Source organism: Pelodictyon clathratiforme (assembly GCF_982375515.1).
The window spans coordinates 1,810,787-1,864,850 of sequence record NZ_OZ455102.1; the positions used below are offsets into that span (position 1 = coordinate 1,810,787).

General features: G+C 48.1%; 68 protein-coding genes and 1 pseudogene (1 of these 69 only partly in view). 38 read left to right on the forward strand and 31 right to left on the reverse strand.

What is annotated here, in order from left to right:
• The first annotated feature begins 115 nt into the window (after positions 1 to 115).
• The 7 genes from AC56AD_RS08605 to AC56AD_RS08635 all read left to right on the forward strand — a co-directional run bounded on the left by AC56AD_RS08605 (position 116) and on the right by AC56AD_RS08635 (position 5,241).
• Complete coding sequence (locus tag AC56AD_RS08605; protein WP_012508430.1) at positions 116 to 622, forward strand: hypothetical protein; 507 nt, start codon at positions 116 to 118, stop codon at positions 620 to 622.
• A gap of 132 nt (positions 623 to 754) precedes the next feature.
• A complete protein-coding gene (locus AC56AD_RS08610) occupies positions 755 to 979 on the forward strand; it encodes a DUF433 domain-containing protein (protein WP_012508431.1) in 225 nt (74 codons plus the stop codon).
• Positions 976 to 1,320 carry a DUF5615 family PIN-like protein gene (locus AC56AD_RS08615; protein WP_012508432.1) on the forward strand — a complete coding sequence of 115 codons (345 nt, stop codon included), beginning with the start codon at positions 976 to 978 and terminating at the stop codon, positions 1,318 to 1,320. Before AC56AD_RS08610 ends, AC56AD_RS08615 begins: the two co-directional genes overlap by 4 nt.
• 94 nt (positions 1,321 to 1,414) lie before the next feature.
• Positions 1,415 to 1,582, forward strand: coding sequence for a hypothetical protein (locus AC56AD_RS08620; RefSeq protein WP_012508433.1), 168 nt, complete (start codon positions 1,415 to 1,417; stop codon positions 1,580 to 1,582).
• 209 nt (positions 1,583 to 1,791) lie between these two features.
• Positions 1,792 to 2,358 carry a hypothetical protein gene (locus tag AC56AD_RS08625; protein ID WP_041526793.1) on the forward strand — a complete coding sequence of 189 codons (567 nt, stop codon included), beginning with the start codon at positions 1,792 to 1,794 and terminating at the stop codon, positions 2,356 to 2,358.
• Positions 2,359 to 2,366: 8 nt separating this feature from the next.
• The gene (locus tag AC56AD_RS08630; protein ID WP_012508435.1) at positions 2,367 to 4,820 is read left to right on the forward strand and encodes a tetratricopeptide repeat protein; all 2,454 of its coding nucleotides are present in this window, start codon (positions 2,367 to 2,369) and stop codon (positions 4,818 to 4,820) included.
• 58 nt (positions 4,821 to 4,878) lie between these two features.
• A complete protein-coding gene (locus AC56AD_RS08635; RefSeq protein WP_498984524.1) occupies positions 4,879 to 5,241 on the forward strand; it encodes a hypothetical protein in 363 nt (120 codons plus the stop codon).
• Positions 5,242 to 5,407: 166 nt separating this feature from the next.
• On the opposite strand, the gene AC56AD_RS08640 is transcribed toward AC56AD_RS08635, so the two are convergent.
• The 9 genes and pseudogenes from AC56AD_RS08640 to AC56AD_RS08680 form a co-directional block, all read right to left on the reverse strand.
• The gene (locus AC56AD_RS08640; RefSeq protein ID WP_041526492.1) at positions 5,408 to 5,620 is read right to left on the reverse strand and encodes a hypothetical protein; all 213 of its coding nucleotides are present in this window, start codon (positions 5,618 to 5,620) and stop codon (positions 5,408 to 5,410) included.
• On the reverse strand, positions 5,601 to 5,882 hold the full coding sequence (locus tag AC56AD_RS08645; RefSeq protein WP_012508438.1) for a BrnT family toxin: 282 nt from the start codon (positions 5,880 to 5,882) through the stop codon (positions 5,601 to 5,603). The genes AC56AD_RS08640 and AC56AD_RS08645 overlap by 20 nt, the downstream gene beginning before the upstream one ends.
• Before the next feature lie 141 nt (positions 5,883 to 6,023).
• Positions 6,024 to 6,251: a type II toxin-antitoxin system BrnA family antitoxin gene (gene brnA / locus AC56AD_RS08650; protein ID WP_012508439.1), complete on the reverse strand. Its 228-nt coding sequence runs from the start codon at positions 6,249 to 6,251 to the stop codon at positions 6,024 to 6,026.
• A gap of 49 nt (positions 6,252 to 6,300) precedes the next feature.
• Positions 6,301 to 6,804 carry a GNAT family N-acetyltransferase gene (locus AC56AD_RS08655; RefSeq protein ID WP_012508440.1) on the reverse strand — a complete coding sequence of 168 codons (504 nt, stop codon included), beginning with the start codon at positions 6,802 to 6,804 and terminating at the stop codon, positions 6,301 to 6,303.
• A gap of 6 nt (positions 6,805 to 6,810) precedes the next feature.
• A complete protein-coding gene (locus AC56AD_RS08660) occupies positions 6,811 to 7,089 on the reverse strand; it encodes a type II toxin-antitoxin system TacA family antitoxin (protein WP_012508441.1) in 279 nt (92 codons plus the stop codon).
• Positions 7,090 to 7,178: 89 nt separating this feature from the next.
• A pseudogene (locus AC56AD_RS08665) lies at positions 7,179 to 8,187 on the reverse strand (ABC transporter permease).
• Between the two features lie 257 nt (positions 8,188 to 8,444).
• Positions 8,445 to 8,834 (reverse strand): type II toxin-antitoxin system VapC family toxin, encoded by a 390-nt coding sequence (locus AC56AD_RS08670; RefSeq protein WP_012508442.1) that lies wholly within the window; start codon positions 8,832 to 8,834, stop codon positions 8,445 to 8,447.
• Positions 8,831 to 9,061 (reverse strand): hypothetical protein, encoded by a 231-nt coding sequence (locus AC56AD_RS08675; RefSeq protein ID WP_012508443.1) that lies wholly within the window; start codon positions 9,059 to 9,061, stop codon positions 8,831 to 8,833. Before AC56AD_RS08675 ends, AC56AD_RS08670 begins: the two co-directional genes overlap by 4 nt.
• Before the next feature lie 251 nt (positions 9,062 to 9,312).
• A complete protein-coding gene (locus AC56AD_RS08680) occupies positions 9,313 to 9,606 on the reverse strand; it encodes a UPF0175 family protein (protein ID WP_223293889.1) in 294 nt (97 codons plus the stop codon).
• A gap of 376 nt (positions 9,607 to 9,982) precedes the next feature.
• On the opposite strand from AC56AD_RS08680, the gene AC56AD_RS08685 reads away from it, so the two are divergent.
• The gene (locus AC56AD_RS08685) at positions 9,983 to 10,309 is read left to right on the forward strand and encodes a type II toxin-antitoxin system RelE/ParE family toxin (protein WP_012508445.1); all 327 of its coding nucleotides are present in this window, start codon (positions 9,983 to 9,985) and stop codon (positions 10,307 to 10,309) included.
• Positions 10,302 to 10,628 (forward strand): helix-turn-helix domain-containing protein, encoded by a 327-nt coding sequence (locus tag AC56AD_RS08690; RefSeq protein WP_012508446.1) that lies wholly within the window; start codon positions 10,302 to 10,304, stop codon positions 10,626 to 10,628. Before AC56AD_RS08685 ends, AC56AD_RS08690 begins: the two co-directional genes overlap by 8 nt.
• A gap of 20 nt (positions 10,629 to 10,648) precedes the next feature.
• On the opposite strand, the gene AC56AD_RS08695 is transcribed toward AC56AD_RS08690, so the two are convergent.
• Positions 10,649 to 10,852: an ATP-binding cassette domain-containing protein gene (locus AC56AD_RS08695; protein WP_041526493.1), complete on the reverse strand. Its 204-nt coding sequence runs from the start codon at positions 10,850 to 10,852 to the stop codon at positions 10,649 to 10,651.
• A gap of 103 nt (positions 10,853 to 10,955) precedes the next feature.
• Positions 10,956 to 12,029, reverse strand: coding sequence for a metallophosphoesterase (locus tag AC56AD_RS08700; protein ID WP_012508448.1), 1,074 nt, complete (start codon positions 12,027 to 12,029; stop codon positions 10,956 to 10,958).
• Positions 12,030 to 12,286: 257 nt separating this feature from the next.
• Here AC56AD_RS08700 and trmH point away from each other — a divergent pair, with 257 nt between their 5' ends.
• Positions 12,287 to 12,961, forward strand: coding sequence for a tRNA (guanosine(18)-2'-O)-methyltransferase TrmH (gene trmH / locus AC56AD_RS08705; protein WP_041526494.1), 675 nt, complete (start codon positions 12,287 to 12,289; stop codon positions 12,959 to 12,961).
• A gap of 28 nt (positions 12,962 to 12,989) precedes the next feature.
• Here the strand turns inward: trmH and AC56AD_RS08710 are convergent, their stop codons facing one another.
• The 4 genes from AC56AD_RS08710 to hflX form a co-directional block, all read right to left on the reverse strand.
• On the reverse strand, positions 12,990 to 14,039 hold the full coding sequence (locus AC56AD_RS08710; RefSeq protein WP_012508450.1) for a DUF4332 domain-containing protein: 1,050 nt from the start codon (positions 14,037 to 14,039) through the stop codon (positions 12,990 to 12,992).
• Positions 14,040 to 14,152: 113 nt separating this feature from the next.
• The gene (locus AC56AD_RS08715; RefSeq protein ID WP_012508451.1) at positions 14,153 to 14,695 is read right to left on the reverse strand and encodes a hypothetical protein; all 543 of its coding nucleotides are present in this window, start codon (positions 14,693 to 14,695) and stop codon (positions 14,153 to 14,155) included.
• Positions 14,696 to 14,706: 11 nt separating this feature from the next.
• Positions 14,707 to 15,129, reverse strand: coding sequence for an rRNA maturation RNase YbeY (gene ybeY / locus AC56AD_RS08720; protein ID WP_041526495.1), 423 nt, complete (start codon positions 15,127 to 15,129; stop codon positions 14,707 to 14,709).
• The gene (gene hflX / locus AC56AD_RS08725; RefSeq protein WP_012508453.1) at positions 15,110 to 16,414 is read right to left on the reverse strand and encodes a GTPase HflX; all 1,305 of its coding nucleotides are present in this window, start codon (positions 16,412 to 16,414) and stop codon (positions 15,110 to 15,112) included. Before hflX ends, ybeY begins: the two co-directional genes overlap by 20 nt.
• Positions 16,415 to 16,625: 211 nt before the next feature.
• Here hflX and AC56AD_RS08730 point away from each other — a divergent pair, with 211 nt between their 5' ends.
• The 6 genes from AC56AD_RS08730 to AC56AD_RS08755 all read left to right on the forward strand — a co-directional run bounded on the left by AC56AD_RS08730 (position 16,626) and on the right by AC56AD_RS08755 (position 20,640).
• Positions 16,626 to 17,558: a phytoene/squalene synthase family protein gene (locus AC56AD_RS08730; RefSeq protein WP_012508454.1), complete on the forward strand. Its 933-nt coding sequence runs from the start codon at positions 16,626 to 16,628 to the stop codon at positions 17,556 to 17,558.
• Between the two features lie 127 nt (positions 17,559 to 17,685).
• Positions 17,686 to 19,221, forward strand: a complete 1,536-nt coding sequence (lysS, locus tag AC56AD_RS08735) for a lysine--tRNA ligase (RefSeq protein ID WP_012508455.1) — start codon at positions 17,686 to 17,688, stop codon at positions 19,219 to 19,221.
• 4 nt (positions 19,222 to 19,225) lie between these two features.
• Entirely contained in the window at positions 19,226 to 19,648 is a 423-nt protein-coding gene (locus AC56AD_RS08740) for a nucleotidyltransferase substrate binding protein (protein WP_012508456.1), read from the forward strand.
• On the forward strand, positions 19,641 to 19,961 hold the full coding sequence (locus tag AC56AD_RS08745) for a nucleotidyltransferase family protein (RefSeq protein WP_012508457.1): 321 nt from the start codon (positions 19,641 to 19,643) through the stop codon (positions 19,959 to 19,961). Before AC56AD_RS08740 ends, AC56AD_RS08745 begins: the two co-directional genes overlap by 8 nt.
• Positions 19,962 to 20,065: 104 nt before the next feature.
• Positions 20,066 to 20,296 (forward strand): hypothetical protein, encoded by a 231-nt coding sequence (locus tag AC56AD_RS08750; RefSeq protein WP_012508458.1) that lies wholly within the window; start codon positions 20,066 to 20,068, stop codon positions 20,294 to 20,296.
• Entirely contained in the window at positions 20,293 to 20,640 is a 348-nt protein-coding gene (locus tag AC56AD_RS08755) for a type II toxin-antitoxin system PemK/MazF family toxin (protein ID WP_012508459.1), read from the forward strand. The genes AC56AD_RS08750 and AC56AD_RS08755 overlap by 4 nt, the downstream gene beginning before the upstream one ends.
• Positions 20,641 to 20,760: 120 nt before the next feature.
• Here AC56AD_RS08755 and AC56AD_RS08760 read toward each other — a convergent pair whose 3' ends face one another.
• Entirely contained in the window at positions 20,761 to 20,997 is a 237-nt protein-coding gene (locus AC56AD_RS08760; protein ID WP_397232405.1) for a formylglycine-generating enzyme family protein, read from the reverse strand.
• Positions 20,998 to 21,348: 351 nt separating this feature from the next.
• Between AC56AD_RS08760 and AC56AD_RS08765 the strand changes: the two genes are divergently transcribed.
• Entirely contained in the window at positions 21,349 to 21,549 is a 201-nt protein-coding gene (locus AC56AD_RS08765) for a hypothetical protein (protein ID WP_012508460.1), read from the forward strand.
• The gene (locus AC56AD_RS08770; RefSeq protein WP_012508461.1) at positions 21,546 to 21,809 is read left to right on the forward strand and encodes a type II toxin-antitoxin system RelE family toxin; all 264 of its coding nucleotides are present in this window, start codon (positions 21,546 to 21,548) and stop codon (positions 21,807 to 21,809) included. Before AC56AD_RS08765 ends, AC56AD_RS08770 begins: the two co-directional genes overlap by 4 nt.
• 98 nt (positions 21,810 to 21,907) lie before the next feature.
• Here AC56AD_RS08770 and AC56AD_RS08775 read toward each other — a convergent pair whose 3' ends face one another.
• Entirely contained in the window at positions 21,908 to 22,060 is a 153-nt protein-coding gene (locus AC56AD_RS08775) for a hypothetical protein (protein WP_223294033.1), read from the reverse strand.
• Positions 22,061 to 22,080: 20 nt separating this feature from the next.
• Between AC56AD_RS08775 and AC56AD_RS08780 the strand changes: the two genes are divergently transcribed.
• Both AC56AD_RS08780 and AC56AD_RS08785 read left to right on the forward strand, forming a co-directional pair.
• Complete coding sequence (locus AC56AD_RS08780; protein WP_012508462.1) at positions 22,081 to 22,536, forward strand: DUF488 domain-containing protein; 456 nt, start codon at positions 22,081 to 22,083, stop codon at positions 22,534 to 22,536.
• Positions 22,533 to 22,967 carry a DUF488 domain-containing protein gene (locus AC56AD_RS08785; RefSeq protein ID WP_012508463.1) on the forward strand — a complete coding sequence of 145 codons (435 nt, stop codon included), beginning with the start codon at positions 22,533 to 22,535 and terminating at the stop codon, positions 22,965 to 22,967. Before AC56AD_RS08780 ends, AC56AD_RS08785 begins: the two co-directional genes overlap by 4 nt.
• 94 nt (positions 22,968 to 23,061) lie before the next feature.
• On the opposite strand, the gene AC56AD_RS08790 is transcribed toward AC56AD_RS08785, so the two are convergent.
• Entirely contained in the window at positions 23,062 to 23,250 is a 189-nt protein-coding gene (locus tag AC56AD_RS08790) for a hypothetical protein (protein WP_012508464.1), read from the reverse strand.
• Positions 23,251 to 23,585: 335 nt separating this feature from the next.
• On the opposite strand from AC56AD_RS08790, the gene AC56AD_RS08795 reads away from it, so the two are divergent.
• Positions 23,586 to 23,813, forward strand: a complete 228-nt coding sequence (locus AC56AD_RS08795) for an AbrB/MazE/SpoVT family DNA-binding domain-containing protein (RefSeq protein WP_041526796.1) — start codon at positions 23,586 to 23,588, stop codon at positions 23,811 to 23,813.
• Positions 23,810 to 24,232 carry a putative toxin-antitoxin system toxin component, PIN family gene (locus AC56AD_RS08800; protein WP_049759918.1) on the forward strand — a complete coding sequence of 141 codons (423 nt, stop codon included), beginning with the start codon at positions 23,810 to 23,812 and terminating at the stop codon, positions 24,230 to 24,232. Before AC56AD_RS08795 ends, AC56AD_RS08800 begins: the two co-directional genes overlap by 4 nt.
• Positions 24,233 to 24,383: 151 nt before the next feature.
• On the opposite strand, the gene AC56AD_RS08805 is transcribed toward AC56AD_RS08800, so the two are convergent.
• Both AC56AD_RS08805 and AC56AD_RS08810 read right to left on the reverse strand, forming a co-directional pair.
• Complete coding sequence (locus tag AC56AD_RS08805) at positions 24,384 to 24,947, reverse strand: shikimate kinase (protein ID WP_012508467.1); 564 nt, start codon at positions 24,945 to 24,947, stop codon at positions 24,384 to 24,386.
• Positions 24,948 to 24,978: 31 nt separating this feature from the next.
• The gene (locus tag AC56AD_RS08810) at positions 24,979 to 25,992 is read right to left on the reverse strand and encodes an NAD-dependent epimerase (protein ID WP_012508468.1); all 1,014 of its coding nucleotides are present in this window, start codon (positions 25,990 to 25,992) and stop codon (positions 24,979 to 24,981) included.
• Between the two features lie 301 nt (positions 25,993 to 26,293).
• Here AC56AD_RS08810 and AC56AD_RS08815 point away from each other — a divergent pair, with 301 nt between their 5' ends.
• The 4 genes from AC56AD_RS08815 to AC56AD_RS08830 all read left to right on the forward strand — a co-directional run bounded on the left by AC56AD_RS08815 (position 26,294) and on the right by AC56AD_RS08830 (position 30,939).
• Positions 26,294 to 27,742, forward strand: coding sequence for a circularly permuted type 2 ATP-grasp protein (locus tag AC56AD_RS08815; RefSeq protein ID WP_012508469.1), 1,449 nt, complete (start codon positions 26,294 to 26,296; stop codon positions 27,740 to 27,742).
• 19 nt (positions 27,743 to 27,761) lie between these two features.
• Complete coding sequence (locus AC56AD_RS08820; RefSeq protein ID WP_012508470.1) at positions 27,762 to 28,835, forward strand: alpha-E domain-containing protein; 1,074 nt, start codon at positions 27,762 to 27,764, stop codon at positions 28,833 to 28,835.
• Between the two features lie 21 nt (positions 28,836 to 28,856).
• Positions 28,857 to 29,675 (forward strand): transglutaminase family protein, encoded by an 819-nt coding sequence (locus AC56AD_RS08825; protein ID WP_012508471.1) that lies wholly within the window; start codon positions 28,857 to 28,859, stop codon positions 29,673 to 29,675.
• Positions 29,676 to 29,928: 253 nt separating this feature from the next.
• The gene (locus AC56AD_RS08830; protein ID WP_041526797.1) at positions 29,929 to 30,939 is read left to right on the forward strand and encodes an alpha/beta hydrolase; all 1,011 of its coding nucleotides are present in this window, start codon (positions 29,929 to 29,931) and stop codon (positions 30,937 to 30,939) included.
• 173 nt (positions 30,940 to 31,112) lie between these two features.
• Here AC56AD_RS08830 and AC56AD_RS08835 read toward each other — a convergent pair whose 3' ends face one another.
• A complete protein-coding gene (locus AC56AD_RS08835; protein WP_012508473.1) occupies positions 31,113 to 32,180 on the reverse strand; it encodes a cytochrome-c peroxidase in 1,068 nt (355 codons plus the stop codon).
• Between the two features lie 183 nt (positions 32,181 to 32,363).
• A complete protein-coding gene (locus AC56AD_RS08840; protein WP_012508474.1) occupies positions 32,364 to 33,524 on the reverse strand; it encodes a cytochrome-c peroxidase in 1,161 nt (386 codons plus the stop codon).
• Positions 33,525 to 33,824: 300 nt separating this feature from the next.
• On the opposite strand from AC56AD_RS08840, the gene tgt reads away from it, so the two are divergent.
• Both tgt and rimO read left to right on the forward strand, forming a co-directional pair.
• A complete protein-coding gene (tgt, locus tag AC56AD_RS08845) occupies positions 33,825 to 34,958 on the forward strand; it encodes a tRNA guanosine(34) transglycosylase Tgt (RefSeq protein ID WP_012508475.1) in 1,134 nt (377 codons plus the stop codon).
• Positions 34,945 to 36,240, forward strand: coding sequence for a 30S ribosomal protein S12 methylthiotransferase RimO (gene rimO / locus AC56AD_RS08850; RefSeq protein WP_012508476.1), 1,296 nt, complete (start codon positions 34,945 to 34,947; stop codon positions 36,238 to 36,240). The genes tgt and rimO overlap by 14 nt, the downstream gene beginning before the upstream one ends.
• Before the next feature lie 345 nt (positions 36,241 to 36,585).
• Here the strand turns inward: rimO and AC56AD_RS08855 are convergent, their stop codons facing one another.
• Positions 36,586 to 36,882 carry a hypothetical protein gene (locus AC56AD_RS08855; RefSeq protein ID WP_012508477.1) on the reverse strand — a complete coding sequence of 99 codons (297 nt, stop codon included), beginning with the start codon at positions 36,880 to 36,882 and terminating at the stop codon, positions 36,586 to 36,588.
• The gene (locus AC56AD_RS08860) at positions 36,882 to 37,112 is read right to left on the reverse strand and encodes an addiction module protein (RefSeq protein ID WP_012508478.1); all 231 of its coding nucleotides are present in this window, start codon (positions 37,110 to 37,112) and stop codon (positions 36,882 to 36,884) included. The genes AC56AD_RS08855 and AC56AD_RS08860 overlap by 1 nt, the downstream gene beginning before the upstream one ends.
• Before the next feature lie 251 nt (positions 37,113 to 37,363).
• Here AC56AD_RS08860 and AC56AD_RS08865 point away from each other — a divergent pair, with 251 nt between their 5' ends.
• Positions 37,364 to 38,371, forward strand: coding sequence for a carboxymuconolactone decarboxylase family protein (locus AC56AD_RS08865; protein ID WP_012508479.1), 1,008 nt, complete (start codon positions 37,364 to 37,366; stop codon positions 38,369 to 38,371).
• On the opposite strand, the gene AC56AD_RS08870 is transcribed toward AC56AD_RS08865, so the two are convergent.
• The gene (locus tag AC56AD_RS08870; protein WP_012508480.1) at positions 38,360 to 39,727 is read right to left on the reverse strand and encodes a cobyrinic acid a,c-diamide synthase CobB; all 1,368 of its coding nucleotides are present in this window, start codon (positions 39,725 to 39,727) and stop codon (positions 38,360 to 38,362) included. The genes AC56AD_RS08865 and AC56AD_RS08870 overlap by 12 nt on opposite strands.
• Positions 39,728 to 39,730: 3 nt before the next feature.
• On the reverse strand, positions 39,731 to 40,483 hold the full coding sequence (locus AC56AD_RS08875; RefSeq protein ID WP_012508481.1) for a glutamine amidotransferase: 753 nt from the start codon (positions 40,481 to 40,483) through the stop codon (positions 39,731 to 39,733).
• A 252-nt stretch (positions 40,484 to 40,735) separates the two neighbouring features.
• Between AC56AD_RS08875 and AC56AD_RS08880 the strand changes: the two genes are divergently transcribed.
• On the forward strand, positions 40,736 to 41,311 hold the full coding sequence (locus tag AC56AD_RS08880; RefSeq protein WP_041526799.1) for a shikimate kinase: 576 nt from the start codon (positions 40,736 to 40,738) through the stop codon (positions 41,309 to 41,311).
• A gap of 15 nt (positions 41,312 to 41,326) precedes the next feature.
• Positions 41,327 to 42,424: a 3-dehydroquinate synthase gene (gene aroB / locus AC56AD_RS08885; protein WP_012508483.1), complete on the forward strand. Its 1,098-nt coding sequence runs from the start codon at positions 41,327 to 41,329 to the stop codon at positions 42,422 to 42,424.
• Here aroB and AC56AD_RS08890 read toward each other — a convergent pair.
• The 4 genes from AC56AD_RS08890 to AC56AD_RS08905 all read right to left on the reverse strand — a co-directional run bounded on the left by AC56AD_RS08890 (position 42,402) and on the right by AC56AD_RS08905 (position 46,638).
• A complete protein-coding gene (locus AC56AD_RS08890) occupies positions 42,402 to 43,220 on the reverse strand; it encodes a type III pantothenate kinase (protein ID WP_012508484.1) in 819 nt (272 codons plus the stop codon). The two genes, aroB and AC56AD_RS08890, sit on opposite strands and share 23 nt — an antisense overlap.
• A gap of 25 nt (positions 43,221 to 43,245) precedes the next feature.
• A complete protein-coding gene (locus AC56AD_RS08895) occupies positions 43,246 to 43,752 on the reverse strand; it encodes a hypothetical protein (RefSeq protein ID WP_012508485.1) in 507 nt (168 codons plus the stop codon).
• Between the two features lie 148 nt (positions 43,753 to 43,900).
• The gene (locus tag AC56AD_RS08900; RefSeq protein ID WP_012508486.1) at positions 43,901 to 46,069 is read right to left on the reverse strand and encodes a glutamine synthetase III family protein; all 2,169 of its coding nucleotides are present in this window, start codon (positions 46,067 to 46,069) and stop codon (positions 43,901 to 43,903) included.
• 44 nt (positions 46,070 to 46,113) lie between these two features.
• Positions 46,114 to 46,638, reverse strand: a complete 525-nt coding sequence (locus tag AC56AD_RS08905) for an Lrp/AsnC family transcriptional regulator (RefSeq protein ID WP_012508487.1) — start codon at positions 46,636 to 46,638, stop codon at positions 46,114 to 46,116.
• Positions 46,639 to 47,142: 504 nt separating this feature from the next.
• Between AC56AD_RS08905 and AC56AD_RS08910 the strand changes: the two genes are divergently transcribed.
• The 4 genes from AC56AD_RS08910 to csmH all read left to right on the forward strand — a co-directional run bounded on the left by AC56AD_RS08910 (position 47,143) and on the right by csmH (position 50,579).
• Positions 47,143 to 48,504 carry an FAD-dependent oxidoreductase gene (locus AC56AD_RS08910; RefSeq protein ID WP_012508488.1) on the forward strand — a complete coding sequence of 454 codons (1,362 nt, stop codon included), beginning with the start codon at positions 47,143 to 47,145 and terminating at the stop codon, positions 48,502 to 48,504.
• An 8-nt stretch (positions 48,505 to 48,512) separates the two neighbouring features.
• A complete protein-coding gene (locus AC56AD_RS08915; RefSeq protein ID WP_012508489.1) occupies positions 48,513 to 49,121 on the forward strand; it encodes a TIGR04282 family arsenosugar biosynthesis glycosyltransferase in 609 nt (202 codons plus the stop codon).
• Positions 49,103 to 49,795 (forward strand): TIGR04283 family arsenosugar biosynthesis glycosyltransferase, encoded by a 693-nt coding sequence (locus AC56AD_RS08920; RefSeq protein WP_012508490.1) that lies wholly within the window; start codon positions 49,103 to 49,105, stop codon positions 49,793 to 49,795. Before AC56AD_RS08915 ends, AC56AD_RS08920 begins: the two co-directional genes overlap by 19 nt.
• A 124-nt stretch (positions 49,796 to 49,919) precedes the next feature.
• Positions 49,920 to 50,579 carry a chlorosome envelope protein H gene (gene csmH, locus AC56AD_RS08925; protein ID WP_012508491.1) on the forward strand — a complete coding sequence of 220 codons (660 nt, stop codon included), beginning with the start codon at positions 49,920 to 49,922 and terminating at the stop codon, positions 50,577 to 50,579.
• 104 nt (positions 50,580 to 50,683) lie between these two features.
• On the opposite strand, the gene dut is transcribed toward csmH, so the two are convergent.
• Complete coding sequence (gene dut / locus AC56AD_RS08930) at positions 50,684 to 51,130, reverse strand: dUTP diphosphatase (protein ID WP_012508492.1); 447 nt, start codon at positions 51,128 to 51,130, stop codon at positions 50,684 to 50,686.
• Between the two features lie 68 nt (positions 51,131 to 51,198).
• Between dut and bshB1 the strand changes: the two genes are divergently transcribed.
• The 3 genes from bshB1 to AC56AD_RS08945 form a co-directional block, all read left to right on the forward strand.
• Complete coding sequence (gene bshB1 / locus AC56AD_RS08935) at positions 51,199 to 51,948, forward strand: bacillithiol biosynthesis deacetylase BshB1 (protein ID WP_012508493.1); 750 nt, start codon at positions 51,199 to 51,201, stop codon at positions 51,946 to 51,948.
• A gap of 183 nt (positions 51,949 to 52,131) precedes the next feature.
• On the forward strand, positions 52,132 to 53,325 hold the full coding sequence (locus AC56AD_RS08940) for a putative porin (protein ID WP_041526801.1): 1,194 nt from the start codon (positions 52,132 to 52,134) through the stop codon (positions 53,323 to 53,325).
• A gap of 149 nt (positions 53,326 to 53,474) precedes the next feature.
• A protein-coding gene (locus AC56AD_RS08945; RefSeq protein ID WP_041526498.1) for a PstS family phosphate ABC transporter substrate-binding protein crosses the window boundary here: on the forward strand, positions 53,475 to 54,064 show its 5' portion. Its footprint extends 229 nt past the window's final position; 590 of the gene's 819 nt are visible here — the first part of the coding sequence; it begins with the start codon at positions 53,475 to 53,477; its stop codon lies beyond the right edge, outside the window.

Genomic DNA, 54,064 nt, shown 5'->3' on the forward strand with positions numbered 1-54,064 from the left:
GGACAACCGGTTGCTTCAAAAGCAAAAAGATGTCTCCTTCGGGAATACTTGATATTTTTTTACATCCCGAAAGATAGCGGGAAACAACAGGCGCTTCAATGACAACGACAGACACATGAAAAAGTTATCCGCAAAAGGAGTGAAATGGCTGAAAGGGTTTCACCTCATTGCCGTTGCATCCTGGATTGGCGGCGCTGTTTCCCTGCTGGCGCTTTACTTCCTGAAAATCGGCGTAGAGGATGGCGGCGTCCTGTACGGAATAAACAAGAGTATTCATCATGTTGACATGAACATTGTGGTCATTCCGGGAGCTGTCGGAAGTCTGCTGACCGGATTGCTCTACTCCCTGTTCAGCAACTGGGGATTCTTCAAGCACAACTGGCTCACCTTCAAATGGATTGTAACGGTCACCGCCATTGTGTTCGGAACCTTTTTTCTCGGCCCTTGGGAAACAGCCATGATGGAGATCTCCGGCAAAATCGGCATTGCATCGTTGACTGATTCCGCCTACCTCTACAATCAGCAGATGAATCTGATGTTCGGCACTTTGCAGGTTCTGGTGCTGATCATCACCGTTTTTGTCTCCATCCTCAAGCCATGGAAATCAAAAAAGCAGGCATAAACAAGCGGGCAACTCCAGATTCGGCTCCCTTGCAATATTCATAGGCTTTTTTAGAACGCATATTTTACGCTTCTTTATCCCATTCAAGTCGTTTTTCATTACATTGCGAGTAGAACACAAAATTTCAGAACTATGACTGACTGGCAAAAACGGATCACGATTAACCCCGAACAATGTGGTGGAAGACCATGTATTCGGGGATTGCGTATAAGGGTAATTGATATCCTTGACCTGCTGGCGGCTGGTCTCAGCTCTGAAGAAATTCTGGATGAACTACCCGATCTCGAAAAAGATGATATTCAGGCTGCGCTGAAATATGCAAGCCGCAAACTCGATCATCCTGTCATTGCGGCATGATCATCTGGATTGATGCACAACTATCCCCCTCTATTGCTGCATGGATCAACCGCAGCTATCCGAATATTCAGGCACAATCACTGAGGTCTCTCGATCTTCAGCGAGCGGATGATCTTGCCATATTTGATGCCGCAAAACATACCGAAGCAGTGATCAAGAGTAAAGATTCGGATTTCCTGAAACTTGTCGATCAGTTCGGCACGCCGCCTCAAATCATCTGGATCACTTGTGGTAACACCTCGAACAACAGAATGAGAGCTGTTCTTGAAAAATCTCTTGAAAAGGCTGTGGAATTGATACGTTCAGGCGAGCCGATCGTGGAAATCGGTGACAAAGCCTGAATTATTGATTAATAAATGTTCGTATTTCAAATAGAATGTAACGGTAACAGCAATTCTTTTTGGCCCTTTTTTCTCGGGCCTTGGGGAAACAGCAATGATGAAAATCTCCGGCAAGATCGGTATAGCATCGTTAACTGATCAGGCTTACCTGTACAATCAGCAGATGAACCTGATGTTCGGTACCTCGCAGGTAATGGTGCTGATGATCATGGTATTTGTGTCCACCCTCAAACTCTGGAAATCAAAAAAACAGGCACATTGAACGATTGGCAAAACAGGATCACGATTAATCCAGAGCAATGTGGCGGAAAAGCGTATGGTCAGCACAAATCCATCCTTTAACCGACGCCAACCGATTTTCATAAAACCCATCGCTCACAATAAATCCCTGAAATACTGATATAAATGCCGATAAATCCCGGCATAGCAGGTTTTCAAGAGCTATATTCAATCAAAGATGAATGGAATACCATGAAAACAATAAAAATCTTCCTCGCCTCATCAAATGAGCTGAAACGTGATCGTGAGCAGTTTGAAATCGAGATCAACCGCAAAAACAAGGCATGGCATAAAAAAGGCATTTTCCTGCATCTTGAAATCTGGGAAGACCTCTCTTCCAGAATGTCAAGCACACGGTCACAGGACGAGTATAACAAGAAGATAAAAGAGTCCGATATTTTTGTACTCCTTGCCTGCAACAAAGTCGGGATGTACACCGCCGAAGAGTTTGATACCGCTTTCGGAGCATTCAAGGCAACCAGCAAGCCATTTATTTTCACCTGGTTCAAAAATCCAACGACCTCAACAGAACCAAGCCTGCAGGAATTCAAAGAGAAACTTGCTGCGCTGGGGCACTTTTATTCAACCTACACCAACAGTGACGATCTCTGGAACCAGTTCAACAAGGAGCTTGAAAGACTTGAACTGGCAGAATTCAAGAAAAATGAATTTATAAACGCTATCATCGTGAATAATCAGGGAGCTGACATCAAGAATCAATTCAACGGGGGCACATTCAATAACCCGATTTTTAGATAAAAAAACTCATGACTGATATCAAAAATCAATTCAATGGCGGGACATTTAATGATCCGAAATTTATCTATGGTGGTAAGACGATCAATAAATACCTCGGGACAATACCCTTCATTCCGCAAGTTTTCCAAGGGCGAGAAGAAGACCTTGAAGCCATTCACGACAAACTCTTCAATGGCAACAATCTGCTGCTGCTGGTCAATGGAGAGGGCGGAATCGGCAAAACAACCCTGGCATCAAAGTACTATCAGACATATCATGAAGAGTACGCTCATTTAGCCTGGGTTTTCGCTGAAAAAAGTCTGCATGATGCCATTCTCACCCTTGCATATCCTTTGCAGGTTACCTTCTCCGAGAGAATGACGGAAGAGGAGCGGCTTCAGACGCTGCTTTGCGAAATGGCAGAACTGAAAAAGCCCTGCCTGCTGGTAATTGATAACGCCAACAGCCTTGATGATCTTGCATCGCATTGCCACGCGCTCAATGCCTGCTCTAATTTTCATCTTCTGCTTACGACGCGAATCACTGAGTTTGAACATGCAGAGATACATGCAATCAAGCCGCTTGATGAAAAAAATGCCATAACGCTTTTTGCAAGACTTTACCCAAACCATAATCGTAAAGAGGATAACCTGCTTCAGAATATTTTGGAGGCGGTCGGCTACAACACGCTCGTTATCGAACTGCTTGCAAAAAATCTTGGCAACTTCAATAACAAGCTTCGCCAGCGATATACGCTAAGCGATTTGCTCAGTGACCTGCAAAAAAAGGGGCTGTTCGGGCTGAGCCAGAGTGGCTCCGTCAGCATTGCCTATCACGGTGACGGGCTTGGCCTGCGCAAGGAGAAGCCGGAAGCTATTCTTGCGGCAATGTACGACCTCAGCGACCTTGAAGAGACTGAAAAAACGATACTCTCGGTTTTTGCAGTGCTACCGGCTGAACCAATAGGCTTTACAACACTTGAAGAGCTGCTTCCCGGTTTCGACAATCTCGATATCACCCTGCTGAACCTGGCAAAAAAAGGATGGCTCGAATTTAATAGCACAACCAACAGCTTCAAGTGCAACCCTGTTGTGCAGGAAGTTACTCGAATCCAAAATAAGGATGAGCTTTTTGAGGATTGCGAAGTGCTGATCACCACGCTCGCCGAAAAGCTTGAGTATGAACCCGGAACTGGCCATTTGCCAAATATCAGCTATGACAACGGAACCCTTTATACGAGATACGCTGAAAGCGCATATCATTATACTGCATTATTACGCAAAAAAGAAATAACAAGCCCATTGTTGGAGCGCATCGGGAATTTTTATAAAACAACAGGCAATCTCGACAAAGCACTGACTTTCTTTGACGAACGATCCCGTTTAGGTAAAGAACTCTATGAGGCTTATCCGCAAAATGTCTCCTTCAAAAATGGGCTCGCCATTTCGTATGAAAAACTCGGCGATACTCACTCCGCTCTCGGCAATCTCGACAAAGCACTGACTTTCTTTGACGATGAAACCCGATTATTTGAAGAGCTCTATGAGGCTTATCCGCAAAATGTCTCCTTCAAAAATGGGCTCGCCATTTCGTATGAAAAACTCGGCGATACTCACTCCGCTCTCGGCAATCTCGACAAAGCACTGACTTTCTTTGACGAACGATCCCGTTTAGGTAAAGAGCTCTATGAGGCTTATCCGCAAAATGTCTCCTTCAAAAATGGGCTCGCCATTTCGTATTCTAAACTCGGCGAAACTCACTCCGCTCTCGGCAATCTCGACAAAGCACTGACTTTCTTTGACGATGAAACCCGATTATTTGAAGAGCTCTATGAGGCTTATCCGCAAAATGTCTCCTTCAAAAATGGGCTCGCCATTTCGTATGAAAAACTCGGCGATACTCACTCCGCTCTCGGCAATCTCGACAAAGCACTGACTTTCTTTGACGAACGATCCCGTTTAGGTAAAGAGCTCTATGAGGCTTATCCGCAAAATGTCTCCTTCAAAAATGGGCTCGCCATTTCGTATTCTAAACTCGGCGAAACTCACTCCGCTCTCGGCAATCTCGACAAAGCACTGACTTTCTTTGACGAACGATCCCGTTTAGGTAAAGAGCTCTATGAGGCTTATCCGCAAAATGTCTCCTTCAAAAATGGGCTCGCCATTTCGTATGAAAAACTCGGCGATACTCACTCCGCTCTCGGCAATCTCGACAAAGCACTGACTTTCTTTGACGAACGATCCCGTTTAGGTAAAGAACTCTATGAGGCTTATCCGCAAAATGTCTCCTTCAAAAATGGGCTCGCCATTTCGTATGTGAAGTTAGGCGTTTTCAACCGCGATGAACGCAGCGATGCAGCAAAAGCTCGCCGGTACTTTGAGCAGGCAGAGGCGTTATGGGCTGAACTGGTGAAAAGTTATCCCTCTTATGCTGAATTTCAACGGAACTGGTCATGGATAAAGGATAACCTGCACAACTTGTAAGTCAAGAGGTAGCCGTTAAAAGGCGGGATTGATAACATATATTTTTACCTTTCTTTGGTTGGCACGAGTGGAAATTGATGGGCGTTGCACCATGCTGAAGCGTATGACCAGCACAGGGCGCAGTGCAAACCAACATTCACCAAACCTGACGGATTGCTGTTTGTCAATCAAGACAATGGAGATGACGATTTTGCAAAGTTATGAAGCCATCTATGAGCATGGGGCTATCACATGGTTGGGAGAGAAACCGTCGGTCAATCAGGCGCACGTTATTGTAACGATTCTTGACGTGACTGAGACAGCCACAGCTCCATTACGAACAAACAGACAACCCTCACCCCTTATAGCAGGAAAAGGGAGTGTTCTGGCAGACCTGACCGCGCCGGTATCACCTGCAGATGAGTGGAACTGCCTCTCATGATCGTGCTCGACACCCACATCAGGGTTAACTGGATTGTTAACGTCTTCTAAAAATTAAACGGCTCACCCCGGACGGCCACCTTGCGGTACCGGTTCACGGCAAACCTCACCATCACTGCGGTGTAGCCAGTGGTGGATTAATAGCACTTGATGGTGATGAAAAATAGTCAGGAACTCTTCTGTTCATACCTTTTGACAATCGGAAGAAGTGAGCGCAATGCCTCATTGACAGAGTCATGGTCAGGGAAATATTTGGCCACATCAGTATCAATAACAACGACATTGGTTCCCTCGGAAAATCTCGCTGTATACTTGCCCCTTACGCCTTTGCTGAAATCATACTCATCCAGCAGGTCAGGATCATTCTGCATGACTTTCATACTGTAACCTCTCGTTTTTCGTCGCCTTTCTGGCACTGATTATTCGAAGTATATCTCCCCGCTCCGTATGAACGACAGTTAATATACGGTTTTTATGAGATCTCCCAATGACCACAAACCGATCCTCATTTTCAGAATGAAGGGGGTCGTGGAGTGTCAGTGAAAGAGTGTCTCCAAAAACTGTACTGGCCTCATCGAAAGAAATTCCATGTTTTTGTTCATTGCTGAACGCCTTTTGACTATTCCACTCAAACGATAGCATGTTTGGCCATTTTTTTATTTATGCTCTTGCCTCCAATCACGAGATTAAGCTTTCCAGGCTCCTCTCCCTGTACAGAAGAAAGGGCCCAAAATTCTTTATATCAAATGACTTGATCATTGGATTAATCCACCGTATAGAAGTTCACGCCTTCTGTTGTTGAAGACGTTCTCCGAGCCAAACTTTAATCACAGACTGACGCGATACGCCAAGACAGGTTGCCTCTTTATCGAGTGAGTCAATCATCCTGACAGGGAAATCAACATCCACCCTTTTGTGCTGTTGTTTTATCCTTTTCGCCTTGCTCAGGTCAAGGAAATTGGTGATATCTGCACCATCATCAAATTGCTTGTCAAATTCCTCTGTTTTCATGGATCGTTAACTCCTCGGGACGAAATCTCCTTACTGCAATTATGAGAAGCTACTCACCAATCATCCGACGAATATCTTTGAGTAACAGAAACATATGATATGGGTCGGTCGGTGAGGGGATAAAATCAAAATGCGCATAAAATTCCTGCGCAGCCTCATCTTTGGCGTGGACAGCGAAGGCTCGGATACCTGCAATATCAGCGGCTTGCATAGTTCGTCGCATTGCGTCTTTCAAAAGGCCAGCGCCAATCCCGCGCTTCTGCCATTTGTTGCTCACAGCCAGACGTGCCAGCAACATGATTGGAACCGGATGTCGCGCGACTCCCCTGATGAGGCGTTGTGGCGAATCTTCATAATTTACCTGACCAACGGCAAGTGTATAGAAGCCGACAATCGAAAGGTCTGCCAGCCCGACATAGGTTTGCGATGAACAAGCCTGTTGATTGACCAGAGCATAGCGAACAAGGAACCGGTTTAGTTCCTTGCTGCCGCAATCAAAATCTGCTCTATCATGATCACTGCGTGGCTTTTCAATGGAGAAGCGCGTTGACATAAAGCGTTACTTTTCGAAAATACTCTGCTCCTGAAAAAGCTTCTTGAGCCTTGGCAACTCGCGTGGAGAGGCATCAAGCGCTGCTATAAATGCCGTCCATTGCGTTACATCAAGGCTAAAAGAACGGCGATCGGCCAACGTCTCTTCTGCACGAGAAAGAGCGCTCTCCAGCACAAATTCACTTAATGTGCGATTTGAAGCAATTGCAGCGCTGCGTAACACCTGCTTGGCCTGCTGTGACAGGCGAAGATCAAGTTTTTCGGTTTTGGCAGCTTGTGTTGTCATGAAAAAATCTCTTTTGTTTTCAATTCACAAGGCAATATAACAGAAATGCCCGACATTGTCGTGACAAATAACATTGCAGAGAATACCCCTCACGCGGCCACCTTCCGGTAGCGGTTCACTGCCAGTGCAACCATCACAGCGGCATAGGCGACGAGCCAGAACAGTTGCACACGGATCTCCATTAATCCTGACCCTTTGAGCATGACGCGGCGCATGATATCGACGAAGTGACGGACGGGGTTGACGAGGGTCATGGTCTGGGCCCAATGGGGCATGCTTTCAATGGCGGTAAAGAGACCGCTCATCAGGGTGAAGATAACCATGAAGAACCAGGCAACGAACATGGCCTGCTGCTGGGTTTTGGTGATGGTGGAGATGAGGAGCCCCATACCAAGCACGACGAGCATGTAGATGGCTGAGACGAGGTAGATGAGCCAGTAACTGCCGAGCATGGGGACGTGAAAGATGAGGCGGGCAATCAGCAGGCCGATGCTCATTTCAGCAAGGCCGATAATCCAGAACGGAAGCAGTTTACCGGTGATGAACTGATAGCATGAGAATGAGCGCCATCAGCCCCGGCACAAAAAGATAGACACTTTTGAGCGAAGGATTAAACATCATGAGGGGCACCGCCTCAACGCCCACCTCTGCCGACCCGAATGCCGCGTTCCGATACTCCTGCAGCACCGACGCCGTGTAACCGATGATGATTTTCGAGACATTGGGGTTTGACCCATCAGTAATCACCGAAACGGTTCCCCTCCCATCCCGAATCATGCGCGCCGCGAAGCCCGGTTCAAAGACAATCGCCTCGGCAATGCTCCCTTCAGAGAATGCGTGCTCAATTTCTTGTGTGGAGTGCAGCTCCTTTGCCATGACAAAATAGCCTGACGAGGCGAGCTTGTCGGTAATATCACGGGTAACCGCATCGTGCGACTGGTCATAGATCCCGAGATTGACCTCCTGAATTTCGTTGCGGATGGCAAAGCCAAAGAGGAGCAACTGGATAAGCGGCATCCCGAAAAGAATAGCCGCCGTTCTGCGGTCACGAAAAATGTGGTAAAACTCCTTGAGCACAAAGCCCCTGAAACTCTGCATTCCCTTCACTCCGTTAGTATCCTCGTACACCAGCCAGTTTTCTCAGGGTTCAATGGTGTGATAAAGGTGATCAGTTTTCGGGGTGATCGAAGAGGCATGGCATTACATTTCAAAATTTCTCAGTGAGTCACGTCAGAATAATCGAGCGCTCTTCTGTTCAGGCCTTTTCACTATCGGAAAAAGTTACCGTAATGCCTCGTTGACAGAGTCGTGATCAGGAACATATTTGAGCCTGCTTGACCATTTTTTATTTCCCGCTATAGCAACCTGTTCTCCAGCTCTACATAACCGCTGAATTTTCGATCAGAGGACATAAGACTCGCATTATGCACGAGAGCTGTTGCAATGATTATTCTATCCTGAGGATCACTGTGGTGCTCAGACAACTCAACCGCTGTACAGGAAATTTCAGGAGTAACGGGTAGCAATTTTATACCTGATCCATCAAGCGCTTTTTCAAACCAATCACTTTTTCCAGCAGGTAAAGCAATACGTCCGTGATGCTCCAACCAAGCCACTTCAAAACAGCTTATTGCCGATACAGCGACGATATCAGCATTTTCGATCTGTTCGATTCGACACTGAGCAAGATTACCAGTATCCCTGTTCACCCACCAAAGCCATATATGAGTATCAAGAACAATCATTCAGGCAAATCCCAATTTGAGCAAGGCACGCTGCTCATGATATCGCCTTTAATGACAACCTTTCCTGCTATATCAGGATGTGGCACTCGACGAAGGGCTTCCGTAGAAACAGCATTCTCTGAAATAACCAGAAAAATAGCCTCAAGCTTTTTATTGGGGGGGAGTTTCGGCACTCGCTTCAGTTTACCCATCATATCGGTCTCCAATATCAATCGTTCTGCATACATAGCTTTCAATCAAATAAGCCGTTACGTTGAATAACACACATCAAATACCAGCAATATTTTGCTTTCACAAAAAAATAAAAAGTTTGGCAAACTTAACCCTTACAAAAATTTACCAAAGCCTCCTTTTTTCAAACAGATGTGCAATCGAGGATGGTAACGCCTCTTTCAAGTAAAAAAACGACAATCTACGACTCGACCCGTTTGGCTTGAAGCAGCAAGAGCAATCAAGGCGGAAGCATCTGCGACAAGAATCATGATTGAGAAAAGCCATTGAGTTCTTCAAGCAACTCATCTCGCGTACTATCGATGACAGGTTGTCGATTGGTTTTGCAGATACTCATAAAATCATAAATATTGCAACCCGCCAACTCCGCCGCCTTACCCAGCGTAACCCTTCCTTGCTGATAGAGCCAGAGAGCATAGGAGATTCGAATTTCTTGCCGAATGTCGGGCACTGCCTGAAATGCAACAAAATCATTGGGTAAATCAACGGCTATTTGCATAAGATACCCTCTTCTTTGTGATAAAGTTGATACAAAAATCATAACAAACGTGCCTTCACTTCGTACCGTTCCTTGCTCTGCTTTCGGAATACTTTTATTCCACTCACATTTTATTTCATTCTGCGTATAACATCATTTAATGTACTGTTTATTTGATTCATTGATTTGTTATAGCCGCTCCAGTCCATCGATTGCGATCGGGATGGCTGCGAAGCAGGCTGGTATGACGAACTTGAGGTACTCGATATCAAGCAACAGGTTACTCTTATCCTTTATATTGAATCATCCGTTATCAGCGACCTCACCACGAGAGCGAGCCACGATATTGTGACTGTTGCACGTCAGGCAATAATGCTCGGCTGGTGGCAAGGAAAAGAAATAATTTCTGAATTGTTACCATCTTTGGTAACTTCGCACTATGGCTTATCGAATTGACTATTTTCACCCTCGGATACTGAAAGAGATTGAGGGTTGGCCGGAGTCGATCAAGACTGATTACGCACGCATTGTTGAATTGCTTATGGATTACGGCCATGATTTGCGTATGCCCTGTTCACGGGCAATGGGAAATGGCTTGTTTGAGATTCGGCCCAAGGGAAAGGATGGCATTGGAAGAGCACTCTACTGTTTTCAGACAGGAGAGCTAATCATTATCCCGCACGCATTTATCAAGAAATCGCAAGCGACGCCACGAAAAGAGATGGTGCTCGCGCTTAAAAGAATGAAGGAGGTAATCAATGGATGATCTCAAATACCAGCCTGTGGAGCACAATCACGAAGAATTTCTCCGCAAGGCAATGGTAAATAAAGAATTTAAAGCGGGGTATGAGGCTCTTGGACCGAAGTATGCCCTGATACGGGAACTCCTTGCCGCCCGCCAGCGCTCAGGCATGACGCAAGAAGCTGTTGCTCTGAAAATAGGCACGTCAAAAAGTGCCATCTCCAGACTGGAATCCGGCAGCAAGCATACCCCCTCTGTTGCCACGCTGAGGAAATACGCCGATGCAGTTGGCTGCGAACTGGAAATCAAACTGATCAAAAAAAAGGAACCGCAAAAGATCTGAGTTGCTCCTTAAAGTGCCATTTATTCCATTCTTCCAGGTCGGGCAAGCTGTATAAAGACTTCGTAGATCATCTCCCAGAAGCGGCGCATTGTAACGGGATCGACACCGCCGGTGGGCTCGTCAAGAAAGACGATTTTCGGTTCGTGCAGTATGGCGACAGAAAAAGCGAGCTTCTGTTTCCAGCCGAGGGGAAGCGATGCAAGGCGCACATCGGCAACCGACACCACAGTTTGAGCATTTCAATGATGCTGTTCTGGATGGTCTCAAGCTGTTTTGAGGAAACGGCCCCCTCATCCAGAAGCCTCCGGTAGCGCTCATCATCACGCTTCAGGCCAGAAGCCGAATGCGGGAAAAGACATAATCGAGTGAGTCTTCGTTCAGAACTACCCGCGAAAAACCGGTCGAAGCAAGCTCCATTGGCCTGTTATCCCTGTCGCTGATGAACTTGCGGCCCTGCTTGCCGTTGTACCAGTATACCAGCCTGATTTTGTTTCCTTCGATTTCAAGTGCCGTAATACCCCGTTTTCCAATGGCACAGCCGGAATTAAAAATACTTGGAATGGTGATATTGTTGTACAGACCACTCCGGAGACCAATTTTCTTACCCTGTTTGTAGCTGGCGTCAAGCTCAATTTTCAACGCTGCAATTTTGCGCTCGATAAGCATGCGTTTTGTACTATCCGCCGAAGGGTATGCCCGGCAGAGTTCCTCAATTCTGAAGTTCAGAAAATCCACTTTTGAGAGTGATTCAAACAGGGGGCGGTGGGTGTGACCTATGATGGAGACAATTTTTGCCTGGTTTGAGAACTCGTAAATCGATTTTTCGATGGCAAATCGTCTGGTACTGTTATAGGCAGTGGAAAAATTTCTTATGCCGACAGGTTTGGCGATATAGCGAATAAAAAGGACAATGGCCCGACTGACCATTGGGTAGGTTTCCCATAATAGCACCGACGCCTGGTGGCCATGAAAAAGCAGAAGTGTTTCATTTCCATAATGAAATTTCAGCGATTCAACCATCGATGAAGCGAGGCGATATTCTTTCTCATCAAGCAGTTCAGCATCATGGTTCCCGTAGGTTTTCCAGAAGAAGCCATTCTGCCCAAACTTGAGAAAAAGATCGTAGAAATCACCCCACTCCGATACTATGCTTTCGAGTGAAAACTTGAACAGCTCTTCCACATCACCATTAAGAACAAGACTGTATTTTTCTGGTAAATAATAACTCCCGAGCATGGTTTTAACCAGTTCGGCATTCCGCCTGAACTCATCGCGCCTGCCACCATTGCCCATGTGCAGGTCGCTGAGAATCAGAACTTTCGAGGAGTTATCAAGGCTGACAGAACTTGCTTTTTTAAGCAGATGCTCAAGATGGGGATGCTTCTTATTATGAAGACTCATAGTTCGTACAACCGTTCTTCCCGGTCCAGAGTAGTTGTCATTCCGGCGCAGAGACTCATGACTGATATAGTTAAAAAAAGTTACCCCCGCAAGATTGAACCAGGCAATTCAGGGCTTACAACGCAAACGGCCTTGGGGATGCAGATGGTGAATATAATCTCCCCTTTCGATAGCAATTGAAAAAAAAGAGAAAATTAGCTTTCTTGTGCTCTCTGCAAATCATTGCACTCTGGCTCATCAATCTTTGACTTGACATCTTGATCTCTCCCGAACGATTCCGCAAAATCCGTTACATGCTGCTACATCGCCAGCCTGATCTGACGGTTATCATGGATAACGTCAACAAGGCGCATAACCTGTCGGCAATTATACGCAGTTGTGATGGTGTCGGGATCGACGAAATCCATGCTGTTTCATACCGTAAATCTATCTATGCCAAACAGAATGCTGCTGCTGGTGCAAGCAAGTGGCTGACGCTAACCCTCCATCCTGATATTGCATCGGCTTACAGAAAGGTATCGGCTTGCGGTATGCAAATCCTTGTCGCAACCGGCAAAGAGGGGTCACGGGATTTCAGGGCGATCGATTATACGGTTCCAACGGCTCTTGTAATGGGAGCAGAATGGGATGGTATATCAGAAGAGGCGATTAAGGGGGCAGATCATGCCATTACGGTGCCCATGTTTGGTATGGTGGAATCATTGAATGTTTCTGTAGCAACAGCGGTCATTTTGTTTGAAGCACAGCGACAGCGGGCCGAAAAAGGGATGTATAAACGACAGCAGCTTGAAGAGAATTGCTTTGAACGGATGCTCTTTGAGCACGCCTACCCCCGTCTGAGCCGTGAGTTCAGGGAAAAGGAGTGTGCCTATCCACGACTTGATGCTGATGGCAGGATTTGCTCAAACGAGCAGAAAAATGCCGGGCAGTGAAGAGATCACAAGCCCGGCACGTTCATTCTCAGTACATGACGATGCGGGGCAGTTTTTTTGCCTGACCGATCCACGCTTTGAGCTGATCTATTGAAGGAAGCTGTTGAACCATTTTCTTCTGTTTGTTGACCTCCTGCATTTTCGCATGAAGATTCAACGGATTACGCTGTGCCAGCTCGGGAACCGTATCAACGCCGGAAGCTTCGAGCAATTCAGACCAGGAAAATCCAACCCCCTTAATTCTTGCCAGATCAGCACGGTTGATCAATGTAAGAACATCGTTCTCACCAAGGCCGGTTGCACCCGAAAGCTCCTTTCGACCGTTTCTGTCGCGCCCTCTTTCAAGGAGATTTTCAAAACTCTTCACGCCAGCCTTGACCAGCTTCAAGGCATGTTCTTCTTTTATACCTTCGAGAGATGCAACATCAACGGCCTCTGGTGGCTGCACGGCTGGGGCTGAAACAGCAACAACCGGCTGAACTACCGTGGAGGAGACTTTCAGCATCACCGGCTCAAGTGTTGCAGGAAGCTGGTGAGAGAGTGGCGCCTCAAACAGAGCCATGAGCTCTTCCCTGAAAGGAATCATTTGCGATGCTGAAGTCAAAACAAGCTGCAGGGCAGCGCCAACAGACTCCAGAAGATCTCCCGGGAGTTCCTTTCCGTTCATCTCTCCCCTTGCTATCCTTCCAGCAAGATTTTGAACACCGGGCACAATCTTTGCCGCAACATCCCATCCCATGACGGCGCCATAGGCGAACAGGGCAAGAGGATTGCCAAACAGCATTCTGCGCACCTCTTCAGGGCGGGAGAGCAGCTTCAGGGTACCCTCTTTTTCAATGGTCGCCTGACAGGCAAGACGTCCGCCACTCTGAATCTGTCGCTCAGACAAAAAGGCATTTTCAATCTCCGTAAGCGGAGAGAGACACTCACCCCCTTCCTGTACCGTGACATAGCAGGCCTGGCAAACACCATGCCCACCACATACGTAGCCAACATGGCTGTGATTGAGCCGCGCAACCTTTCCAAGTGTCTGACCGGGCACAGCCTGACAGGAGAGATCATTAATAGTGAGATTCATGATTGTATTGTTAATTAATAGATTAGTTAATAGAGAACAGACGAAATCAATTCACTGGAAAAAGAGTAAGCACAGTATGGTGGCTGGCTCGGTTCTCCCTTCCGGCATCTTCTTCAGGGCTGCAGGAGTTCCCTGTAGCTATAGACAAAAGCAATGGTTCCAATCTTCTCATTCAATCCCATAACCGGAATAACAAAAAGGCTTTTCCCCTCAGGCAGCGCATAAGAAACCGGCACAAGCACACCAAGCCTCATTTGGGGATAATGCCGGGAAAAAGAGCTTCCCTGCAGTTTTCGATCAGTGGATATTTTGATAATGCCTGAGGGATCAACAAGCATGATCAAGCCAAACCCTTTTCTCTGGATCAATTCGTTAAAATACTCTTCGATCTGGCCATAATTGGAGTGCATCAACTCTTTGCGTACCGACCAGGCCAGAGGAAGGGCAAAAAGCTGGATATCCTGACGCTGCATGAGCACAGATCGGCTCTCTGCAAGCTCCGAAAGCTCTTGCAGTTTCCGTTCTCCCTGATAGCGTGTTAAAAAAATCCCTCCGACAAGCAGCACAAGAACAAGCGGTACCACGATCAGAAAAAAACGTTTCCAGAACGAGGGCTTTTGCTGCGGGGTTTCCCCTGAATCATTGCTGCTTTTCATGATGAGATTAATTATAGTGTTGCCGCTCCTGAACGGGTGAGATAAAATGCCTCTTTTTCCTCAATCAGTCTCCGTTCTTCGGCTGACTGATCACCATAACCGATAAGATGAAGCGCTGAATGGAGGGTAACACGAAGAAGTTCTTGCTGAAAATCAACCGAGAATCTGGCAGCATTTTCCTTCACCACATCGAGCGAGATATAAAACTCCCCATCGATTTCAGCTCCTTTGTTGTAACGAAAGGTAATGGTATCAGTTGGATAATCATGACCGAGAAACTCACGGTTAATGCGCTGGATCATTTTGTTGCCGCAGTAGACACCCACAATCGACTCAACCGTAAAACCTTCGTTTTCCAGAACCAGAAGAACCGCTTTTTCAAGCAGTTGCTCCGGAATCTCCTTTTTGGTGGTATTATGGATTTGCAGCATCATCGATCAGTGTTTGTGATGAGTTGATAAGGGCATCAATATGTTTGAGCTCATTTTTCCGTACTCTGAAGGTCAGCTCAACCTCCTCATCAACATGGCGTTTATCGATAACTTCAGTATGTTCGTAGAGCCAGGTGATCAATTTATAATTGGAGACATGCACGCTGATTTTGCGTTCGGAGTAATCACGGGCAACCTGCTGGCCAATCATCTCCTTGAGAAGTGAAAGATTGAGTCCCCGCCTGGCAGAAATAAAAACTGCATCTGGATATTTCTCGCTCATTGTTCGAAGGATCGAGGGATCTTCGAGGGCGTCAATCTTGTTGAAAACATCAATGATGTTGTCGTGCCCGACACCGATCTCCTTGAGGGTATCACGTACAATCTGCATCTGATCCTCAAAACCGGGATGGCTGATATCAATCACATGGAGCAGGAAGTCGGCCTGAAGTACCTCGTCAAGGGTCGATTTGAAACTCTCGACAAGCGTATGCGGAAGTTTGCGGATAAAACCAACCGTATCCGAAAGCAGCACAAGCTTGTTGATGTTCAGTTCAAGACGGCGGGTTTTGGTATCGAGCGTTGCAAAGAGCCTGTTTTCGGCAAAAGCCTCAGCCTCGGGGCAGAGGGCATTCATCAGGGTTGATTTGCCTGCATTGGTATAGCCCACAAGAGAGACTCTCGGCACCGTCTGCCGTCCGCGAGTCTGGGTATCGTGCTGCAGCGATACCTCCCGAAGCTTCTTTTTCAGCAGGGCGATCCGGTTGCGAACCAGACGACGGTCAGTCTCGATCTGGGTTTCACCAGGGCCTTTGTTACCAATTCCTCCCTTCTGTTTCGAGAGGTGAGTCCACTGCCCGGAAAGACGGGGAAGCATGTATTCGAGCTGGGCAAGTTCGACCTGCATCTTTGCCTGGGCCGATTGAGCCCTTATGGCAAAGATCTGCAGGATAAGCCCGGTACGGTCAATAACCTTGCATTCGAGTGACTTTTCAAGGTTTCTTGCTTGGGCGGGGGAAAGATCGTCATCAAAAATGACAAGATCTATCTCCTTCTCCTTGACAAAAAGTACCAATTCCTCAACCTTCCCTTTTCCGATACAGTAGGCTGGGTCGCGCAGTTTTTTGTCCTGTATAAACGATTCCACCGTATCGGCTCCGGCGGTATCGGCAAGAAAAGCAAGCTCGTCGAGATATTCCTCAACAAGGGAACGGGGTATTTCAGGGGGGGAACAGAGTCCGACAAGAACGGCCTTTTCCCTTCTATTTTCAGAAGTAACAGTATTCAACAGGGCAGTAGTAAATTACGTAAGCATTTGAATGATAAAGAGCTGCAACTTGGCATGTTGCTATATTACAACCATTGTTTTATCTTGACAGCTCATTCTTGTAAACGCACCAATACCCTAAAAAGGTACACATTTTTGCTTTCACCCCATACCGCAATCGGGTAAAAAAGCTGTGACGACCAGAACAGGCTAATATAAGTGAGCATGGCAGATGAATCACAACGATAACCCAAACAGTACAGGCACGAAGACCGAAAAGCTGATAACGCTTGAAGATGCCTATAGCTACTGTCGGCAGATTTCACAGCATCATGCAAAAACCTTCTATCTTGCAAGTATGTTTCTGCCAAAAAAACAGCAGAAACCGATTTTCGCCATCTACGCATTGCTGCGCACGGTTGATGACGTTGTCGATATGGCCGAGGTTAAACTGAACAACGGCCTGATTACCAGCGAAGAGATCCAGAGGATACTTGAAGAGTGGAAATCAAAGCTTACAGCGTGCTACGGCGGCAAAACCGGCAATGACCCCATCATGATTGCCTGGCACGATACCCTGAAAAGCTATTCGATCCCGATAGAACTCCCGCTCGACCTGATGGATGGCGTTGCCATGGATATCGAGTTCAAGCCATTCGAGACCTTCGATGACCTCTACGTCTACTGTTACAAAGTTGCCGCCGTCGTCGGGCTGATGACCTCCGAAATATTTGGCTACAGCGACAAACGGGCACTTGAACATGCCATAGAGCTTGGCATTGCCATGCAGTTGACCAACATCCTGCGCGACATTGGCGAAGATGTTGACCGTGGCAGAATCTACCTTCCGCTTGAGGATCTGCGCCGTTTCAACTATTCGAAAGAGGAGATGATGCAGAAAAAAATAAACGACAACTTTCTCAATCTGATGAAGTTTCAGATCGAACGGGCAAGAGGTTACTACCGCTCCTCCGACAAAGGAATCCCCATGCTTGAAAAAGAGAGCCGCTTTGGTGTCGCCATCAGCAGCGTCAACTATGGCAATATTTTAACCGCCATTGAGAAAAACCAGTACGATGTCTTTTCAACAAGGGCCTATCGCTCTTTTTTTCAGAAAATCAGCACCATACCCTACGTCTGGCTGAAAACCCGTTCAGGCTCGTGAACAGCAGCAGCCAAATCTTGCACAAAAAAGTACCCTCAGTGATTCAGAGACAAATGAGCCATTGAGCATCAAATCAGAGTTGACCCTATTTTTTCATTTTACAGAATTCCACAGGCTACCGACCATCATGCATACAGAGAAGGATCCGAACAAGAATACCCCGGAACAGCAAACCCCGATTTCGCTGAACGACCAGATGCAGCGCCGTCTTGAAGAGCGCCAGCAGCTTATGGAGGCAGGAGTCAACCCCTATCCCACCCATTTTGAGGTCACCCACTCCTCCGGTGAGATTATTGCAAATTTCGTAGAGGAGGCCAAAACGCCGGTCTCTGTGGCCGGACGCATCATGACCATCCGCAAGATGGGCAAAGCCTCCTTTTTCCACCTTCAGGACTCCGCAGGCCGCATCCAGATCTACATGAAAAAGGATGAAGTTGGCGACGCCACCTACGACACCTTCAAACTGCTCGACATCGGCGATATCATCGGCATCAAGGGCTTTACCTTCAAAACCAGAACCGGCGAAATCTCCGTCCATGCCGAATCGCTGGAACTGCTCACCAAATCGCTGCGCCCTATACCCGTCGCCAAAGAGAAAGAGGTTGATGGCGAAAAGGTTGTTTTTGACGCCTTCAGCGACAAGGAGCTTCGTTACCGCCAGCGCTATGTTGACCTCATCGTCAATCCGGAGGTCAAAGAGACGTTTATCAAACGGAGCGCCATCGTCTCCTTCATGCGCAACGCTTTTACCGGCAAGGGATGGCTCGAGGTTGAAACGCCGATTCTGCAACCCATCTACGGCGGCGCAGCGGCTCGTCCCTTTACGACGCACCATAATGCGCTCGACATGCAGCTCTACCTGCGCATTGCCAACGAACTCTACCTCAAGCGGCTCATCGTCGGCGGCTTTGACGGCGTCTTTGAGTTTGCCAAGGATTTCCGCAACGAAGGGATCGACCGCTTCCACAACCCTGAGTTCACCCAGGTTGAACTCTACGTTGCCTACAAGGATTACAACTGGATGATGGAAATGGTCGAAGAGCTCTTCAGCCAGACCGCTTTGGCCGTCAACAAGAGCGAAGTGACCACCTTTCTCGGCAACGAAATCAGCCTCAAGCCCCCTTTCCGCCGCCTGAGTATCATCGACGCCATTACCGAATACACCGGCCAGAATATTGCAGGACAATCCGAAGAGCAACTGCGCTACACCGCAAAGGATCTCGGCCTTGAACTCGACCCCAAAATCAGCAGCGGCAAGATCATCGATGAAATTTTCGGCGAATTTGTGGAGCCCAAGCTCATTCAGCCAACCTTCATCATCGACTACCCCACCGAGATGTCGCCCCTTGCCAAGGAGCACCCCTCACAACCCGGCATTGTTGAGCGCTTTGAGCTGATCATCGGCGGTAAAGAGGTCTGCAACTCCTTCTCCGAACTCAACGACCCCGTCATCCAGCGCGAAAGGCTCGAATCGCAGGCAAAACTGCGCCAGCGCGGCGACGAAGAGGCCATGATTGTTGACGAGGATTTCCTCCGCGCCATCGAATACGGCATGCCTCCATGCGCTGGCATCGGCATTGGCATTGACCGCCTCGTCATGATTCTGACCGGGCAGGACTCCATCAGGGAGGTTATTTTCTTCCCGCATTTGAAACCGGAGTAGGCGCATGACACTTGATCTGAGCAGCCTGATAAAAGCGATTGCCTCACTCGAAAAGTCGATCAACAGTTATCAGGTATGCGCCGCAAACAGTACGCTGACCAAAGAGGATATTGAGACCGTCAAGGCCGGAGTGATACAGAACTTTGAAGTTGCCTATGAGCAGTGCTGGAAGTTCATGAAGCGCTGGATTGAGCAAAATGTCAGTGCCGGTGTGGTTGATGGGGTAACTCGCCGTGAGTTGTTCCGGGTCAGTGCCGAGAACCGGCTTCTTGATGATGTAGCATTATGGATGGAGTTTCATCAGTCGAGAAACCTCACCTCTCACACTTATGATTCCAATAATGCCGATCACGCCTTTGGTTCGGCATTACTCTTTATTGGTGCGGCCAAAGAGTTTCTTGCGCGACTGGAGAGCAGGAATGATTGATGTCGCACCGGAGCATCTTGAAATGGTGCTCACTCTTCTGTCTAACTACCTCCCCGATTGTGAAGTGCGGGCTTTTGGCTCCCGCTTCAGCGGAACAGCAAAGCCTTATTCCGATCTTGATTTGGCTGTAATCGGGCAAAACAGGCTCGACTGGCGAATTCTTGCCGAGCTGAAAGAGGCTTTTCAGGAGTCGGAACTCCCCTTCCGGGTCGATCTGCTCGACTGGAATACAATTTCGGATGAATTTCGTGCCGTTATCGAAAAAAGCGGGTATGAAGTGATTTCCGGGAAATCGTCTGGTTTTGGTGCTTGAAACCGGCAGAGGGTGCTTTTTTTGCCGTAATAGTGTACCTTACGGAATGATGCTTTTGTGCGAAAAAAGTGTGCACTGAGAACCAATGAAAAAACGCCTTGATCATGAATACCGCCACGTTTGAAAGCAAATTGCTGCCGGACGGTCATCTCTATTGTCCAAAGGAATTTGGTCAAAAGAAAAATGTCCGGTTCAAGGTGATTGTCATCTTTGATGAGAGAAATGAAACAGAAGCCTCTGAATTCGACACAGAGCTTGCGGCTCTCAACGATAATGCAACGGAGTTTCTTTCCAGAGAAGAACTCAGTTACTATTTGGGTCTGAAGGAGTTATGAAAACCTTTCAATGTGCTCAGATATGGCTGGTAAATTTTGATCCAAGCTTTGGACACGAATACCAGAAAATCCGGCCCGCTCTTATTATTCAGCACGAGGATTATATTGCATCAGGAAATTTACTGACGGTTATTCCGATTTCATCGCAAATAGTCAATCCGTCGGAACTTGATATTCTGATAACAGCAAATTCCCGGAACAGACTCATGAAAAATTCTCTTCTCAAAACGAAACAGATCAGTTCTTTCGACAAAAAACGATTTATCAAACTTATCGGAAGAGCTGACTCAGAGATAATGGCGAAAATGAACAGCCATCTGCAGCGTTTTATTTGTGGGAAATAGCGCATTTTTTTCAGCTCTTCATCAGGTCAGTGCCTGCATATCTTACAGATCATTGAACATCGCGACGATAGGTTCTAAGCTTTTTTTTACAGATTGCCAGTATGCAGCCAAACGGTTAAGCTACCGAGCGGAAAGCTGAAGGCATGCAGTGCCTGTGATAAGCGGTTTTTTGGCTCCAAACGTCTGCCCACCTGCGGTGGGCAGACGAAAACGTTTCCCTGTCTTTGCCGAGAGCCATTTGCAGTACGCTACTGCATCATTCCAGCTCACATGCAACACCGGATGATTCTCTTCGCTCTGAGGCCATACACTGCCCGATACTCCACAACGCCAGTTTACTCCATCCGCTCGTTTCACTTCACCATTGGTGAAAATAACGCTGAAACCAGCTTTATCGGCATCTGTCCGGTACCCCGATGCTCCCCATAATCCTTGCCGTTTCAGTCAGAGCTACGATGATGCGCTGATAGTGGCGAATTTCCCCGAAAGCTGGTCTACAAAACCTTAACCGTTGAAACTCATCCACGCTTTGAAAGAGGCAAAAAACTTGCGATATTCGTTCAGTAACAGTTCACTGCCGAACAGTTATATCGCAGAACTACTTATACTAAATTGGCGTACTGTGTTTCTGGTTCCTGATCCAGAACGCAGAAACGGTTGCTATAAGTTGAAGAACCCAACGCATAGCCCATTTTGGAGAAAAAGATTATGATGAACACTCAAGAACTTAAAACAACCGTATCAAAACTTTCGCCGGATCAACTTTTACAGTTTGCAGAGTGGTTCGAAGAGTTTCTGGCTGACCAGTGGGATAAAAAAATCGAATCCGATATTACAACAGGTCGCCTTGATGCACTTGGGAAACAGGCCGACAATGAATTTCTGGCTGGTCGAGCAAAACCGCTGTGAATCATTTTACCATATCGGAATTTTGGTTCCATTACCAACAACTCCCCAAAGATATCCGTAATTTAGCAGATAAAAATTTTGAGCTGCTTCGAAGTAACCCGTGCCATCCATCGGTACGATTAAAAAAAGTCGGGAATTTTTGGTCAGCACGTATCGGATTACTTTACCGTGCATTAGCAAAAGAAAGAGCTGAGGGTCTTGTATGGTTTTGGATAGGTTCACATCATCATTATGACGAAATAATCGAATCAAAAGAATAACAAACGCTGCCGCAGAATGCGGGTTTGGGTAAACAGGCTCAGCTTGTCGATATGTAAATGTTGTCATTTCTTGTTGCTTTTTGAACACCGAATACAAATTACTCCACACCAACCATATCAATCTCCCGCATAATTCTCTCTGTCTCCGTCAGTGCTTCGATGATGCGCTGGTAATGGCGGACATCCTCAAAGCTGAGCACTCTCCCCTTCCGGTCTTTGAGCCACTTTTGTGCGGGCTGATAACCGCCGATGTAGAACTCCCATACTGCCGATGGGACACCATCGAATCAAATATGTTTTTTTGGGGCGTCAGTTGGGTGCCCGAAGCGAAGATCCTGCATGTTATGAAAAAGGCCGGGTTCAGTATCCGCGTTTGGCCAAGACTCCCCTTTTTTTGGAGGGTATTGAAAGGATAATGCGAGGCGCTGATGCATATCGAATTACCCTGATGTGTGCAGAGAAAGATCCCATTGAGTGTCACAGAGCGCTGCTGGTGTCACGCAAGCTTTTTGAGCTGGGGATTCCAGTCAACCATATTCTGCATGATGGAGCCATTCAGACTCACGAAGAGTTGGAATCTCGCTTGCTTTCGATGTGCAATCTCCCTGATGGGGATATGTTTACGAGCCGTGATGAATTTATTGCACAAGCGTATTCCATTCAAGGAAATCGTGTGGCATATCAGGATGAAGTCATGGCTGAACAGAAAAAAGTTCTCCAATCATGAAGATTTTTACCATCGGCTTTACACAGAAAAGCGCAGAGCAATTTTTCAACCATTTGAAGCAGCCTGGTTTGACAAGAGTTATTGATATTCGGCTTAACAATGTTTCTCAATTAGCCGGATTTACGAAGATGAAAGACTTGCAGTTTTTCCTCCGTGAAATCAATAACCTTGATTACGTTCACCTGCCAGAATTGGCGCCGACCAAAGAGATTCTTGATGGCTACAAGAAAAATGGCGGCGATTGGAAGAGTTATGAAAAGCAATTCTTGTCATTGATGGCGACACGTCGCGTTGAGAATCTTGTCAAAAAAGATCTGATTGATGGCGGCTGCCTTCTCTGCAGCGAGGTCACACCTGAGCACTGCCATCGACGGCTGGTCGCCGAATATTTCCGTGACAAATGGGGCTATGTGGAAATTGTTCATTTGTAGGCACCGGATAAAACGAATCACGCAGAGCTACACAAAAAGTCGCGCAATTTACTCGGCTGGGGTGATGTTCGGTTCTTCAATAACACAAAAAAATTCATGCGGCTACCGTCGATAAAGCATAGACCTTTTTCGCGTAGGTACTGGCCGCTGCAACGTCACCCGACTTGAGTGCTTCTCTTACCCGATCGAGTTTTAAGGCGTCATCAAGGCTGATATACGGTGCCCAGCCATCCTCAGAATCAATGATCTCAATTTCGACTTCTGGCGGCGTAGTTACCTGCATGAACAAACTTTGTATGTTTTCTGGTATTCATTTTTTCCTCCTGGTGAAATTATCGGCCCACTTTTCATGATCTGGACGATAAGCAGTTATAAGCATGGCTGGAGATACGTTACCTCGGATAATTCACGAGATAACTCACGAGCGGTGAATGAACGGCTGGCAGTGTTGTGATAGCAGTTTTTTTGCTTCGAACGCCATTTTTTCCGGATTCTTTTTTTTCAGGCAAAATTGCCGAAGCGAGAGAAGCGTGTTGTCGATGGTGTAATACTATTTGGTAAACAATATTATTTTTGGTAAGGTATTCTTACTCCATTACTATTCTTGATATGAATGCCATGTTAGCCAAACTTACCAGCAAAAATCAGTTGACCTTGCCAAAGTCTATTGTAACCTCAATTCCTAAAACAGATTACTTTGAAGTGGAAGTTGAGAATGGTCGCATCATGCTTACGCCTGTGCGTATGCAGCAGGCAGATGCAGTGCGTGCCAAATTAGATGCTTTGGGTATTAATGACCAGGATGTTCTGGATGCAATAGAGTGGGCAAGAAAAAGTCAGCCGTGAGCTATCGCATAGTGCTTGATACGAACTGCATTATTTTCGCATTGATATTTTCACGCCAGAAAATGTCGTGGTTGCGTCACAACTGGCAGTCCGGGGCTATCATCCCGTTAGTCAGCAAGGAAACGGCCAGCGAACTCTTGAGAGTGTTGGCCTATCCAAAATTCAAGCTCACAAAAACGGAGCAATTGGTACTACTGGCTGATTTTCTGCCTTACGCTGAAACGGTCACTTCGCTTGAGGTACCAGTTGACTTACCTGTAATTCGAGATACAGCAGATCAAATGTTTTTAACGTTAGCCGTATTTGGCAAGGCGGATGCTTTAGTAACTGGTGATAACGACCTGCTTATTATTAAGGATCTCTTTAAAACTCCGCCAATTATGTCGCTCAGTGAATTTGAGCAATGGCAAAAAAGCTGAAATAAAGATTTCGCTGGTTGCGTTCATGCTTTTTTGTTTATTTTTGCTGAAACCGACCGGTAATTATGGGGGGGGAAGGGGCAGATATTCAGTTCCAGAGTTGAAGTTATAATCGGAAAACAGTCCTGTTCCATCGCGTTATCTATCCCCATTATGTGACGAGTGATGATTCAGACGTGTACGTATTTACCGCATCAATGATTTTATGAGCTGCCTGAACCGGCTCCAGACCGGAAATGTCAACCTGCAGGTTTGCTCGTTTATAACTTGTGCCAAAGTAGGTCATGTCACCCTTTACCTCCCGCAGGTACAATTTCTTCTCTTTGAGCGTCAACTCTTTTTCGATCGGGCGGGAGTCGATGTCGTAGAAGCGGAGCCTCTCTACAATATTTTCCGGTTTATCGGTAATCACCACCTTGATTCCGTGGTTCTTCTTCAGTACCTTCAGGTATCCTCCCATCAGGCCACCTGGAGACAATGCGATAACTGACTCCGCGCTTTCCGGACGATTCAGCAAATCTGCAAGAGCTTTTGCAGCCTCTTCACGAAACTCGTACATGTTAAAACAGCTCTGCTGAAGACGTTCAATACTCGTTTTAAAGAAGGCTTCAACTTCCACATCCAGATCAAAAAAATTTAGCCCAAGCAGTTCGGCAATTATTTTGCCAATCGTTGATTTTCCGACACAACCGACACCTGTTAAAAAGATTTGCACTGGCACCTCACAATTTTATTGACACTTTTTTTTACTGTTGAACTCCATAGTACTCCCGATACCAGGCAACAAAACGGCGTATGCCCTCGGGCACGGTGGTTTCAGGTTTGTAGTGGACATCCTGCATAAGCTGATCAACGTCGGCATAGGTGTCAGGCACATCTCCGGGCTGGAGCGGGAGAAACTCTTTTATGGCAGTACGGCCAAGCTGCTCTTCAAGAGCCTTGATATAGTCCATGAGTTCGACCGGATTGCTGTTGCCGATATTGTAGACTCTCCATGGCGCCTTGCTTGTCCCAGGGTCGGGAGTGAGGCCTGACCAGTCGGGATTTGGCACGGCAACATGATCGAGTGTTCTCAGAACTCCTTCGGTAATATCATCAATGAAGGTAAAATCACGGCGATGCTTGCCATAATTGAATACCTGAATGGGCTTGTTGTTCAGGATGGCATTGGTAAAGAGAAAGAGCGCCATATCAGGCCTTCCCCACGGCCCGTAAACGGTAAAAAAGCGCAGCCCGGTTGTTGGCAGATTGTAGAGATGGCTGTAGGTATGCGCCATCAACTCATTGGCCTTTTTGCTGGCGGCATAGAGTGAAAGGGGATGATCGACATTGTCGTGCACCGAAAAAGGCATGGTCTCATTTGAACCGTATATGGAACTGGAAGATGCATAAACCAGATGTTTCACATCGTTGTGGCGGCATCCTTCGAGGATATTGAGGAAGCCCACAATATTGCTTTCAACATAGGAGTGGGGATTCTGGATTGAATAGCGCACACCCGCCTGTGCGGCAAGATTGATCACACCATCGAACTTCCCTTTCCCAAACAGCTCTTCCATGGCAGCACGGTCGGAGATATCAGCTTTTACAAAGGTAAATCCTTCAAATGGCGTAAGCATTGACAGCCGTGCCTCCTTGAGCGTGACATCATAATAATCATTGAGATTATCAACCCCGGTTACCCTCTCTCCACGTTCCAGAAGTCGTTTGCAGACATGAAATCCTATAAATCCGGCTGCGCCGGTCACGAGTATATTCATTGCTCTTGGTCAGTAATGGGTTACAGGCACGATATGAGCTGCCCTGTGAAAATGTGAACTCTTGCGAAAGGCCATAATAAAAACAATTCCCCGACCTGACAAGACGAAAAATCCGGAATTCCACAAGGATGCAGCCTGAAATCGAAGCCTGCATCCTGGAGTGCTCCTTAAAAACCAACAAAACGATAAAATATCTCGTTGAATTTTAAATTTTTTAGGTATATTCTTCGATTAGCCGAAATATTTAAGTCGGCAAGAGCAGCAAAAGTGATTCTCCATCAACAACAAGAATCCAATCCGTATGATTCGCTTCTTTGAGCGCTACGAAGCCGAAACCTCCCAGTTTTTTGACGAGGTTATCTCAAAAGAGGGAAGCCCCCGGCCACATTACGACAAGATGCTTCACCGTTTCAGTCAGTTTTCCGTAGATGATATCAAAGCCCGACGGGAAATTGTCAATATTTTTTTCCGGAATCAGGGTATCACCTTTACCGTCTATGGCGAAAATGAGGGAGTTGAGCGCCTTTTTCCATTTGATCTTATTCCAAGAGTTGTTCCTGCCCACGAATGGCAGACTATTGAGAAGGGGCTTATGCAGCGCATTACAGCGCTCAATGCGTTTCTTCATGATATCTACCATGGCCAGAAAATTCTCAAAGAGAGGATTATTCCTGCCGAACTGATCCTCGGCAGCCAGCATTTCAGAAGGGAATTTATCGGGGTCAATCCACCGCTCGGCATCTACATTCATGTCACCGGCAGCGATATTATCCGCGACGGAAAAGGGAATTACATGGTGCTCGAAGACAACCTGCGCACCCCGAGCGGGGTCTCCTATATGCTGCAAAACCGGCAGGCGATGAAACGCGCCTTCCCGGTTTTGTTCGACAAATACAAGATTCGCCCGATCGAAAATTATCCCCAGGAGCTGCTCCGCACCCTGCAGGAGATCAGCCCGGTATCACGCCGTGAACCAAACGTCGTGTTGCTGACCCCTGGCATCTATAACTCTGCCTACTTTGAACACAGCTTCCTTGCCCGCCAGATGGGCATTGAACTGACCGAAGGAAAAGATCTCGTTGTCAACAACAACAAGGTCTACACCCGAACGACTCGCGGACTTGAGCAGGTTGATGTGATCTATCGCAGGGTTGACGATGCTTATCTTGATCCACTTGTCTTCCGCCCGGACTCGAAACTTGGCGTTGCAGGCCTCGTTAATGCCTATCGTAAAGGCAATGTCACCCTTGCCAACGCAATCGGTTGCGGTGTAGCCGACGACAAGGTGATCTACAGTTTTGTCCCGAAGATCATCAAGTACTATCTCGGAGAGGATCCAATTCTGGAAAATGTTCCAACCTGGCTGGCAAGCAATCCTTCAGATCTGAAATATATTCTGGCAAACCTTGGTTCACTGGTAGTAAAAGCTGCCAATGAATCGGGAGGATACGGGATGCTGATTGGCCCGGAATCAACAATTGAGCAGCAGGAGAATTTTGCGGAAATGATTGTGGCCAATCCACGCAACTATATTGCCCAGCCCACGATTTCTCTTTCGCGACACCCCAGCTTTTTCAATGACACGGAACTTTGGGGATGTCATATTGATCTGCGTCCCTATGTTTTGTACGGTAAAACTGTTACTATAGTCCCCGGAGGTCTGACAAGAGTCGCCCTCAAACGTGGTTCACTGGTGGTCAATTCCTCTCAGGGAGGAGGCAGCAAGGACACCTGGGTTGTCGATGAATAAACACTAATTTCTTATTATCATGTTAAGCCGTGTTGCCGAATCACTTTTCTGGATGAGTCGTTATTTCGAGCGGGCAGAAAACACTGCAAGGTTTCTTGACGTCAATTTTAACCTGCTGCTCGACCTCAATAAAATTACCCACGTTGAGAATCCAAGCTACTGGGTTGCTCTTATCCTTGTTACCAGCGACAAGGAGCGGTTCAACAGCCTCTATGACGAGTACTCCGCCCATACCGTTACCGATTATCTGGTGTTCAATAAAAATAATCCGAACTCCATTACATCCTGTATCGGGCTTGCAAGGGAAAACGCACGAAGCATCATCGAAAGCATCTCAAGCGAGATGTGGGAGCAGGTCAATAACCTCTACCATTATTTACAGAGCGTTACGCCGCAATTTGTGCATAACGATCCCTACGGCTTCTACAAGGAGATCAAGAATGCCTCGCATCTTTTTCAGGGCATAACTGATAACACCTTCTCCCACAACGAAGGGTGGGACTTTATCCAGATTGCCAAGTATCTCGAACGCACCGACAACATTGCCCGGCTTATTGATGTCAAATACCATATGCTGCTTTCCGAAGCGCAAAGCCAGCCTGAACTGGTTGAAGGTTCTGAGGATATCATTCAATGGATGGCCGTGCTCAAAAGCTGCAGCGCGCTTGAAGCATTCCGGAAGGTCTATCTCTCAAAAATCGATCCCGACAACATCCTGCGCTTTCTCATTCTTGATCGCAGCTTCCCGCGCAGCATCAACTTTTCCGTCTGTGCGGCTGAAGATGCCCTGTGGCGTATCTCGGGAAGCTCCCGTCACCGTTACGTCAACAATGCCGACCGATTGATCGGAAAACTGGAGGCAAAGCTGAGCTATACGGCAATTGAAGATATTTTTGCGACTGGACTGCATCGCTATCTGGAAGATCTGGAACAGCGACTGGTGAAAGTTGGAGAACAGGTTCACCTGACCTATTTTGCCTATCACACTCCGGAAATCGAGTCAACTGACATTGAAGAGGCACTTCCTTTTACCGGAATAGCCGGCGGACGACCAAACTGGAGCCAGGCACAGCAGCATCAGCAACAGCAATAACCGGACGTAAACCAAAAGAGCATGATTCTGAAAGTTGAACACTCAACCCTGTTTGAATATGATAATCCAATCTATGAAACGGCGACCGAAGTAAGGCTCCACCCTGATAATAATCCGGCAGCTCCCCAGCGCTGCACCAGCTTTGACCTTCTGGTGGATCCCCCTGCCACTATTTTTGAGTACACCGATTTTTACGGCAACCAGGTCAACCACTTCAACCTGCTCCAGAGCCACAAACGGGTAGAGATCATCGCAACTTCTGTAGTGGAAACCGGCATGGGCCACGCTGATGCTGGCGATAATGAGGATTTTTTTCTGATGGATTTCTCTTGCCAGAGCCGCTATGTCCATTTCGACCAGGCGATAAGAGATTTTTCAACTCTTTTTGCCACCAATACCGACAGTTTTCAGCTTGCCGAATCGATCTGCCGCCATATCAACGATTCATTCATCTATGAACCCGGAGTGACGGATGTCCACAGTACCAGCGCCGTCGTTATGGCCCTCGGGCGGGGAGTTTGCCAGGATTTTGCCCATATCATGCTTGCCGCCTGCCGTTATCTTGGTGTCCCGGCCCGCTACGTCAGCGGGTACCTCTTTGGAGGAAGCACCCCCGATGGGCGGGATGAAGCAAGCCATGCATGGTGTGAAGTATTCTGCGGCAAGGAAAAAGGGTGGATCGGCATGGACCCGACGCATAGCACCCTTTTTGTTGATGAACGCTATATCAAAATTGGTTCAGGCAGAGACTATGACGACGTTCCTCCAGTACGGGGTACCTATAAAGGCAATGCAGAGGAAAAGCTGACGGTCGCCGTAAGGGTAAGCTCCATGGAGTAAGTTGATAGCTGCCGTGGTGTAAAAAACAGTTCCGGAATTCCAGCCGTATCACTACATTACCGCATCGAAGAGGCGAGCAAGAACAGCGCTATCGAAGTGGCATATCAAGTGTTGTTCCTTGTTACAACAAAGCGGCTGAACTTGATCCGGGCGCTGCAGAAATTTATGGGAGCCGGGGAGCGGCAAAACGCAAACTCGGCGACTACTCCGGAACCATTGCTGAGGCAAGTGCGCCAAACCAATGAACTATTCAATGAGTACCGAAAAAAATTCCATACAGCAAAAGCTGCTTTCTGCCATTCAACAATGGTGGATTATTTTATTGATCTCCGGATTGCTGCTGACCATCATTTTCAGCATTCTGCTTCCATGGAACATTGCAACAATCCAGTCTCACCCACGACCAGCACACAACTACAGTGAGGCGCTGCAGCTCATAAAAATCCTTCGCGAACAGGAGTCGCAAGCGATGAATCCGCTCTGCCGGACGCAATTGATGACTCATGGAAAAAAAACGGAACACACAATCATTCTGGTTCATGGCTATACGAGCGACCCACAACAGTTTCAATTGTTAGGAACCCGTTTGTATGCTTTGGGATATAACGTGCTGATTGCTCCCCTCCCGCATCACGGACTGGCTGACCGGATGACTGATGCACATGCCCGTCTGACGGCTGAAGAGCTGACGGCTTATGCCGACCAGAGTGTCGATATTGCCCAGGGGCTCGGTGAAAAGGTAATCATGATGGGGTTTTCTGCCGGAGGAGTAACAACGGCCTGGGCGGCACAACAGCGGAAGGATATCGACCTGGCAGTCATCATCTCACCTGCGTTTGGATTCAAAAAAGTCCCAACACCGTTAACTGCAGCCGCCATGAATGTATACACCCTTTTGCCTGATGCGCTTGAATGGTGGGATCCTGTCCTGAAAGAGAAGGTGCTCCCGGCACACGCCTATCCACGCTATTCCCGTCATGCCCTGTCACAAATCCTCCGTCTGGGCTTTACCGTTCAGGCAGAAGCAAAACACAAGCATCCGGCAGCCAACAAAATACTGGTCGTCTTCAATGCCAATGACGGCATGATCAACAACGAGATGGCCACAAAGATGGTCCGTATCTGGCAGGCACACCACGCAGCTTTGACTACCTATGAATTTGAAAATACCCTGAAACTCGGCCACGACCTCATCGACCCAGCCCAACCCGACCAAAGGACGGACATCGTCTATCCCCGACTCATAAAGTTGATCAACAAATAACAATCTGACACTGTTTTTGCTTGCCTGACAAACTGAAAATAGTCGGACTCTCCTTGGCTAACTATTCATCCAAACATATTATTGAATTTGCAATCCCTGCAGGGCAAGAGGCATTTGACCCAAAAAGAGGGAAAACATCAATGGACGCTTTCCCTCTTTGCACGGTAAAACGCTTATTTGCCGAAGGGTTGCGGCAGCGGTGTTGTATCGGATGATGGCGGAAGTTGCGGAAGCTCAAATTTCGGCTGATCGCCCGTCAAGCTTTTCAGGAATGCAACAATGTTGGCATTTTCCTCTACGGTAAACGTTTTCCCCAACTGGATCTGGCCCATCACCTCAACGGCTTTCGAAAGTGTTGCTGCCCCGGCATCATGGAAATAGGGATAGGTAAGTTCAACATTCCTTAGAGTCGGCACCTTGAATTTGAAGCGGTCAGCATCGTCTTTTGTTACAGCACTGCGACCTGAAGCAGGATTCTTTGTTTTGTAAGGCTCCACCGCGCCCATTTTCTGGAATGAGTTTCCTCCAAGAGCAACACCATTATGACAGGCTGTACATCCACTGCTCTTGAAAAGCTCATATCCCGCAAGTTCTTCTTTTGTGATCGCAGCATCATCGCCCCTGAGCCATTTGTCGAAACGGGCGTTTGGTGTAACCAGTGTCTCTTCAAAAGCGGCGATAGCAGTGGTTACCTTGTCGATATCAATGGTATCGGCCTGGAATACTTTTTTGAACTCATCGACATAGGCCGGGATGGATTGCAAAACCGTAACAGCAAGATCGTGGGTAAATCCCATTTCACCCGGATTGGCGATTGGGCCACCAGCCTGCTCCTTGAGATCCTTGGCCCGCCCATCCCAGAACTGGGCCAGGTTCATACTCGAATTAAGTACTGTCGGTGAATTGATCGGCCCCTGTTTCCATTTGTGACCGATCGAACTTTTCAGATTGTCACTGCCGCCCATGCTGAGATTGTGGCAGGAGTTGCAGGAAATAAAGCCTGATTTTGAAAGCCGGGGATCAAAAAAGAGCTTTTTGCCAAGCTCCACCATAGCCTGATCGGCCACTTTCGGAGCTTCCACAGGAGCAACTGGTTCACCTGTCTTTGGCTGAAGCACTGGCGCTGCGGGGGGAGCAGCAACAGGGGCTGGCGGCGTTGCTGCTTCTGGTTGCGGTTTTTTTGCACAAGAAGAGAGAGTACCTGCCGCCAGAAGAGCGACAACAAGAAAGTGAGTTTTCATTGTCAGGTTCCGTAAAAATTATTCAAGACTGTAAAAAGTGCAGAGTATTTTCCTGTACCGTACTTGTCGAGTGTAAAGATACGGTTTTCCCTTTGAAATTTCAGGTAATATTCAACACCTCAACGCACAGAAAAAGCACACAAACCGCTTACTCTCAATGAAGCGCCTTCGAACGAAGGCACCTTAAGAAGAGGGCATTATTGGCTGCGGAGGAGGTGTGGTTTCGGATGATGGCGGCAACTGCGGAAGCATGAATTGCGGTTGATCGCCAGTCAAACTCTTCAGAAAGGCAACGATGCTGGCAGTTTCCTGCTCTGTATACGTTTTGCCCAACTGAATCTGACCCATAATCTCAACAGCTTTGGAGAGCGTTGCCACCTCACCGTCATGGAAATAGGGATAAGTCAGTTCAACATTCCTCAAGGTTGGTACCTTGAATCTGAAACGATCTACATCTTTTTTGCTTATCTCAAAACAACCTGAAACGGAACAGGTTGTTTTGTATGGCTTCACAGCGCCTGTTTTCTGGAATGAATTCGCGCCAAAAGAGGCGCCATTATGACAAATAGTACACCCGCTGCTCTTGAACAGCCTGTAACCAGCAAGTTCCTGCTTGGTTATTGCCCTGTCATCACCGCGCAGCCATTGATCGAAACGGGAATTCGGTGTAAGAAGCGTCTCTTCAAATGCGGATATAGCCGTTATAACCTGATCAAGAGTAATCTTCCCTGCATGAAATACCTTGCTGAACTCTTCAGCATAGAGAGGAATAGATTGCAGGATCGGAACAGCAAGATCGTGAGTAAATGAGACACCTCCGGGATTGCCCACTACAGCAGCAGGCCGTTTCCCTGGTTTACTCCCCTTCCCGTCAATCGGCCCTTCAACGAAAGCAACCTTACCTCCATAGGCATAATCCCCAATCGATAACACCTGCTTGAGATCTTTTGCCCGCCCATTCCAAAACTGAGCAAAACTCATGCTCGAATTAAGGACTGTAGGAGCGTTAAGCGCACCCTCACGCAAGTTATGTCCAACAGAGGTTTTCAGATTGTCACTGCCGCCCATACTGAGATTGTGACAGGAGTTGCAGGAAATGAATCCTGTTCTGGATAGGCGAGGATCAAAGAAGAGTTTTTTACCAAGCTCCACCATCTCCGGGTTCAGCACTTCAGGCACCTTCAACGGCTTGACCGGTTCACCCATTCTTGGTTTGAACGCCTTATGTGCCAATGGCTCTACAACAGGCAGAACATACTTCCCTGGCTCACCCCGCAGCTCTTCATGCAAAAAGGTAAGAGGGCAAATCACCAGCAAGCTTGCAACAAATGGATAAATTTTCATTATCTGTCGGGTTCCGGAAAAAATCAATGTGCTTCTTCAATACCTGTGCTTCTTTAATACCAACAATCAACACCACAAAGCACAAAATACCTTTTCATCTTGCATTACGCAATATTTACGGGACAAGGTATCGCAAGAGAGTTCACATGAAAAGAAAATAAAGGGGGTTAATTCCGAAATATAGGGAAAACGGCGAACCATTACACACGATCCTGCTCGTTTGTCGAGCTTTTGTTTTGTGCCGGGCTTTGGCTACCTTGACAGGTCAAAAAAGGCCTCCTCTCTGTTACCGGAAAGCACATGAAATTCAGCCTCATTACCACCGATCCGCACAGTTCAGCCCGGTGCGGTGTTCTTGAAACCAGCCACGGAACCATTCCTACGCCGGTTTTTATGCCGGTAGGCACCCGCGCAAGCGTGAAATCAGTTGAACCTCACGAGCTTAGGGAACTCAACGTTCATATCATTCTGGCCAATACCTATCACCTCTACCTGAAACCGGGAAACGAGATCCTGCAGAAAGCCGGGGGTGTCCACCGCTTCATGAACTGGGATGGCCCGCTTCTGACCGACAGCGGTGGCTATCAGGTCTACTCACTCTCCGACCTGCGCAAAATCAGCGAAGAGGGAGTCCTGTTCAAATCACACCTTGACGGTTCAAAACAGCACTTCACCCCTGAAAATGTGATTGAGACCGAGCGCATCATCGGCAGCGACATCATGATGCCTCTCGATGAATGTCCACCCTCCACCGCAGAAAAAGAGTATGTACGCATCTCCGGAGAGCTGACCATTCGCTGGGCCGAACGGGCAAGAAAGCATTTCACACTCACCTCTCCCCTCTACGGCCACGAGCAGTACCTCTTCGGCATTACGCAAGGGGGAATCCATACCGACCTGCGCACCAGCTCTACCAATGCGCTGGTTGATCTTGATTTTGACGGTTATGCCATTGGCGGCATGGCAGTCGGAGAACCGGCTGAAGAGATGTACCGTATCCTTGAGCTCTCTCACCCGCTGCTGCCGGAGAAGAAACCGCGCTACCTCATGGGAGTCGGCACACCTGAAAACATTTTAAACGCTATCGAACGCGGCATCGATATGTTCGACTGCGTCATCCCGACACGCGAAGGGCGCAATGGCAGGGTCTATACCCGCCAGGGCAAGATGAACCTTCGCTCGGCAAAATATTCAACCGACTTCAGCTCCATCGACGAAGGATTCGACAACGAAGTCTGCCGAAACTATTCACGCGCCTACCTCCGCCACCTGCTGAACGTCGGCGAGATTCTCGGTCTGAAACTCTGCACCCTGCAAAACATCTCCTTTTTCATGTGGCTTACCGCAACAGCACGAACGGAGATCCAGAAAGGCTCCTTCATGGAGTGGAAACAAGATTTTCTTGAACGATTCAACTACAATGACAACGCATAAACTCTTTCTTCTGAGCCTTGGCTGCTCTAAAAACACGGTTGATTCCGAACGGCTGATGGCACAGGCTGAAGCCTCGGGGATTATCTTTACCGAGACCGCCGATGAAGCCGACACAATCCTCATCAACACCTGCGGTTTTATTGAAGATGCCAAGGAGGAGTCGATCACTGAAATCCTTGCCGCTATCGATAAAAAAAGTGAGGGAACAATTCAGCGGCTCTATGTGATGGGCTGCCTCACCGAACTCTACCGCAATGAACTCAAGGAAGAGATGGCAGAGGTGGATGGATTTTTTGGTACCCGTGAACTGCCCGAAATCCTTGCTGCTCTCGGTGCTGCCTACCACGAAGAGCTCTATGACCATCGTTCACTCCTCACCCCTCCCCACTACACCTACCTCAAGATTGCCGAAGGGTGCAACCGCTCCTGCTCGTTCTGCTCTATTCCAAAAATCAGGGGACGCTACCGCAGCCAGCCGGTCGAGCAGCTCCTGCGTGAAGCTATCCTGCTGAAAAACTCCGGAGTTAAGGAATTGAACATAATCTCGCAGGATATCAGCATGTTCGGCTACGACACGATGGGCAAATCGATGCTGAACGACCTCGTGCTCCGCCTCTCCGATATGGCATTCGACTGGATCCGGCTGCTCTACGCCTACCCGGTAAATTTTCCGCTTGAAGTCATTGAAACCATGCGCGAGCGGGAGAACATCTGCAACTATCTCGACATTCCCCTGCAGCATTGCAATGACCGTATCCTGAAATCAATGAACCGAGGGATCAACAAACAGGAGAGCATCCAGCTCATCGAAACCGTACGGGAGAAGAACCCCGATATCCGCCTGCGTACCACCATGATCGCTGGCTATCCCGGTGAAACCCGGGAAGAGTTTGATGAACTGCTGGAATTTGTTGAAGCCAACCGGTTCGACAGGCTTGGCTGCTTCCCTTACTGCCACGAGGAATATGCCCCCTCCTTCGCCCTTGAAGACAACGTCAGCGCTGAAGAGAAACAGGATCGGGTGGCGGAGCTCATGGAGCTGCAGGAGAGCGTTTCGCAGGATAAAAACCGGGATTTTGAAGGAAAAGAGATCACCGTGCTCATTGATCAGGTGGAAGAAGGTATGGCCTTTGGCCGTACGGAGTACGATGCTCCCGAAGTGGACAACGAATGCATGCTTGAAACCGGTGATTTCCAGGTCGAGCCCGGCATGTTCTGCCACGCGCGAATTACCGATTCAACACCGTTTGATCTGGTGGGTGAGGTGATCGGGCTCGTGTAACCATAACCCCGCGCCCTCCTTCCAATCTGGCATGTTATTGCTCCCTGCAGCGGGTGTTGGTTTCCACCCATGCAGCAAACGCCAGTATGAACTTCGTTGCGAATTCCCTGAACGAATCATTCGTGAGCTTTCAGTTCTCATCCAAATGATTCGGGGCGGCTCCAAACATCGGAGCCGAATCAGAAAACAATGACCGCTTCCATGAAGATAACCGCATGCCCCGAGAGAAGTACGCGGTCTTCATTCACCTCACATGCGATGTTCCCCCGGATATCGACGGAATACTGAACTGCTGTCGGAAGTTGAATGAGTTGTCAAAGTCTCATCTGTGGTGAATCAAGCAAGTCAGCTACTAACCCGCTTAAGCCAAGCACCCGGTTCACGATGCTGATGAAAAAACGAAACCACGAGCAACTCATCAAGGTTTGGGAGATAGATGAGCGAGTAGGGAAACTTACGAAAAAGAACCCGGCGGAATTCTTCTTCAATGCGTAAATGTCCAAAAGGATTGCGAAATGCCGATGCTACTGCTGCATCAGCGGCACGAGCAAACTCAAAACCAAGCCCCAATGCTTTTGATTCATACCAAGCCTGAGCATCAAGAAGCTCTTGCTCAGCCTCTGGACGGACCACAATAAACATCAGGGTTTAAGCGGAAATAATTTTGATCGAACCTCTTCCCACGGAATGGCCGTGGAAGGATCTGCTCTGTGTGCGGCAACGCGACGATGTAACTCATCCATTTGGGCTTGTGACAATTCAACCGCAGTTGACTCCTCGGCAGCAATGCTGTCCCAAATATCCTCAACGAGCTGAATGCGCTCGGAAACAGACAACTTCAAGTATTCAGTTTTGGCAGCAGGTGTATGCATGGACGTAGTATAAATCAAAATAAATGTTTAAAAACAGCAAATAAGCCGCAAGTCTCTCAATCCGAACCAGAATACGGGCACACTCCCGAATATCCGTTAGTTCATCAAGCCATTTAGAATATCAAGAAGTTACGACGTATTCCCCTCATTAACAAACAGAATGAGCTGCCCTTGGCAAGGGTTGAAAAAGCGGAAAACTTTTGACGTCACCTGATTGTTGCTCATGGTATTATTCCACATAAAATACCCTCATGAGCATCAAATATTTCGAATCCCTCCCCCGCGCTTCGGCTGAGAGCCTTTCCGGCAAGGTGCTTGCACAGGTGCGGAGGGAGTTCGGGGCTGAGGTCGAGCCCTTTACGCTTCATCTGCCGGTTGCGGAGCTGCTGGCTGGGGTCTGGATGGCTTGCAGGGAGACGCTGCTTGCCGGCAGCGGGCGACGTGATGCGAAAGAGGTGGTGGCAGCATCTGTTTCGGCTCTCAACCGCTGCCCTTTCTGTGTCGATGCCCACAGTATCATGCTGCTTGAATCGTCAGGAAATGATTACTCGAACCTCATTACCGGCGGAAAAACAGAGCTGATTGACGACCTTTTTCTCCGCGAGACCGCCGCATGGGCTTCGGCCACACGGTGTCCCGGTTCGCCGGTTCTGCAGAAGCCACCTTTTACTGCTGAAGAGGCTCCGGCATTTATCGGAACAGCAGTGCTGTTCCACTATATCAACCGCATGGTTACCATTCTTCTTGGCCCTTCTCCCCTGCCATTTACCAGTGGATTCCCCAAAAAGGTTTCCATGCAGATGGCCGCATGGTTTTTCGGCGGTGCCATACGCCGACCGAAAGAGCCGGGAACATCGCTTGACCTGTTGGCGGAAGCTCCGCTGCCGGACGACCTCTTCTGGGCTCAACCATCGAAACCGATTGCCGGAGCCTTTGCCCGCTTCGCTCAGGTGGTCGAGCATTCAGGCGCCATGACGCTTTCCGCAGAAGTGCGCAGAGCGGTAAACAAAGCTGTGGAAAAATGGAACGGAAGTGATCCTGGCATGAACAACGGGTGGTGTGAAGAGGCACTATCGGCGCTTGAGGTGACAGATAAAACTGCCGGACGGCTTGCGCTCTTTACGGCACTTGCTCCCTACCGGGTCGATGCATCAATCGTCCATGCCTTTTCAGCCAGCTTCCCCGGAGACGACAGGCTTCTCTCCGCGCTTGCCTGGAGCAGCTTCACCGCAGCACGAAAGGTAGGCTCATGGCTGTAACGTAGGCTCCATGTTCAGAAGAAATTGCGGGAAATCCCTTGTTTCTCCCCAATAGAGATGCAGATAAGATGCGACGGTGTTGTATTGGCGGAAAAGTGCAGTTCCTGTCTCTTCGTTTCGGGCATTGGTTATGGATGCGATATTCGGCAGCTCCCCTGCTCTTCCGATTCGGGAGTAGTGAAATTCATGACCGCGAAGCTCTCCGGCATAACCGTTGTTGAGGCGGACTTTCCGGTAACCAAGCGTGAGACGGCTCTCCTGCATGGTGGTATCGAGATCGAGTACACCGCACATGGGATGGCGCGACCCATCGCCAAGGGTCATTGCCGCACCAAGGTACATCATCCCGCCACACTCTGCATAGGCAGCGCCTCCTTTCCGGCAATAGTCCGCAATGGCCGCACGCATGGCGTTGTTCGAGGAGAGTTGTTCGGCATAGAGTTCAGGATAACCCCCAGCCAGATAGAGCAGGTCACAAGACGGAATCCGCTCATCATCCATCGGGCTGAAATAGTCGATCCGGCCATACTCACCAAGCACGTCAAGATTCTCCCGATAGGTAAAATTGAAGGCCTCATCCCTGGCAACGGCAATGACCCTTTCTTCCCGGCCTGCTGAACAACTGCGAGAGGAAGTGCTCCCGGAAACGTTTGGCTGCGCTCTGCTTGCCAGTTCAAGAAGGCGATCGATAGCCACACTTTTTTCAATATGATCGGCCATGGCCTCAATCGCTCCTTCGCGATCATAACCTGAAGAGGTATTGAGTCCGAGATGGCGCTCACTGATGGCAATTGGCTCATGACGGGGCACATAGCCGAGCGGTTCAACCCCTGCGTCATCTGCTGCAGCTTCAAGAAAGCGGTAGTGCGACAGCGTATTGACCTGGTTAAAGATCACTCCGATAACCTTCACATCGGGATCGAAGGTTCGGTAACCGTAGAGCAGCGGTGCTGCCGAATATGCCATACTTTGTGCATTGACCACCATGATGACCGGAAGTGCAAGCAGTTTTGCAATCTCCGCACTGCTTCCCTGCGCTTTTTCTGCCCCGTCAAAAAGCCCCATCACCCCTTCAACAACCGAAGCATCCGCACCGCTTGAATAGCGATTGAACAACTCCTGTACATGCGCTTCCGAAGCCATGAAGGTATCGAGATTGATGCCCTCGGACACCACGCTGCCATATGAGGCTGCCATGGAGTGCAATCGGGTATCGAGATAATCCGGCCCGCATTTGAAGGGCTGAACCCGACCTCCGCGCCGGGCCAGAATTCTGAGAATGGCAAGGGTGAGGGTTGTTTTTCCTGAGCCACTCGAGGGGGCGCCAAGAAGAAATGCCGCAGGTCGTTTTGTCATGGTTTACTTTATGCTCTCATGGGCAGGGTTGGAAACCGCCGCCGCCCTGTTTACCAGCGCGGCAAAATTGGTCAGCACGTTGCTCGCCGAGGGGCACTCTGTGACCTGCAACAACAACCCCTCAACGCCACGCCCTTCACTCCTGAGGCTTTCGGCCTGAGCTGCGATATATGCCCACATGACCTCATGCGTATACTCTGGATGAAACTGCACTCCCCAGGCAGAGGAGCCAACACGGAAGGCATGATGGGATTCATGATCACTACACGCAAGCAACAGGGCACCGGGAGGGAGCTGCAGAGCACTTTGCGCATGAGTGGTATGGGCAGAAAAGAGAGCTGGAGCCCCCCTGAAAAGCGGATCATCTTCCGCTTCTGGTAACAGTTTTATCGCAACCGTACCAATCTCCCTGCCAAGTGGATGATAGCCAGCCTCTCCACCCATGGCACGCGCCAGAAGCTGATGACCATAACAGATCCCAAGAAAGGGAACACAATCAGCAACCAGCAAAGGAATCCATGCTTCAAGAGCAAGGCTCCAGGCCAGATTGTCGGTAACCATGGCATGGGATCCCGTCACAATAACAGCGCAGCACTGCTCTGACTCAGGAAGGGGAATTCCCTGCACCACGTCAATTATTTCAACCGGAACGGCCAGTTCGCCAAGCGCCTTTTTAACCCAGTCATCGAAGTCTCCGAGCCGTTCAAGAGTTGATGAGAATGTAGTGCCTGCTTTTATGATGTAGAGTTTTTTCATTGTTTTTTATTCCGTTACTGATGCAGCGCCTCCATGCGCAACAAGCTGCAAGGTGCAGTTCTGTTCATCAAGAGAGTGGCTGCTGATGCGCAAAATCGTAAACTTCCGGGGAATATGGCAACGAAAAAGGGGCTCAGCAAAGGAATACTGACTTTTTTGAACGGGAGGTGCCGGATTTTTTTTATTTTCGTAAAGCTTTGCACGACTTGTGCGGAGCTGCAGGCAAAACAGAGAGGTTTTGAACAATCAGTCGTGAATAAAGAACATACCCTTATTTTTTTAACCGGGTTCAGTGGATCAGGAAAATCGACTATAGGGCCGCTACTGGCCAATTCACTCGGTTATGAGTTTGTTGATCTCGATCAGAGCATTGAACAAGATACCGGTAAAACCATTACCCGGATTTTTGCGGAAGAGGGTGAGGAGTTCTTTCGTGCTCTTGAACTGCAGAGGCTGAGTGCTCTTGTCACACAAAACAACATGATAATCTCCCTCGGCGGAGGAGCACTGGAAAATGATCTGGCATATGCACTCATTCAGAAATCCGGCACCCTGGTTTATCTGAAATCGCCATCCAAAACACTTGCAAGGAGACTCTGCAACAAGACCGATCGCCCTTTGTTACGAGGAGAAAAGGGACGAAAGCTTTCGCGTGAAGAGATTGAGGAGAAGATCTCGACAATCCTTGCCAAACGGGAACCCCGCTATGAAAGTGCTGATATTACCGTTGAGACCGACATCAAACGCATCGGTTCAACCGTTGAGGAGCTGACCCGGAAAATAGAGCGGTTTGTGCGGAGCGCCTCCGCAACTGCCGATGACCAATAATAATACAAAAATACCGTGAGCACGATACTTGTAAGAACACCCGTTATTACTGGACTGGGAGAGTTATTCACAACCCATGGGCTTTCAAAAAAAACTGTGGTACTCTTCGATGAACATACACGAAAACTGTACGGAGAGTCACTGCTCCAGACGCTTCACGATGAGGGCTTCCAATGCAAAGAGCTGGTTGTCCCTGCCCGGGAAGCCTCAAAAAGCTTCAGCGTTGCGTACCGCATCTATGGCAGCATGATTGAGGCTGATGTTGACCGGAGCTGGAACCTGCTTGCTGTTGGAGGCGGCGTTATCGGTGATCTTGGCGGTTTTATCGCTGCAAGCTATTTCCGGGGTATACCGGTGATCCAGCTTCCCACCACACTGCTGGCCATGACCGACAGCGCCATCGGCGGAAAGGTTGCCATAAACCACCCTCTCGGAAAAAATCTGATCGGTTTTTTTCATCTGCCTGAACTGATTCTGATCGATCCCTCATACCTGAAAACCCTCCCGCAACGGGAAATCTATTCCGGAATGGCCGAGGTGGTCAAATATGGCTTTATTGCCGACGAACCCTTTTTCAACTTTCTTGACCTCCATTTCAGCGACATTACCAGCCTGAAGGAGCCATTTCTGACCGAAGCGATCAAAAAAAGCGCCTTTATCAAAGCTGATGTTGTAGAAAAGGATTTCAGAGAGACCGACGGGCTGCGGGCAACCCTCAATTTTGGTCATACCTTTGCGCACGGACTGGAAAAACTGGCCGAGTACCGCTACCTGCGGCACGGCGAAGCGGTCACCATCGGCATGGTCTGCGCCCTCTTTTTGTCGTACAATCTTGGCTATCTCGACCAACAGTCACTTGAACGCGGGCTCTCGCTGCTGAAGAGGTTCCGTTTTCCAAAAGGAGTAGTGAAACGAAGATTTGTTGCTATAGACAGTGAACTGCTCCTTGAAAATATGCTCTCAGACAAGAAAAAACTGGATAAAAAACTCCGTTTTGTTTTACTGAAAAAGCTGGGAGAGGCTTTTTTGCTTGAGGAGAGTGTTGACGAGAGCATTGTACTGAAATCTATCGATGACGGAAGGAGATTCTTCAGCGGGAAGGAAGCCTGTTGAGCGAAAAAAGATAACTGCTACCCCTCAGCACCGCATGCTCCTCAACTACAGGTGAGGAGTCGAGCATGGCGGAAACAAGCTGCGCATTGCCGCCCGCAGCAACCACCCTGATCCTCTCCTCACCATGCTCCTTGCGAAGCCAGTTTTTTATTTTCACGAGCAATCCATCAATGCTCGATACACAGCCGAGAGTAATACCGTTTCTGATACAGTCAACTGTTGAGAAACCAACAAGTGTTTCAGGACGACCAATAGTGACCAGAGGGAGTCGTGCGGTATGTTCATGCAGTGCCCTGGCCATAAGATCAAGACCCGGCATGATGAGACCGCCAAGATAGTCCTGACCGGATCCAAGCACATCAACCGTAATGGCAGTACCAATATCGAGAGCAATAACAGCCTCTCCGGGATAAAGATGGCGGCTCAAGGCACAAAGGGCAATGCGATCGGCGCCAAACGTATCCGGTGAGTCGTAGTGTAGTGTAAAGGGCAGCTTCATCGAGGCGCTCACCTTCAGGAGCTCCCCGGCAAGGTGGAGACGAAGAGCGGCAGATACCGCTTCATCGAGCAAAGGCACGACACTGCAAATCACAGCATCACGAAGGGCTGGATAGCTCACGACAAGCGGCTTGATCTGCTCTGCAATGCCTTCCTGACCAGTCATGATGAGTGAAGGCACCTTCTGCACTTCAAGACATTCATCAGCCCTGAAAACCGCAAGAGAAGTTGTAGTATTTCCTATTTCAACAACAAGAAACAGCGTATCGGGCTGCGATTGTTCGCCGGAAAAAAGCATAGTTGGGATATCCTTAATCAAAATATCAGGGGAGCTTTGCCTTAATACCGGTTCTCCCCGACAGATCGGAAAGAAAACGCCTGTAGCCGGGCAAGTTTGTTGTCACAAAGAGTGAGTCCCTGAGAGAAGATTTAGCGGCAACAATAAAGATTTTCGGCGGCGGATTGTAGGTAATGATCTCCTGATAAATGGCGGTAATATCTGAAAGCGCCAATTTTTTTTCGGTTCCCTTGCGATCAAGATAGAGCAACTGGTCACCCGCTATTTTTATGGAATCACCATCCTGACCATGCTCCCCCGCAAATCGGGTGTTATAATACATGGGTCCGCCAAGTGAAACGGTGGTAAACAGAACGAGCAGCGCGGTCTTCCAGAAACAGCCAAGATCCACACCATAGGAAAATTTTCCATACCGGTAGAAGAGCGCCCAGACCAGGCCAAGAAAGAGCATCCCCAGAAACCAGGTTGCCAGAAAATAGTAATCCAGCCATAAGGCGGGATAGCTCATGGGATAGTGAAAAACCTCAGGCATGGCTGTTAAGGGTTACTTTTCAAAATATGGGTGAACCGACTTTAAAAATAAGGCATAACTCAACGTTTACAATAAAATAATTTCGCCTTTAAACAAAAAAAGGCCCGCCGAAGCGAGCCCTTTCTTGTTCAACACACAAAAGAGTGGTTCAATGCTGAAACAGCATTTCCGAATAGGTCGGAAGCTGCCAGCGACTGCGGTCAACAATTTGCTCAAGGCTGTCAGCAACGACGCGCACTTTGCTCATAAGCGGGAGCAGTTCATCAGCACAGTAATCGGCCTTTTCAAACTCTGTTGCAAAGGATTCGATTTTTTCAACAGCCTCATCAAGCTCGGCAGTCATTTCAATCAGGGTTGAAAAACTTTCTGCAAGCAATTTGAGGTTACCTGCCTGGCTGCTGAGCGCCTGGCCGGAAAGACCGATAGCATCAGCGGCAGAAAGCAGATTATTGAAGGAGTTGCCAAGTTCACCCTGATATTCGGAAACATCGGGAATGACAAAGGTCTTCAGCATAAGCTGCAGGGTACGGGCTTCAATATCAATACCCTTGATATAGCGTTCGAGACGAATGTGAAGACGTGAATTGGTCTCGTCTGCACTCAGCACTCCATACTTGATAAACATATCCTGAACATCCTTCTTCAGCAGTACACGGAGGGACTGCGGTGTGTTCTTCAGGTTGGGCAGGCCTCTCTCCCTTGCTGCCTGCTGAAGGGCCTCCGCATAGTTGTCTCCCTGGTAACGGATAGGCTTGGTAGCGGTGATCTGCTCGCGAAGGGTTTCAAGAATTGCCACATCCCGCTCTTTTCCTGCCTTGATTTTTGCCAGAATAGCATCGGCAATTTCGTCAACAGCTTCAGCCATAAGCGTGTTCAGCACCATGTTCGGCACCGAAGCTGCCTGTGAAGAGCCGACTGCGCGGAACTCAAATTTGTTGCCGGTAAAGGCAAACGGCGAGGTACGGTTGCGGTCAGTATAGTCTTTGTTAACCACTGGTACCTGTGAAAGGCCGAGATTAAGTACCTGTTTTTCTGTTTTCAGGTCAACCTTGCCACTCTCGATAGCATCAAGTACTCTTTCGAGCAATTCGCCAAGGAAGACGGTCACAACAGCAGGAGGAGCCTCGTTGGCGCCAAGACGGTGATCGTTACCCATGCTCGCTATGGACATTCTCAGAACATCAGCCCTCTTGTAGACACCATTCAGGACGGCGACAAGAAAAACAAGGAAGTGAACATTTTTTTCAGGAGTATCACCTGGATCAAGAAGATTGATACCGGTATCGGTACCGATCGACCAGTTATTGTGCTTGCCTGAACCGTTGATACCGGCAAATGGCTTTTCAGCAAGCAGCAGTGCGAAGCCTTTTTTGTCAGCAATCTTTCTCATCACCTCCATGACCAGCAGGTTGTGATCGACGGCAATATTGGCCTCTTCAAAAATCGGGGCAATTTCAAACTGGTGAGGAGCAACCTCGTTATGACGGGTCTTGGCTGGAATACCGAGCAGATAGAGTTCATGTTCGACATCCTGCATGAATTCAAGCACACGGTCAGGAATAGAGCCAAAATAGTGATCCTCAAGCTGCTGGCCTTTTGGAGGAAGGGCGCCAAGCAGGGTACGTCCACACATAACAAGATCAGGCCGCTCGGAGTAGAATTTTTTGTCGATAAGGAAATACTCCTGCTCACAACCGGCAAAGGTTTTTACCCGTGAGACACCGGTAACACCAAGTATCTCAAGGAGCCTGATGGCTGATTTGCTGACCGCTTCCATGGAACGCAGGAGCGGAGTTTTGGCGTCAAGCGCTTCGCCGTGGTAGGAGATGAAGACGGTCGGAATACAAAGAGTCAGATCTTTTCCTCCCTTCATGAGAAAGGCAGGGCTTGATGGATCCCATGCAGTGTAGCCACGGGCTTCGAAGGTGGTACGCATGCCTCCCGAAGGGAAACTTGACGCATCAGGCTCACCCTGGATGAGCTGTTCACCGGAAAAACGCTCAATCGGTGTACCATCGCGGTCGATAGACAAAAACGCATCATGTTTTTCAGCCGTGGAGCCAGTCATCGGCTGGAACCAATGGGTATAATGGGTGGCGCCCTTCTCCATTGCCCACTCTTTCATGCCGTGTGCTACAACACCGGCAATTTCACCGGTTATTTTTTTACCTGCCTTGATGGTATCCTGTAATGCGGTAAACTCCTCTTTTGGAAGCTTTGCCCGCATGGCTTTCTGATCAAAAGTCATCGAACCAAAGTAGGTGGAAACCGGAATTTTACTATCGCTGTTCAAATGAACCTCCTTGTTGATTAGCATGATATGGCTGTATTACCTCTAAAAAAAATGAAAACCCTTTTTGTTTACTTCCTTGACCTCTTTTCATCAAACGTAATCAGCACCTGCCGGTCCTGAAGATTGTTTCGAACGATTTCTGCGCTGATTTTTTTGTTTTTCTTCAACTGACTCAGCACAAAACTCGTATTGGTACCAAGAACACCAGGCCAGCTCTGTATTCTTGAAAGAAACTGCTCAAGCGATGCCGTATTATGGGTCATCACCTTTAAAATATGCGACCCCTCACCGGTAACCGAGAAACACTCCATAATCTCATCCTCTTTCATCACATGCTCCATAAATGATTTATAGTGCTTGGATGAATCGATTCTGACCCGTACAAAAGCATGAATATCAAAGCCGAGCTGCCGTTCATCAACCTCCATGGTAAAACCCTTGATGATACCACCCTTCTGCAACTTGTCAAGCCTTTCACTGACCGAGGGTATTGAAAGGCCGACGATTTCAGCAAGTTCACTCAATCGAACCCTGCCGTTTTCCCCAAGAGACTCAATTAATTTCAGGTCGATGAGATCAAGATGACCGGACATAAGCGCTGTTGTATAGTTTAATTCAATTTAAGGAGAAATTACACAATAATAAGAAATAAACAACCGTTCTCTTTACTATTCGAAACTTTTTCAGCAAATATCTTAACTAATTTAGGTGATGACGCTATTTTACGCCGTTATCACCGATATTCAGAATCATTGCAGGCGGCTCTCCTTCTCTCTTCCTTGCGGCGATGATACAACTTTTTCAACAAGGAACACCATGCAGCGAAAACAGTCCTGTTTCGTCACGTTATTCCGGCATGAAAGAGCGAAACGCCAGACATCTAAAGCCCTTAATAAATAGAAAATATTTCAATATCTTGTGACCAGCCAAAATGGTAAGTTTTGACCATGCGAAAAAATGCTGCTCTTCGTCTATCTTAAAATAATGTTCTTTCCCGGTGAGCCCGGATTTTTTTCACAAAAGGCGAGGAGATCTCACCAAAATAATCAAGAACAGCAGATACTGAACCAATCGAAAGCGACTGAGACGTTTATACAATGAAAATAGCAATTTTCGGAGCAGGAGTTGCTGGCCTTAGTGCAGCAATAGAGCTTGTGGATCGTGGACACACGGTAGAGATTTATGAAAAACGCAAGGTACTTGGCGGTAAGGTTTCCGTCTGGAAAGACAGCGAGGGTGACTCCATAGAATCAGGACTTCATATTGTTTTCGGTGGTTACGAACAGCTTCAGCAATACCTTAAACGGGTCGGTGCGGAAGATAATTATCAGTGGAAAGAACATACCCTGATCTATGCTGAACCGAATGGACAACAATCTTTTTTCAAGAAGGCAAACCTTCCCAGTCCCTGGGCAGAGGTTATTGGCGGTCTGCAGACCGATTTCCTTACAATGTGGGACAAAATCTCCCTGATCAAAGGGCTCTATCCTGCCCTTACCGGCAATGAGGCCTATTTCCGCAGTCAGGACCATATGACCTATTCGGAGTGGCACCGATTGAGAGGAGCGTCGGAGCATTCGTTACAGAAACTCTGGCGGGCCATTGCTCTTGCCATGAATTTCATTGAGCCGAATATCATCAGTGCACGGCCGATGATCACTATTTTCAAATATTTTGGCACCAATTATACCGCAACCAAGTTTGCCTTTTTCCGCAAAAATCCTGGCGATTCCATGATTGAACCAATGCGGCAGTATATACAGAGCAAGGGTGGGCGCATTTTTGTTGATGCAAAACTTAACCGGTTTGAACTCAACAGTGACGAGAGTATTAAAGGCGCCCTGCTGCAGGATGGCCATAAAATCGAGGCTGATGCCTATATTTCCGCCCTGCCTGTCCACAACATCAAAACCATTATTCCCCGTGAGTGGCTCGCCCATAAGTATTTCCGCAACTTGCATGAATTTGTTGGCAGCCCGGTCGCAAACTGCCAGCTCTGGTTCGACCGGAAAATTACCGATACCGATAATCTCATGTTTTCACAAGGCACGATTTTTGCGACATTTGCTGATGTCTCAATCACTTGCCCTGACGACTTCCAGAATGGCTCCGGCACAGCAAACGGTGGCAGCGTCATGAGCCTGGTGCTTGCTCCGGCACACCAATTGATGGAGATGCCCAACGAGGTAATTATTGAGCTTGTCATGAAAGATATTCACGACCGCTTTCCTTTGTCACGTCAGGCAATACTTCTCAAATCAACCCTTGTCAAAATTCCCCAATCAGTCTACAAGGCGGTACCCGATGTCGATAAATTCCGCCCTGACCAGATCAGCCCTGTTAAAAACTTTTTTCTGGCTGGCGATTATACTGACCAGCACTATCTGGCTTCCATGGAGGGTGCGGCACTGAGCGGAAAACTGGTGGCAGAAAAGCTTCTCAGCCGGTTCGGCAACTGAACGCAGCAATGAACGATGAACGACTCCTCATTATCTTCAGCAAAAACCCTGAAGCTGGGCAAGTAAAAACCCGCCTTGCGCGAGATGTCGGAGAAAAAAAAGCCCTTGAGATTTATGAAATTCTCAGGGAGCATACCGCTCTCGTGACTGCGAAGGTTAGTGCTGAACGAATGGTATTTTACTCCAGCTTTATCCCCTCCTCTGATCTCTTTCGCACAACAACATTCAGCTTTCGCCTGCAAGAGGGAGCTGACTTGGGGGAGCGGATGTTTCATGCCATACGCAGTGGATTTGAAGCCGGTTTTCGCCACATCGTACTCATCGGAACAGACTGTTACGAACTGAGCAGCGAAATTCTTGACCAAGCATTCAGCGCTCTTGAACGATCTGATGCTGTTGTTGGGCCTGCCACTGATGGCGGCTTTTACCTTATCGGACTGAACAGGCTGATACCAGAACTCTTTCTCAACCGAGAGTGGAGCAATTCTGCGGTTCTCAGGGAGAGCATCAGAATTCTTCAGTGCCATGAAACTCCATACGAGTTGCTTTCGGAGCTTTCGGATATTGATACCTTCGATGACCTGAAAAAAAGCAGATTATGGATACAACAACCTTAAGCATAATTATACCCGTCTATAACGAAGAGGCCATCATTGCTCAAGCGCTTCATACTCTCCTTGCAATAACGGATCGATCGTCAGGCATTGAGATCATTGTCAGTGACGCAAGTACAGACAGGACTCCCGATATTCTCTCCCGCTTTCCGGTAACCATATGCCACAGTGCAAAGGGACGTGCCGTTCAAATGAATAACGGCGCCCGCGTGGCCGGAGGAGATATTCTCCTCTTTCTTCATGCCGATACGCTGCCGCCCGACACGTTTATCGATGATATCCGTTCGGCAGCGGCTACCGGGAAAAAGGCAGGTTGTTTCAAAATGAGATTTGATGACGACCACCCGCTTCTCGCTCTCTTTGGATGGTTCACCCGCGTTCCACTGATCCTCTGCCGGGGAGGAGATCAATCACTCTTTATCGACAGAGCACTCTTTTTCGGCATCGAGGGGTTCGATGAAAACCTGCTCGTCATGGAAGACTACGATATCATCAAACGCATCGAAGAGCGTGAGCCGTTCCACATCCTCGAAACAGAGGTCACCACATCAGCCAGAAAATATCATGACAACGGCATCATCCGGCTCCAGATGATTTTCGGAACACTTCATCTCATGTATGCCCTCGGATTTGATCAGGAGTCACTGATCCGCTACTACAGGGAGAATATCATCTGAGAGGCCGGGAAAAAACAGGGTTAACCCTTTTAAAATAGAGTCTGAGAGGTGAACGACTTAGGAAATAAGTTGTTATATTCAGTATAATATTTTCTATTACTTACCCTTAATCCACCTAATAATTATGGCCGCAGAAGAGATTAAAAAAACAGCAGGTACGCTCGTACCTGCCTCCCCGAAAAATCCGGAATCCGGTGTGGGCAGTGGTGATATGGCCCTTTTAATCGGGAGCATGGGCAACCTGATTGATTCTACTATTTTGTCCGTTCAGGGAATTATCAGTTCAGTCAGCACTGCAACAGGACAACTTATCGATGGAGTTTCGTCAACGATTAACTCCGATTCCGTTCAGGGAATGATCAACTCGGTAAGCACTGCAACAGGGCAGCTCATTGATGGAGTTACCTCGACCATCAACTCCGAACCGGTCAAGGATATCCTCCATAATGTCAACTCAGCTACCGGACAACTCATTGATGGCGTCGCTGCCACCCTTAAGTCCGATCCGATTCAGAACTCTGTTCAGGAACTTGGAAAATTATGGACTGGATTGCTCGAAAACCTGAATGCAACCGTCAGCTCAAACCAGATACAAAATCTTTTTGATAACGTCAGTACCGGATTGGGACAGTTGATGGGAAATGTATTTTCTGCGCCAGGTATGCCATCAGGTCGTGAAAACCGGATGAAAAAGGATGTAACCGAGATTCGTTACACTCCCAAGGAGGTCGTCGCGGAAATAAAAGCTCCGGCTCTTTCTTCTGATAAGATAAACCAAATCTGACGCTGCAATCCTCTACTCGGTCGTGCCGGGCATCAGCGAAAAATCCATCAATGCGACAGGATATTTCACTGGTGCTCGCTCTGACGATTGTACGCCTTTCCTGATCATTGACGACCGGTTCCGGTGTGACCAAACCCCCCTTCACCCCGAACGGTTGAACCAAGTTCTTCAACCTCTTCAAAACGAACCGCTTCTACCTTTGCAACCACCATCTGCGCAATGCGGTCGCCATGACTGACAAGGAAAGGCTCTTTACCATAATTAATGAGAATCACCTTGACCTCTCCACGATAATCAGCATCAATGGTTGCCGGTGTATTGGGCAATGAGATCATTGAACGCAAAGCAAGTCCGCTCCTTGGACGAAGCTGAGCCTCATACCCTTCAGGCAATTCAAGGGCAAATCCGGAGGGAATCAGCGCGGTTGTTGATGGTTGAATGGTGATCGGGGCTTCAATACATGCTGAGATATCCATGCCAGCAGCATGAGCGGTTGCATAAACGGGAAGTGAAGCTTGCTTGTTAAGGCGAACTATCTTTACTTTGAGCATCAGTCAGAAATAGCTTGTTATCAGAAATTAGACTCTACGGCCAATATAACCGATTAACCACAAGCCAATTGAAGCAATCATCCGAAAAAGTTTATGCACTGGCTTTCGGCGCCCATCCTGATGACGTCGAACTTGCATGTGGAGCTACGTTGCTCAAAATCATAAGCGAAGGGCAGAATGTCGCCGTCTGCGACCTCACAAGAGGAGAGATGGGAACGCTTGGAACTCCTGAAACACGCAGAAGCGAAGCCGCAACAGCCACCGCGATCATGGGATACCACAGCCGCACCACCCTTGACCTTGGAGACTCGAAACTCTTCCACACTGAAGAGAACATAGCGGAAATCATCAAGCTTATCAGGCTGTTCCGGCCAGATGTCGTTTTTGCCAATTCCCCTGAGGAACGCCACCCGGATCACATCAAAGCATCAAAACTTGTGACTGAGGCTTGCTACTATGCCGGTCTTCAGCAGCTCGCCACGACCATGAACGGAGAGGCACAACAGCCTTACCGCCCCGCACACCTCCTCTACTACATCCAGTTCAAACACCTTGAACCAGACATTATCGTCGATATTTCGGATACTTTTGAATCCTCAAGAAGAGGGGTACTCGCCTTCGCCTCGCAATTCTACAAGGAGGGCACAACCGATGAGGCAAAAACCATGATCAAACGCCGGGAGTTTCTTACCGGTCTGGAAGCACGCGCCCGCTATTTCGGAGAACAGATCGGGACCCTTTACGGCGAAGGGTTCAAACTCTCCACCACCCTCGCCATCAACTCATTTATAAGCGCCTTCCCCCGTAACATAAAGTGAGGGTTGCTACTCACCCGGCAACGCGGTGCTTAAACCGCCTCTTCCGGGGAGTTCACAATCACGTAGCACTCCCTTAACAATTCCTCAACAGAAGGAATGGTACTTTATGTGGCGCATAACGATATGCGAAAAGAGTTCCCGGATTTTCATGAACGCATCACACAAACCAACCACATATTTCTTATGAGAAAAGTTGCATTGATAGTCGGTCTGGCCGCTGCACTCGGATTCAACAATGCGCAGGCTGTTGACTGGAACTGGAAAGGGGATATCCGCTACCGTTACCAGTCTGACATAACAGCAATTCCTAATATCACCGGTGAACACAGTCGCGACCGCCACCGGGCACGTGTTCGTCTTGGCGTCTACCCATGGATCAATGAAGAGCTTTCCGGTGGCCTTCAACTCTCAACTGCTGGATCAGGCCTTGAAACCACCTCCCGCAATGAGACTCTTGACGATCAGTTTCTTCCTGATACCGTCTATATGAATGAGTACTTCATAGACTACCACCCGATGTTTCTCTGCGGTGATGTCAACATCATCCTCGGTAAGAGAGCTGTTGCCAGTACCCTTATTGTTCAGAACGATCTCGTCTGGGATGGCGACCTTACCTTTGAAGGCGCTACCGTGCAATACGGCAAGGATGCCAATGGAAAGGAAAAAGATGGTCTCAGTGCAGTTGCTGGATACTATATCCTTAACGAAAATAAAAGTGTAACCACAAAAGAACAGGACGCCTACCTTTTTGCCGGTCAGGCAGCCTATAAAGGTGAAATCAGTGATCTCAGTTACCAGCTTGGTGCGGGATATTACGATTATGTAAATTTCGATCTCAAAAATACGTCAACTGTAGCGTCTCAATTAACTGTAGCTCCTTTTACCTATACTCCCGCCACGACGGCAAAGTATTCCCCGGAATATAACTATACCGGAAAGGACTTTAACATCGTTGAGTTTTATGGCAGCATTGGAGGCAAGATCACCGAAACCCTTCCCTGGCAGATTTCAGGTCAATATGCCTTTAACACTGCAAAACATGCCGATTGGGTCAACATTGACAATGCCAAAAGGGACAGTTACCTTGCTGAAATCAAAATTGGTGATGCCAAACAGGTTGGACAATGGGCGGTCAATGCTGACTATGTCAGAATCGAACGTGACGCCCTTACTATTCTCACCGATTCAGACCGTAACATGGGCGCTGCCACGAACCTGAAAGGGTTCAAGATCGGTGGAGTCTACCATCTGGTTCAGAACATGACACTCGGCCTCACCTATTTCAACTTTAAAACGATCGATGACAAGACTACTCTTGTCGATGAGTCAGCTCCGACCCGGCATATTGTCATGGCTGATGCTGTTATCAAATTCTGACAAGTATCTCTGTGTGTGTTCTTTCCTTTGTGTGTTGTATGGCTGGTTTGCAAGGCCTCTCCTGCCGCTGAGGGAGAGCCTTGCGTAACCGGTTCATGATTAACCAAATTTTTCAGTTTATTCTTACTAACTCAATGATAACAATCACTATGAAACTTTTTAAAAAAATACTTTTAAGTGCGACTGTTTTCGGTCTCATGGCTTCAGGCACTGCACAGGCTGCTGGTAAAATCGTTATCGACGGTTCAACCACAGTAGGACCAATCGCCAAAGCCTTCGCCGATCACTATACCAAAACAACCGGTGTACAGGTATCCGTCAGTGAGTCGGGTTCAGGCAACGGCGCAAAAAGCCTGATCAACAAAACCTGTGACATCGCAACCATGTCAAGAGCAATGAAAGACCAGGAACTGGCTGCCGCCAGAAGCAAAGGCGTCAATCCCGTCGAACATGTCGTCGCGCTTGATGGTCTCTCAATTGTTGTGCATCCGAGCAATCGCATCAATGCGCTCACCAAAGCACAGATCCGCGGTATTTACATGGGCAAATACACCAACTGGAGCCAGGTTGGTGGACCAAATTCTGCAATCGTGATTATCCAGCGTGAATCGAACAGCGGTACTGCCGACACATTTAAAGAGCTCGTTATGGGCAAAGATAACCCGATTTCCAAGAGAGCAGAGACCCAGTCAAGCAACGGCGCCATCAAGAGCCGTGTAGCATCAACACCTTCTGCGAT

Excerpts from the sequence above, each read along its gene's own strand:
- AC56AD_RS08605 (WP_012508430.1), top strand. The coding sequence starts at position 116 with ATGAAAAAGTTATCCGCAAAAGGAGTGAAATGGCTGAAAGGGTTTCAC.
- AC56AD_RS08610 (WP_012508431.1), top strand. The coding sequence starts at position 755 with ATGACTGACTGGCAAAAACGGATCACGATTAACCCCGAACAATGTGGT.
- AC56AD_RS08615 (WP_012508432.1), top strand. The coding sequence starts at position 976 with ATGATCATCTGGATTGATGCACAACTATCCCCCTCTATTGCTGCATGG.
- AC56AD_RS08620 (WP_012508433.1), top strand. The coding sequence starts at position 1,415 with ATGATGAAAATCTCCGGCAAGATCGGTATAGCATCGTTAACTGATCAG.
- AC56AD_RS08625 (WP_041526793.1), top strand. The coding sequence starts at position 1,792 with ATGAAAACAATAAAAATCTTCCTCGCCTCATCAAATGAGCTGAAACGT.
- AC56AD_RS08630 (WP_012508435.1), top strand. The coding sequence starts at position 2,367 with ATGACTGATATCAAAAATCAATTCAATGGCGGGACATTTAATGATCCG.
- AC56AD_RS08640 (WP_041526492.1), bottom strand. The coding sequence starts at position 5,620 with ATGAAAGTCATGCAGAATGATCCTGACCTGCTGGATGAGTATGATTTC.
- AC56AD_RS08645 (WP_012508438.1), bottom strand. The coding sequence starts at position 5,882 with ATGCTATCGTTTGAGTGGAATAGTCAAAAGGCGTTCAGCAATGAACAA.
- brnA (WP_012508439.1), bottom strand. The coding sequence starts at position 6,251 with ATGAAAACAGAGGAATTTGACAAGCAATTTGATGATGGTGCAGATATC.
- AC56AD_RS08655 (WP_012508440.1), bottom strand. The coding sequence starts at position 6,804 with ATGTCAACGCGCTTCTCCATTGAAAAGCCACGCAGTGATCATGATAGA.
- AC56AD_RS08660 (WP_012508441.1), bottom strand. The coding sequence starts at position 7,089 with ATGACAACACAAGCTGCCAAAACCGAAAAACTTGATCTTCGCCTGTCA.
- AC56AD_RS08670 (WP_012508442.1), bottom strand. The coding sequence starts at position 8,834 with ATGATTGTTCTTGATACTCATATATGGCTTTGGTGGGTGAACAGGGAT.
- AC56AD_RS08675 (WP_012508443.1), bottom strand. The coding sequence starts at position 9,061 with ATGTATGCAGAACGATTGATATTGGAGACCGATATGATGGGTAAACTG.
- AC56AD_RS08680 (WP_223293889.1), bottom strand. The coding sequence starts at position 9,606 with ATGATTTTTGTATCAACTTTATCACAAAGAAGAGGGTATCTTATGCAA.
- AC56AD_RS08685 (WP_012508445.1), top strand. The coding sequence starts at position 9,983 with ATGGCTTATCGAATTGACTATTTTCACCCTCGGATACTGAAAGAGATT.
- AC56AD_RS08690 (WP_012508446.1), top strand. The coding sequence starts at position 10,302 with ATGGATGATCTCAAATACCAGCCTGTGGAGCACAATCACGAAGAATTT.
- AC56AD_RS08700 (WP_012508448.1), bottom strand. The coding sequence starts at position 12,029 with ATGAGTCTTCATAATAAGAAGCATCCCCATCTTGAGCATCTGCTTAAA.
- AC56AD_RS08710 (WP_012508450.1), bottom strand. The coding sequence starts at position 14,039 with ATGAATCTCACTATTAATGATCTCTCCTGTCAGGCTGTGCCCGGTCAG.
- AC56AD_RS08715 (WP_012508451.1), bottom strand. The coding sequence starts at position 14,695 with ATGAAAAGCAGCAATGATTCAGGGGAAACCCCGCAGCAAAAGCCCTCG.
- ybeY (WP_041526495.1), bottom strand. The coding sequence starts at position 15,129 with ATGATGCTGCAAATCCATAATACCACCAAAAAGGAGATTCCGGAGCAA.
- AC56AD_RS08730 (WP_012508454.1), top strand. The coding sequence starts at position 16,626 with ATGAATCACAACGATAACCCAAACAGTACAGGCACGAAGACCGAAAAG.
- lysS (WP_012508455.1), top strand. The coding sequence starts at position 17,686 with ATGCATACAGAGAAGGATCCGAACAAGAATACCCCGGAACAGCAAACC.
- AC56AD_RS08740 (WP_012508456.1), top strand. The coding sequence starts at position 19,226 with ATGACACTTGATCTGAGCAGCCTGATAAAAGCGATTGCCTCACTCGAA.
- AC56AD_RS08745 (WP_012508457.1), top strand. The coding sequence starts at position 19,641 with ATGATTGATGTCGCACCGGAGCATCTTGAAATGGTGCTCACTCTTCTG.
- AC56AD_RS08750 (WP_012508458.1), top strand. The coding sequence starts at position 20,066 with ATGAATACCGCCACGTTTGAAAGCAAATTGCTGCCGGACGGTCATCTC.
- AC56AD_RS08755 (WP_012508459.1), top strand. The coding sequence starts at position 20,293 with ATGAAAACCTTTCAATGTGCTCAGATATGGCTGGTAAATTTTGATCCA.
- AC56AD_RS08765 (WP_012508460.1), top strand. The coding sequence starts at position 21,349 with ATGATGAACACTCAAGAACTTAAAACAACCGTATCAAAACTTTCGCCG.
- AC56AD_RS08780 (WP_012508462.1), top strand. The coding sequence starts at position 22,081 with ATGGGACACCATCGAATCAAATATGTTTTTTTGGGGCGTCAGTTGGGT.
- AC56AD_RS08785 (WP_012508463.1), top strand. The coding sequence starts at position 22,533 with ATGAAGATTTTTACCATCGGCTTTACACAGAAAAGCGCAGAGCAATTT.
- AC56AD_RS08790 (WP_012508464.1), bottom strand. The coding sequence starts at position 23,250 with ATGCAGGTAACTACGCCGCCAGAAGTCGAAATTGAGATCATTGATTCT.
- AC56AD_RS08795 (WP_041526796.1), top strand. The coding sequence starts at position 23,586 with ATGTTAGCCAAACTTACCAGCAAAAATCAGTTGACCTTGCCAAAGTCT.
- AC56AD_RS08810 (WP_012508468.1), bottom strand. The coding sequence starts at position 25,992 with ATGAATATACTCGTGACCGGCGCAGCCGGATTTATAGGATTTCATGTC.
- AC56AD_RS08815 (WP_012508469.1), top strand. The coding sequence starts at position 26,294 with ATGATTCGCTTCTTTGAGCGCTACGAAGCCGAAACCTCCCAGTTTTTT.
- AC56AD_RS08820 (WP_012508470.1), top strand. The coding sequence starts at position 27,762 with ATGTTAAGCCGTGTTGCCGAATCACTTTTCTGGATGAGTCGTTATTTC.
- AC56AD_RS08825 (WP_012508471.1), top strand. The coding sequence starts at position 28,857 with ATGATTCTGAAAGTTGAACACTCAACCCTGTTTGAATATGATAATCCA.
- AC56AD_RS08830 (WP_041526797.1), top strand. The coding sequence starts at position 29,929 with ATGAGTACCGAAAAAAATTCCATACAGCAAAAGCTGCTTTCTGCCATT.
- AC56AD_RS08835 (WP_012508473.1), bottom strand. The coding sequence starts at position 32,180 with ATGAAAACTCACTTTCTTGTTGTCGCTCTTCTGGCGGCAGGTACTCTC.
- AC56AD_RS08840 (WP_012508474.1), bottom strand. The coding sequence starts at position 33,524 with ATGAAAATTTATCCATTTGTTGCAAGCTTGCTGGTGATTTGCCCTCTT.
- tgt (WP_012508475.1), top strand. The coding sequence starts at position 33,825 with ATGAAATTCAGCCTCATTACCACCGATCCGCACAGTTCAGCCCGGTGC.
- rimO (WP_012508476.1), top strand. The coding sequence starts at position 34,945 with ATGACAACGCATAAACTCTTTCTTCTGAGCCTTGGCTGCTCTAAAAAC.
- AC56AD_RS08855 (WP_012508477.1), bottom strand. The coding sequence starts at position 36,882 with ATGTTTATTGTGGTCCGTCCAGAGGCTGAGCAAGAGCTTCTTGATGCT.
- AC56AD_RS08860 (WP_012508478.1), bottom strand. The coding sequence starts at position 37,112 with ATGCATACACCTGCTGCCAAAACTGAATACTTGAAGTTGTCTGTTTCC.
- AC56AD_RS08865 (WP_012508479.1), top strand. The coding sequence starts at position 37,364 with ATGAGCATCAAATATTTCGAATCCCTCCCCCGCGCTTCGGCTGAGAGC.
- AC56AD_RS08870 (WP_012508480.1), bottom strand. The coding sequence starts at position 39,727 with ATGACAAAACGACCTGCGGCATTTCTTCTTGGCGCCCCCTCGAGTGGC.
- AC56AD_RS08875 (WP_012508481.1), bottom strand. The coding sequence starts at position 40,483 with ATGAAAAAACTCTACATCATAAAAGCAGGCACTACATTCTCATCAACT.
- AC56AD_RS08890 (WP_012508484.1), bottom strand. The coding sequence starts at position 43,220 with ATGCTTTTTTCCGGCGAACAATCGCAGCCCGATACGCTGTTTCTTGTT.
- AC56AD_RS08895 (WP_012508485.1), bottom strand. The coding sequence starts at position 43,752 with ATGCCTGAGGTTTTTCACTATCCCATGAGCTATCCCGCCTTATGGCTG.
- AC56AD_RS08900 (WP_012508486.1), bottom strand. The coding sequence starts at position 46,069 with ATGCTAATCAACAAGGAGGTTCATTTGAACAGCGATAGTAAAATTCCG.
- AC56AD_RS08905 (WP_012508487.1), bottom strand. The coding sequence starts at position 46,638 with ATGTCCGGTCATCTTGATCTCATCGACCTGAAATTAATTGAGTCTCTT.
- AC56AD_RS08910 (WP_012508488.1), top strand. The coding sequence starts at position 47,143 with ATGAAAATAGCAATTTTCGGAGCAGGAGTTGCTGGCCTTAGTGCAGCA.
- AC56AD_RS08915 (WP_012508489.1), top strand. The coding sequence starts at position 48,513 with ATGAACGATGAACGACTCCTCATTATCTTCAGCAAAAACCCTGAAGCT.
- AC56AD_RS08920 (WP_012508490.1), top strand. The coding sequence starts at position 49,103 with ATGGATACAACAACCTTAAGCATAATTATACCCGTCTATAACGAAGAG.
- csmH (WP_012508491.1), top strand. The coding sequence starts at position 49,920 with ATGGCCGCAGAAGAGATTAAAAAAACAGCAGGTACGCTCGTACCTGCC.
- dut (WP_012508492.1), bottom strand. The coding sequence starts at position 51,130 with ATGCTCAAAGTAAAGATAGTTCGCCTTAACAAGCAAGCTTCACTTCCC.
- AC56AD_RS08940 (WP_041526801.1), top strand. The coding sequence starts at position 52,132 with ATGAGAAAAGTTGCATTGATAGTCGGTCTGGCCGCTGCACTCGGATTC.